Annotated in this window: 49 protein-coding genes, 2 tRNA genes and 1 pseudogene (2 of these 52 running past the window's edge); 27 read left to right on the forward strand and 25 right to left on the reverse strand. The window is 55.7% G+C overall.

The annotated features are described in order from the left end of the window. The 9 genes from BLT38_RS08750 to BLT38_RS08790 form a co-directional block, all read right to left on the reverse strand. On the reverse strand, positions 1 to 142 hold the beginning of the coding sequence (locus tag BLT38_RS08750) for a DUF1254 domain-containing protein (protein WP_083344823.1). It extends 449 nt beyond the left edge of the window; 142 of the gene's 591 nt are visible here — the first part of the coding sequence; its start codon is at positions 140 to 142; the stop codon falls past the left edge of the window. 4 nt (positions 143 to 146) lie between these two features. Next, complete coding sequence (locus tag BLT38_RS20775) at positions 147 to 563, reverse strand: DUF1214 domain-containing protein (protein ID WP_197674952.1); 417 nt, start codon at positions 561 to 563, stop codon at positions 147 to 149. Between the two features lie 989 nt (positions 564 to 1,552). After that, the gene (locus BLT38_RS08760; protein ID WP_083344824.1) at positions 1,553 to 1,939 is read right to left on the reverse strand and encodes a DUF7009 family protein; all 387 of its coding nucleotides are present in this window, start codon (positions 1,937 to 1,939) and stop codon (positions 1,553 to 1,555) included. A 12-nt stretch (positions 1,940 to 1,951) separates the two neighbouring features. Continuing rightward, complete coding sequence (locus tag BLT38_RS08765) at positions 1,952 to 3,403, reverse strand: alginate export family protein (protein ID WP_231966829.1); 1,452 nt, start codon at positions 3,401 to 3,403, stop codon at positions 1,952 to 1,954. 99 nt (positions 3,404 to 3,502) lie between these two features. Continuing rightward, positions 3,503 to 4,762, reverse strand: coding sequence for an MFS transporter (locus tag BLT38_RS08770; RefSeq protein WP_083344826.1), 1,260 nt, complete (start codon positions 4,760 to 4,762; stop codon positions 3,503 to 3,505). 129 nt (positions 4,763 to 4,891) lie between these two features. Continuing rightward, positions 4,892 to 7,060, reverse strand: coding sequence for a molybdopterin oxidoreductase family protein (locus BLT38_RS08775; RefSeq protein ID WP_083344827.1), 2,169 nt, complete (start codon positions 7,058 to 7,060; stop codon positions 4,892 to 4,894). Beyond that, positions 7,057 to 8,547 carry a DmsC/YnfH family molybdoenzyme membrane anchor subunit gene (locus tag BLT38_RS08780; RefSeq protein WP_231966830.1) on the reverse strand — a complete coding sequence of 497 codons (1,491 nt, stop codon included), beginning with the start codon at positions 8,545 to 8,547 and terminating at the stop codon, positions 7,057 to 7,059. Before BLT38_RS08780 ends, BLT38_RS08775 begins: the two co-directional genes overlap by 4 nt. Positions 8,548 to 8,579: 32 nt before the next feature. Continuing rightward, positions 8,580 to 10,322: a diflavin oxidoreductase gene (locus BLT38_RS08785; protein ID WP_083344829.1), complete on the reverse strand. Its 1,743-nt coding sequence runs from the start codon at positions 10,320 to 10,322 to the stop codon at positions 8,580 to 8,582. After that, entirely contained in the window at positions 10,319 to 12,106 is a 1,788-nt protein-coding gene (locus BLT38_RS08790) for a NirA family protein (protein ID WP_083344830.1), read from the reverse strand. Before BLT38_RS08790 ends, BLT38_RS08785 begins: the two co-directional genes overlap by 4 nt. Positions 12,107 to 12,500: 394 nt before the next feature. On the opposite strand from BLT38_RS08790, the gene BLT38_RS08795 reads away from it, so the two are divergent. Beyond that, on the forward strand, positions 12,501 to 14,144 hold the full coding sequence (locus BLT38_RS08795) for a uroporphyrinogen-III synthase (RefSeq protein ID WP_083344831.1): 1,644 nt from the start codon (positions 12,501 to 12,503) through the stop codon (positions 14,142 to 14,144). 513 nt (positions 14,145 to 14,657) lie between these two features. Here the strand turns inward: BLT38_RS08795 and BLT38_RS20490 are convergent. After that, positions 14,658 to 14,759, reverse strand: a tRNA-Ser gene (locus tag BLT38_RS20490). 124 nt (positions 14,760 to 14,883) lie between these two features. Here BLT38_RS20490 and BLT38_RS08800 point away from each other — a divergent pair. Next, positions 14,884 to 16,059 carry a tyrosine-type recombinase/integrase gene (locus BLT38_RS08800; RefSeq protein ID WP_083344832.1) on the forward strand — a complete coding sequence of 392 codons (1,176 nt, stop codon included), beginning with the start codon at positions 14,884 to 14,886 and terminating at the stop codon, positions 16,057 to 16,059. A gap of 192 nt (positions 16,060 to 16,251) precedes the next feature. On the opposite strand, the gene BLT38_RS08810 is transcribed toward BLT38_RS08800, so the two are convergent. The 4 genes from BLT38_RS08810 to BLT38_RS08825 form a co-directional block, all read right to left on the reverse strand. Continuing rightward, complete coding sequence (locus tag BLT38_RS08810) at positions 16,252 to 16,494, reverse strand: helix-turn-helix domain-containing protein (RefSeq protein WP_083344834.1); 243 nt, start codon at positions 16,492 to 16,494, stop codon at positions 16,252 to 16,254. A gap of 27 nt (positions 16,495 to 16,521) precedes the next feature. After that, positions 16,522 to 19,287, reverse strand: a complete 2,766-nt coding sequence (mobF, locus tag BLT38_RS08815) for a MobF family relaxase (RefSeq protein WP_083344835.1) — start codon at positions 19,285 to 19,287, stop codon at positions 16,522 to 16,524. 316 nt (positions 19,288 to 19,603) lie between these two features. Then, positions 19,604 to 20,365 carry a hypothetical protein gene (locus BLT38_RS08820; RefSeq protein ID WP_172838200.1) on the reverse strand — a complete coding sequence of 254 codons (762 nt, stop codon included), beginning with the start codon at positions 20,363 to 20,365 and terminating at the stop codon, positions 19,604 to 19,606. 101 nt (positions 20,366 to 20,466) lie between these two features. Beyond that, a complete protein-coding gene (locus tag BLT38_RS08825) occupies positions 20,467 to 20,871 on the reverse strand; it encodes a plasmid mobilization protein (RefSeq protein ID WP_172838201.1) in 405 nt (134 codons plus the stop codon). A gap of 333 nt (positions 20,872 to 21,204) precedes the next feature. On the opposite strand from BLT38_RS08825, the gene BLT38_RS08830 reads away from it, so the two are divergent. From BLT38_RS08830 to BLT38_RS08845, 4 genes are all read left to right on the forward strand, one after another. Next, positions 21,205 to 21,798 carry a hypothetical protein gene (locus tag BLT38_RS08830; RefSeq protein WP_083344838.1) on the forward strand — a complete coding sequence of 198 codons (594 nt, stop codon included), beginning with the start codon at positions 21,205 to 21,207 and terminating at the stop codon, positions 21,796 to 21,798. A gap of 9 nt (positions 21,799 to 21,807) precedes the next feature. Next, positions 21,808 to 22,155, forward strand: coding sequence for a hypothetical protein (locus tag BLT38_RS08835; RefSeq protein WP_083344839.1), 348 nt, complete (start codon positions 21,808 to 21,810; stop codon positions 22,153 to 22,155). A gap of 557 nt (positions 22,156 to 22,712) precedes the next feature. Next, on the forward strand, positions 22,713 to 23,291 hold the full coding sequence (locus tag BLT38_RS08840) for a hypothetical protein (protein WP_331711415.1): 579 nt from the start codon (positions 22,713 to 22,715) through the stop codon (positions 23,289 to 23,291). Beyond that, positions 23,288 to 24,085, forward strand: a complete 798-nt coding sequence (locus tag BLT38_RS08845; protein WP_156785069.1) for a hypothetical protein — start codon at positions 23,288 to 23,290, stop codon at positions 24,083 to 24,085. Before BLT38_RS08840 ends, BLT38_RS08845 begins: the two co-directional genes overlap by 4 nt. Before the next feature lie 101 nt (positions 24,086 to 24,186). Here the strand turns inward: BLT38_RS08845 and BLT38_RS08850 are convergent, their stop codons facing one another. Continuing rightward, positions 24,187 to 24,405 carry a hypothetical protein gene (locus BLT38_RS08850; RefSeq protein WP_083344842.1) on the reverse strand — a complete coding sequence of 73 codons (219 nt, stop codon included), beginning with the start codon at positions 24,403 to 24,405 and terminating at the stop codon, positions 24,187 to 24,189. Positions 24,406 to 24,566: 161 nt separating this feature from the next. On the opposite strand from BLT38_RS08850, the gene BLT38_RS21165 reads away from it, so the two are divergent. From BLT38_RS21165 to BLT38_RS21175, 3 genes and pseudogenes are all read left to right on the forward strand, one after another. After that, entirely contained in the window at positions 24,567 to 24,905 is a 339-nt protein-coding gene (locus tag BLT38_RS21165) for a helix-turn-helix domain-containing protein (protein WP_083344843.1), read from the forward strand. A 165-nt stretch (positions 24,906 to 25,070) separates the two neighbouring features. Then, positions 25,071 to 25,388 (forward strand): annotated as a pseudogene (locus BLT38_RS21170) (ImmA/IrrE family metallo-endopeptidase); the annotation flags it as partial. 136 nt (positions 25,389 to 25,524) lie between these two features. After that, positions 25,525 to 25,572, forward strand: coding sequence for a hypothetical protein (locus BLT38_RS21175; protein ID WP_419865773.1), 48 nt, complete (start codon positions 25,525 to 25,527; stop codon positions 25,570 to 25,572). 279 nt (positions 25,573 to 25,851) lie between these two features. Here the strand turns inward: BLT38_RS21175 and BLT38_RS08865 are convergent, their stop codons facing one another. Genes BLT38_RS08865 through BLT38_RS08875 form a run of 3 tightly spaced genes read right to left on the reverse strand, consistent with a single transcriptional unit; the run spans position 25,852 to position 30,696 of the window. Continuing rightward, positions 25,852 to 28,389, reverse strand: a complete 2,538-nt coding sequence (locus BLT38_RS08865; protein ID WP_083344845.1) for a GIY-YIG nuclease family protein — start codon at positions 28,387 to 28,389, stop codon at positions 25,852 to 25,854. After that, entirely contained in the window at positions 28,382 to 30,043 is a 1,662-nt protein-coding gene (locus BLT38_RS08870) for an Eco57I restriction-modification methylase domain-containing protein (protein ID WP_083344846.1), read from the reverse strand. Before BLT38_RS08870 ends, BLT38_RS08865 begins: the two co-directional genes overlap by 8 nt. Further along, on the reverse strand, positions 30,040 to 30,696 hold the full coding sequence (locus BLT38_RS08875) for an N-6 DNA methylase (RefSeq protein ID WP_083344847.1): 657 nt from the start codon (positions 30,694 to 30,696) through the stop codon (positions 30,040 to 30,042). Before BLT38_RS08875 ends, BLT38_RS08870 begins: the two co-directional genes overlap by 4 nt. Before the next feature lie 86 nt (positions 30,697 to 30,782). Between BLT38_RS08875 and BLT38_RS08880 the strand changes: the two genes are divergently transcribed. Both BLT38_RS08880 and BLT38_RS08885 read left to right on the forward strand, forming a co-directional pair. Then, positions 30,783 to 31,520: a type IV toxin-antitoxin system AbiEi family antitoxin domain-containing protein gene (locus BLT38_RS08880; RefSeq protein WP_083344848.1), complete on the forward strand. Its 738-nt coding sequence runs from the start codon at positions 30,783 to 30,785 to the stop codon at positions 31,518 to 31,520. After that, positions 31,517 to 32,431, forward strand: coding sequence for a nucleotidyl transferase AbiEii/AbiGii toxin family protein (locus BLT38_RS08885; RefSeq protein ID WP_083344849.1), 915 nt, complete (start codon positions 31,517 to 31,519; stop codon positions 32,429 to 32,431). The genes BLT38_RS08880 and BLT38_RS08885 overlap by 4 nt, the downstream gene beginning before the upstream one ends. Before the next feature lie 164 nt (positions 32,432 to 32,595). Here the strand turns inward: BLT38_RS08885 and BLT38_RS08890 are convergent. From BLT38_RS08890 to BLT38_RS08905, 4 genes are all read right to left on the reverse strand, one after another. Continuing rightward, positions 32,596 to 32,672 (reverse strand) — tRNA-Glu (locus tag BLT38_RS08890). A 191-nt stretch (positions 32,673 to 32,863) separates the two neighbouring features. Further along, positions 32,864 to 33,139, reverse strand: a complete 276-nt coding sequence (locus tag BLT38_RS21025) for a DUF507 family protein (protein ID WP_083344850.1) — start codon at positions 33,137 to 33,139, stop codon at positions 32,864 to 32,866. Beyond that, on the reverse strand, positions 33,139 to 33,417 hold the full coding sequence (locus BLT38_RS21030; RefSeq protein ID WP_083344851.1) for a DUF507 family protein: 279 nt from the start codon (positions 33,415 to 33,417) through the stop codon (positions 33,139 to 33,141). The genes BLT38_RS21025 and BLT38_RS21030 overlap by 1 nt, the downstream gene beginning before the upstream one ends. A gap of 25 nt (positions 33,418 to 33,442) precedes the next feature. Continuing rightward, positions 33,443 to 33,802, reverse strand: a complete 360-nt coding sequence (locus BLT38_RS08905; RefSeq protein WP_083344852.1) for a (2Fe-2S) ferredoxin domain-containing protein — start codon at positions 33,800 to 33,802, stop codon at positions 33,443 to 33,445. Between the two features lie 44 nt (positions 33,803 to 33,846). On the opposite strand from BLT38_RS08905, the gene BLT38_RS08910 reads away from it, so the two are divergent. The 10 genes from BLT38_RS08910 to BLT38_RS08955 all read left to right on the forward strand — a co-directional run bounded on the left by BLT38_RS08910 (position 33,847) and on the right by BLT38_RS08955 (position 43,325). Next, positions 33,847 to 34,308, forward strand: coding sequence for a hypothetical protein (locus tag BLT38_RS08910; RefSeq protein WP_047487024.1), 462 nt, complete (start codon positions 33,847 to 33,849; stop codon positions 34,306 to 34,308). Positions 34,309 to 34,316: 8 nt separating this feature from the next. After that, entirely contained in the window at positions 34,317 to 36,191 is a 1,875-nt protein-coding gene (gene recJ / locus BLT38_RS08915; RefSeq protein ID WP_083344853.1) for a single-stranded-DNA-specific exonuclease RecJ, read from the forward strand. 45 nt (positions 36,192 to 36,236) lie between these two features. Continuing rightward, positions 36,237 to 37,487 carry an efflux RND transporter periplasmic adaptor subunit gene (locus tag BLT38_RS08920; RefSeq protein ID WP_083344854.1) on the forward strand — a complete coding sequence of 417 codons (1,251 nt, stop codon included), beginning with the start codon at positions 36,237 to 36,239 and terminating at the stop codon, positions 37,485 to 37,487. Next, positions 37,487 to 38,422, forward strand: a complete 936-nt coding sequence (locus BLT38_RS08925; protein WP_083344855.1) for a tetratricopeptide repeat protein — start codon at positions 37,487 to 37,489, stop codon at positions 38,420 to 38,422. Before BLT38_RS08920 ends, BLT38_RS08925 begins: the two co-directional genes overlap by 1 nt. Beyond that, a complete protein-coding gene (locus BLT38_RS08930) occupies positions 38,419 to 39,867 on the forward strand; it encodes a TolC family protein (RefSeq protein ID WP_083344856.1) in 1,449 nt (482 codons plus the stop codon). Before BLT38_RS08925 ends, BLT38_RS08930 begins: the two co-directional genes overlap by 4 nt. A 95-nt stretch (positions 39,868 to 39,962) precedes the next feature. After that, positions 39,963 to 41,441, forward strand: coding sequence for a hopanoid biosynthesis associated radical SAM protein HpnJ (gene hpnJ, locus BLT38_RS08935; RefSeq protein ID WP_083344857.1), 1,479 nt, complete (start codon positions 39,963 to 39,965; stop codon positions 41,439 to 41,441). Positions 41,442 to 41,539: 98 nt separating this feature from the next. Then, the gene (locus BLT38_RS08940) at positions 41,540 to 41,968 is read left to right on the forward strand and encodes a hypothetical protein (protein WP_083344858.1); all 429 of its coding nucleotides are present in this window, start codon (positions 41,540 to 41,542) and stop codon (positions 41,966 to 41,968) included. Between the two features lie 71 nt (positions 41,969 to 42,039). Further along, on the forward strand, positions 42,040 to 42,480 hold the full coding sequence (locus BLT38_RS08945) for a hypothetical protein (RefSeq protein ID WP_083344859.1): 441 nt from the start codon (positions 42,040 to 42,042) through the stop codon (positions 42,478 to 42,480). Between the two features lie 33 nt (positions 42,481 to 42,513). Next, positions 42,514 to 42,942, forward strand: coding sequence for an EamA family transporter (locus BLT38_RS08950; RefSeq protein ID WP_172838203.1), 429 nt, complete (start codon positions 42,514 to 42,516; stop codon positions 42,940 to 42,942). Beyond that, complete coding sequence (locus tag BLT38_RS08955) at positions 42,939 to 43,325, forward strand: EamA family transporter (RefSeq protein WP_083344861.1); 387 nt, start codon at positions 42,939 to 42,941, stop codon at positions 43,323 to 43,325. The genes BLT38_RS08950 and BLT38_RS08955 overlap by 4 nt, the downstream gene beginning before the upstream one ends. A gap of 20 nt (positions 43,326 to 43,345) precedes the next feature. On the opposite strand, the gene BLT38_RS08960 is transcribed toward BLT38_RS08955, so the two are convergent. Next, positions 43,346 to 47,665 (reverse strand): Ig-like domain repeat protein, encoded by a 4,320-nt coding sequence (locus BLT38_RS08960; protein WP_172838204.1) that lies wholly within the window; start codon positions 47,663 to 47,665, stop codon positions 43,346 to 43,348. A 117-nt stretch (positions 47,666 to 47,782) separates the two neighbouring features. Here BLT38_RS08960 and glmU point away from each other — a divergent pair, with 117 nt between their 5' ends. Continuing rightward, positions 47,783 to 49,219, forward strand: coding sequence for a bifunctional UDP-N-acetylglucosamine diphosphorylase/glucosamine-1-phosphate N-acetyltransferase GlmU (gene glmU, locus BLT38_RS08965; RefSeq protein WP_083344863.1), 1,437 nt, complete (start codon positions 47,783 to 47,785; stop codon positions 49,217 to 49,219). A gap of 39 nt (positions 49,220 to 49,258) precedes the next feature. Here the strand turns inward: glmU and BLT38_RS08970 are convergent, their stop codons facing one another. Continuing rightward, positions 49,259 to 50,257 (reverse strand): hypothetical protein, encoded by a 999-nt coding sequence (locus BLT38_RS08970; protein ID WP_156785071.1) that lies wholly within the window; start codon positions 50,255 to 50,257, stop codon positions 49,259 to 49,261. A gap of 123 nt (positions 50,258 to 50,380) precedes the next feature. Here BLT38_RS08970 and BLT38_RS08975 point away from each other — a divergent pair, with 123 nt between their 5' ends. Further along, positions 50,381 to 51,181 carry a hypothetical protein gene (locus BLT38_RS08975; protein ID WP_083344865.1) on the forward strand — a complete coding sequence of 267 codons (801 nt, stop codon included), beginning with the start codon at positions 50,381 to 50,383 and terminating at the stop codon, positions 51,179 to 51,181. A 59-nt stretch (positions 51,182 to 51,240) separates the two neighbouring features. Here the strand turns inward: BLT38_RS08975 and BLT38_RS20495 are convergent, their stop codons facing one another. Continuing rightward, the gene (locus tag BLT38_RS20495) at positions 51,241 to 51,420 is read right to left on the reverse strand and encodes a hypothetical protein (protein WP_156785072.1); all 180 of its coding nucleotides are present in this window, start codon (positions 51,418 to 51,420) and stop codon (positions 51,241 to 51,243) included. 239 nt (positions 51,421 to 51,659) lie between these two features. Here BLT38_RS20495 and uvrA point away from each other — a divergent pair, with 239 nt between their 5' ends. The 4 genes from uvrA to BLT38_RS08995 all read left to right on the forward strand — a co-directional run. After that, on the forward strand, positions 51,660 to 54,680 hold the full coding sequence (gene uvrA, locus BLT38_RS08980; protein WP_083344866.1) for an excinuclease ABC subunit UvrA: 3,021 nt from the start codon (positions 51,660 to 51,662) through the stop codon (positions 54,678 to 54,680). Continuing rightward, positions 54,677 to 55,666, forward strand: a complete 990-nt coding sequence (locus BLT38_RS08985) for a CPBP family intramembrane glutamic endopeptidase (RefSeq protein ID WP_083344867.1) — start codon at positions 54,677 to 54,679, stop codon at positions 55,664 to 55,666. Before uvrA ends, BLT38_RS08985 begins: the two co-directional genes overlap by 4 nt. Before the next feature lie 405 nt (positions 55,667 to 56,071). Beyond that, positions 56,072 to 56,491: a BlaI/MecI/CopY family transcriptional regulator gene (locus tag BLT38_RS08990; protein WP_083344868.1), complete on the forward strand. Its 420-nt coding sequence runs from the start codon at positions 56,072 to 56,074 to the stop codon at positions 56,489 to 56,491. After that, on the forward strand, positions 56,488 to 57,671 hold the 5' portion of the coding sequence (locus BLT38_RS08995; protein ID WP_083344869.1) for a M56 family metallopeptidase. The gene runs 136 nt beyond the window's last position; the window shows 1,184 of its 1,320 coding nt (coding positions 1-1,184); the start codon lies at positions 56,488 to 56,490; the stop codon falls past the right edge of the window. The genes BLT38_RS08990 and BLT38_RS08995 overlap by 4 nt, the downstream gene beginning before the upstream one ends.

The following is a 57,671-nucleotide window of genomic DNA, read 5'->3' on the forward strand; positions in this document are numbered from 1 at the left end:
CCGGAACAGGGCCCTCCCCAAAACCCCGCACAAGAATTGCGCTCTTGAACACAAAGAGCAACATGCGCGGCCAGAAGAGGATGAACAGAAACCATCCAGTCACCACTAAGGAACCGAAGATCAGCAAATGGCCATATTGCATGTGGTCACCCCCTCACGCGGACAACCGGTGGTACCTTGTACTGGCGTTCAAGAATCGGCTCTCTTGGCATGTAGGCTCTCAGCCAGAGTCGGAAGCGGCCTTCAGGAGCGGGCAGCCAGTTGGATTCACGTCCGACAGGAGCAACATGCTGCAAATAGATGTCGACTGACCCGTCAGCGTTGGGTTGAAGTCCGGATCGATTGCTGACGCAATACCGATGGATCGGGTTCGCCACAAAACGCTCTTTTGCATCGGCCATCGTCAGCGACCAGAATGCCTCCACCGGAGGTAGACCGCCAGGCGAGAAATGGAGGACGTATTGGTGCTCTCCCGAGAGAGCATTGCCAGTTTCATCCACCTGCGTTCGCCAGTAGACAGCTTCGCGCACAGAGTTGACTGGGCCAGAAATATCCGGGCACATGCGGCTCGGAACAACATGCCATGACCAGGCTCACCGCATCCGTAGATGGTTAACCAACCGTTGCTCCTTGTCGCCTTACGTCTCGCCACGATCTCGACCGTGACTACGGCCAGTCCGCAACCAACGAAAACACCTTGAACCAGAGCGTTCCTAAGGGTCAGGGACTCTGGACGCAAGAACCGGTGTACGATGACCCCTCCGCACACAAGGCCGATGAATGCGGTGAACAACGCGTAGGTTCTCTCGCTCATAGTGTTTGCTCTATTGCCGAACCCGCAGGCTCACTCGGCCCGAGGAACGGCGTTCTGAGAACTAGCGGATGATCCTAACGACAAACCGGCTTATGAGGACTCACTGTGTCGAGCCTGTCGCTCTACATACAGACTTACTAGCGTTGTTCCGTCATTGTCGGACACATCTGCAGCACTCGACCATGCCATCAATGTTTGTCGATGACACACCCAACCTATCACGGGAATGGCAGACGTTTGGCCATCCGAATGTATAGGGAGAAGCGCCATTCCCGGCAGAAGAGCCTAGGGCGCAAAGGGAAAGGTGCGGCAATGGGGAACGAGACAATTACGAAACTCTCTTCGCGTTAGCGCGTATGAGCCGATGGTGTGCGGCAACAACCTCCAGTTGCCAAAGGGATCGATGTTTGAGCAGTTGTTCAACATGTCCGCGCAGTGCAGTACGCTCAAACCTGTCACAAGATGCGCTGTCCGCGGAACTGCGTGGAGTGTAGCGAAAGGATGCTCTAGAGATGGCAGAGATGAGCCTCAAACAGATGCAGGATGCGGTTGCGGAGTCGCTCGAGCAGCGGAAGATGGCGATACATCTGGTGGCGGGCTTCGGCATGGGGGCGCTGGTGTTGTCCGTAGTGGGAATCTACGGTGTTCTGTCCTATTCAGTGTCACGACTAACGCGAAAAATCGGCACCCGAATGGTTCTGGGATTAAAGGGAAAACCACCCAGGGGCCCTCTGCTCATTAACACAACGTTGCATTGGGGTTATCGAATGTGTCTGCATTGTTTTCATCGTCTCTGTCGATACAGGCAAAATCCTTCTCTATAGAGATATGCAACCTCTCTCCACCGAACAGAACCTGTTCCGCGTACAGTCCAACTGCTGCATCGTTCGCTGCCCACGAGCGTATCGTCTCGCTCGGCACGGAGACGCGGATGGACGCCCCCCTCAAGTTTGCCGAGATTGCCTCATAAGAGGGACGGTGCTTGATCGAGTAGCAGAAACGGTCGGAGGAACTGCCGAGAGCGAAGGAAGTGAACGCGGAGATTTCTCCCTCGTCCGCCAGTTTGGCTACCTCCGTCCGCAGGAGTCGGAACCGGATCGAATTGTCCTTGATGCGCAACTTCAACTGACACACCCCTTAAAGATGTTTTTGGAACTTATAGTTCAATTCCATATAGCCATAGTTCGAATCATGCATACGCGGATACGTCCCCGCGATGACCGCCTTTCCATAAGCATGTGCATAGTAGGCGGTGAGGGAAACGCGAGGCGTCACTGCATAATCTGTGCTGATGTCGAAGAGAGACGAGAAGCTGTTGTGTCCATTCGATGGGCGGCCTGTGTATCCAAATACCTTGGAATCAAAGGCACCTCCGCCCTGATACCAGAGATCCTGGTTCGACGTGAGCTGTAGGAAATGGAGATCGCTGCGGATTTCTACTTTCTTTCCCGGAGTGTCGACCATCTGCACAAAGCTGTCGGTAGAGTTCATCAGGTTGTAGAACGGATCGCGCGCATACACTCGCGGCGTCGGAAGGACCTGAAAAAATGTGTTGTGTTTTCCATCGGCGGGATTGTTGTCGCCAGTCGAGCGGAAATAACCGCCACGCACCCACGGCATTGATGGCACAGTATTCAGTCTCAGGCCACCTTCGATCGCAATCGCTCCGGCAGAGTGATCCAACAATCCCCAGTGGCCACTTTGCCCTGCGCCCCATACCATGAAGTCCACAACCGTTTTCCCCGCAGGGATCGCAGCAACAAAATCCCCACCATAGGTCCCAATGCGAATGTTCGCATGATCCGAAGCTTTCGCTGTCGCAGAGCGATTGTCTGTCTTGGTAATCCCGGTGCGTCCGTCGTGATAGCCAAGGCCAAAGCCACGGAGTACGGCATGCTGTCCGACGGAATGAGAGTACGACGCATACTGGATATCAACGTTAAGTTCGGGGTTGGCATTCATATTGAAGACGCCTTGCGTAGCGCGACCAGCCATAGCCGTCACATCCCATGCATGGTTTCCAAGCTTAACGTCAATACCATCAAACGATCTCTGGCCATTCGAGAATCCAAAATTACCAACGAGACGTTGTGCGACGCGGTTGGTTTGTAGCCATCGAACGGATGTATCCTTCGACGTTCCCTCCTGTCCGTCGAAGAACTCAAAACGACCAACACGGACGGTGTCAAAGTCGTTGTGAAAGTGATAGCGAAGGTAGCCCTGCCGAAACGATGCCGCAGCGGGGTACGCATTGTTACTGTTCGCGGCGTAATACGTGCCTCCAAGTCCAAGTTGTCCTTGTGCCGCCACGGGAGAGACAGCATCGGTCGGAAGAGCCAACTCGGCGCTTTGTCCAAGGTCCAACATGTAATCCACGTTGTGTATTCGTTGCGCCAAGGAAAGACGCAGCAACGAGTCTTGGTGCCCATACACTTCGCTCGTTGGCGTCGCAGCAAACCACTGGGTCGCGTTCGTCCTTTGGCGAATCGAAACGGAGACGGTTGGCCCGCCTGTTGCCGGGGAGGACGTTTGAGCAGACAACAAGGGAGCAGAACTCGCAAGCGCGAGCACGAAGAGCGAATTCTTCAAGTTGGTCTCCTGGCGATCTATGCGCTACCCAACCTTGGGTTAGGCCGCGGCTTAAGGCTGAAATGCAGACCTCTGAGGATTGGGTGACTCGTCACAACCTCAAACGGCGATCGCAGGGCTTGCCGGAACAATGACCTCGGAACTGTCCGGTGTTGGAGACATCGCTCTTCCACCCTTTCCAACCCACGTTCGTGTCCAACGTCGAGCAACAAGCCGCATCACGATCAACACCGCGATGGCGAACACCGCATATACAGCAAAGCCTGCGGAGAAGGAACCCGTCTTCTGCTTCGAGATACCGAGGACATTGGGAAGTATGCTTCCCCCAAGTGCGCCGATCTCGCCAATCATGCCGCCCGCAATCGCCGTGGTGAGTGGCCACCGCAACGGGACGAGCTGAAAGGTTGCGCCATTCCCAGCACCCAACGCGGCAAAGCACAACATGAAGAGAAGTGTTGTCGCCGCTAACGACGGGGATGTCGTAAGACCAAAGATGCCCGCGATGGCCACCAGAAACACGACAGAGAGCGTCGTGATTCCGCCGATCTTATCGGACAACCAACCGCCCAACACACGTGTCGCGCTTCCCAGTAACGTCGCCATCATGGTCAAGGTTCCAGCCTCCGTCTTTGCCATGTGGAACTGCGACACAAACAATGAGGGTAGGAATGTTGCGAGCCCCAAGAAGCCGCCAAACGTGATGATGTAGATCAAATTGAAGTACCAGCCATCGGCCTCCACAAGACACTTGAGGTGCTGCCCTAGAGTTTGGTGCTCTTTGTCAGGTGGCTCCTTCGCAAAGATGATCATGGTTAGCAGAGGCAAGAGCATGAAAAGCGCAGCGACGCCGTACACATTCGACCATCCGTAGACCTTCGCGAGACGCGGCGCGAAGAAGGCAGCAAGCGCTGTTCCGCTATTCCCTGCTCCCGCAATCCCCATCGCAAGGCCCTTGTATTCTTGCGGAAACCATCCTGCTCCAAGTGATAGTGCAACACCGAAGCTAGCGCCTGCGGTTCCCAATAAGACGCCCATGGCAAGCACATTGGAGAAGGTGTGAACAAAGAAGAACCCATACATCAACGCCGCAATGATGGTCAGCATCTCGATGATGGCCGCACTCTTACGTCCGATGTACTGACCAAGCACACCTAACGGGAAGCGCATTAACGCCCCTGCCATGGTGGGGATGGAGACCATCAACCCTGTCTGTGCAGGGGAAAGATGAAACTGCTCGGTAATGAATGGCCCCATGGCACCATTGAGGACCCAGACAGCAAAGCTGAAGTCAAAGTACAGGAACGCTGCGAAGAGAGTCGGTGGATGTCCGGAACGTAAGAACGCCTTTGCGCTGGCCATGATGTGGCTCCTAAAGTCGAAGTGAGTTTGGTTTGGAAACTACGCTTACGGCTTGTGGTGCGGAGCGAACGTCATGGTTCGACTCGTTACTGCGGGTGAAGCTCTCGCGGCGGCCATGGCCGAGAGGAATTAGCGGCTGCGCTCGACGCGCACAGCACACTGTTTGAAGTTTGGTTCGCGGCTGATGGGATCGAACGCACCCAACGTAACGAGGTTGGAGTTCTGCTCCGCGAAGTGGAACGGCATGAAGACCTGTCCGGGCGCGACAATCCCGGTGATTCGCAGCTCGATGCCCTCCACTCGCGCTCGACGAGACACCAAAGCGATCCGGTCGTGCTGACGCAACGAAAGACGATCCGCATCGATCGGATTCATCTCTAACCACGCGTTGGGAACCATCCGGTCAAGCTGAGGAACAGCGCCCGTCTTGGTACGCGTATGCCAGTGCTCCACCGTACGTCCTGTATTCAGGATGAAATCGAATTCCTTATCCGGTTGCTCAGAGAATGGCAAGCACGGAACACAATGCAATTTTGCGCGTCCACCGTCATACGGAAATACGCCGTCGCGATAGAGACTCGTACCACCCCACTGTGCGCCGCCTTGTTCTTCCAACTGGGCCCAGGTGAATGCACTGTAATCGCATAAACGTCCTGCTGATACACGCTGCCATTCCAGCCACGCATCGTGCGAAGAGATCCATCCGGAAAACAACCTCTCGCGAACACCAAGCCGCTCCGCGATGGAAAGAAAAATATCGAAGTCCGAACGTGCCTCTCCCGGAGGGGCAACGAACGCGTTCACCTTGCTGACACGACGCTCCGAGTTGGTGTAGGTTCCTTCCTTCTCGCCCCAGATCGCAGCAGGCAGTACCAGGTCGGCATAATCCATGGTGGGAGTTGGATAGAAGCCATCCTGCACCACAACAAACTCTGCCGTAGACAATGCCTGGGTCAGCAGCTTTACATTCGGGAAACTCACAACCGGGTTTGTCGCGATGAACCATAGGGCACGGACACGCTTATCGAGCGCGGCCTCAATAATGTCTGGATAGGCAAGTCCGCGCGACTTGGGCAGTTCCTCTTCGTCGATATTCCACAGTACCGCGAGTTCCGCGCGATCCTTTGCGCTATCGAATTTGCGATATCCCGGCATACCAGAAGTAAAGCCACTCTCTCGCGTTCCCATCGCGTTGCACTGTCCTGTAATGGAAAAAGGAGCAGATCCCAATTGCCCAATTTTTCCCGTGAGGAGTGCGAGATTGTTGATCGCTGCAACCGTGACCGATCCTTGCGTGGAATGATTCACTCCCATCGTCCATCCGATGAAAGCGGAAGACGCAGTTCCATACAAGAAAGCGATATTCTCAATCGTCTCCACGGTAAGCCCGGTCGTTCTTGCGACCGTCTCCGGAGTGAACTCGGCAACAAAGCGCCGCAACTCGTCCAGGCCTTCAGTGTGACTCTCAAGAAAGGCCTCATCAATCATGCCGTCGCGCAGAAGAATGTGCGCAATGCCATTCAACAACGCGATGTCCGAACGAGGTTTGACCGGTAGATGAATGTCGGCCATCATCGCCGTTTTGGTCACGCGAGGGTCGGCAACAATCAGAACCTGGCCCGGCCTCTTGCGGAGACGGTTGCACAGAATCGGATGATTGTCCGCGATGTTAGAACCAACAAGGAGAACGACGTCTGCATGTTCCATGTCGGCATAGGAACCGGGCGGTCCATCAGAACCAAAACTGAGTTTGTAGCCCGATACTGCGGATGACATACACAGTGTGGTGTTGCCGTCGTAGTTCCGGCTGCGAAAACCGAGTTGAACTAGCTTGCCGAGCGTGAAGAACTCTTCCGTGAGCAATTGCCCCGTTCCGATCACGCCAAGTGTGTCGGAACCATACGTCCGCTGCAGCCCCGTAATACGTGCCACCATGACGTCCAGCGCTTCGTCCCACGAGATGGGTTCAAGCGGCGATCCTTTTCCACCTCGTCGCAGCAATGGCACACGAGCTCGACCCGGTGTATCAATCATCTGGTGTTCACTCAGCCCTTTAGGGCAAAGCTTGCCAAGATTGACAGGATGATCAGGATTGCCGCGCACCGCCACTGCCTTGCCATCCCGAGTTCCCACCAGCATCCCGCAACCGACAGAACAGTAGCCACAAGTTGTCTTCGTCCACTGGTCAGCAACGCGGGATTCTGAGATATGTCCGAAAACTGGATCGTTTCCATAGGCATATTTCTTCTTCGCGGTGTCTAGTCCCAGCGCTCTCATCACTCGCTGCGAAATCTTCATGCGACCTCCGCGCGGCTGCCGATGAAGGTGAGGCCCATGCTAAGCGGCACAACAGACACAAAGAAGAGGTATCTGCCGATCACGACGGTTACTGTGCCTGCAAACAGCGCAAGCCAAGGCAACGGAGCATATGCGAATAGGACCGACGCTCCTGCACTTAGGAATGCCAGAGCTACCCAATAGACGAGCTGCTCACCACGTAGCAGGTTGTAGCTGGCGCGCCTCTCAAACAGGTTTGCGGAACGAAGCCGAGCAATACGGATCGATTGATTTAATCCCCACAACACAGCAAAGACCAAAACCAGGTTGCGGTGAAGCACGAATCCCCTTGTCATTACATCTGCGACAAGACTGCCGAGATAGGCAGCGGAAACGAGAAAATCAACGGGCGTATGGATCGTGTTCCACGAGGGTCTTGCTTTCACAAGATAGAGCGCGGCGCTAGCAAGCGTGCCGCACATTCCAAGCAATATGCCGCAATAAGCAAGCGGAGTTATGGCCCACTGGAATTCTCGAAGCCACGCTGCGGCTGCACATGCAGTCACACTGCCGTAGAAGAGACCGAAACACAAGACTTCGCGGCTAAGCCAGGAACGCCGCCACATGCGGATTGCGCGCCATGCATATGCAGGCCTCCCCAGATGAAACACGGAAACATTCAACGCGAATGTTGTCAGCAGCCAAAGAGATGTCAGAACCGCTGCGCTTAGTTCATGAGCCAGCGTCATGACGGCAAGTGCTCCAAAGGACGCCTGCATCACCGTCGTCATCGCTATCAAGGATGGATGCGCATGCTCGAGGTGAATCGAGCCTGTATCTACGCGCTCCAACCAAGAAGACGACTGTTCAGGCAACGTAATGCGAGTTGTCGAGATGGTCTGTCCAGCCGCAGGCATCCCAGGCGACTCTGCAGTATGAAAATCCTTACCCCATGCTTCCTTGTTTACGATTTCAATCTGAATCGCATTTTCCGGACACGCATTCACACATGCAGGCTCTCGTCCATCCAGCAGACGACCACGACACATGTCACATTTCCCCACCACTCCACGCTCCGCATTGAACTGCGGAACGCTATAGGGGCAATTCCACACACAGTATTGACAACCGATGCATGCATCCGTTGAATGCAACACAATCCCCGTGAGCGGATCTTTGGTATACGCATTGACTGGACAACCGCGCAGACAGTCCGCACTGAGACAGTGATTGCAGCCCATCGAAAGATAAGTGCGCTGCGTGTTCGGATAGACGCCGCCCTCCAGTTCGCCAACACGTCGCCACTGGATATGCGCCGGGTTGCCATTCTGCTCGTTACACGCCACCTCACACGAACGGCAGCCGATGCACTTCGTCATATCGAAGTGGAAGCGATATTGCTCTCCTGCCTCAAGCTGCCGCGATGGAATCAGAGCCTGAGCAAGCTCTGGTGACGCGCCATTTGCGACGAGCGTCATTCGCACCAAATCGGCGCTCTCTGCTTCCATCGCAATTTCTTGAAGAGGAAGAGGCATAGGTGTTAGTACACGTCCCGGTGATAGCGGTTTTCGTCATGCAGCGCGGAAACATATTCCTGTGCTGCCTCATTTGTTAGGTTGCCGTGCATCGACACAATCCGATGCAGTGCGACATCCACATCCTTCGCCATACGACTCGCATCGCCACAGACGTACAAGGACGCACCATCATTCAGCCATCGAAATAGCTCGGCGCCGGATTCAAGCATTCGATCCTGCACATACACTTTGTGCGCCTGGTCACGAGAGAACGCAGTATCGAAACGAGTCAGATGGCCGTCGTCAACGAAGGACTTCATCTCGCAGCAATACAGAAAGTCCGTCTCTGCGCTGCGCTCTCCGAAAAACAACCAATTCTTCCCGGTATGCCCAAGTGCGCGACGCTCATGAAGAAATGCACGGAAGGGTGCAACACCCGTTCCGGGACCAATCATGATGATTGGGGCCTCGGAATTCTTCGGTAGACGAAAGCGCTTGTTGGGATGCAGATAAATCGGCACTCGGGCGCCGATCTCCATTCTCTGTCCCAGCATCGTGGACGCCACACCACCCCGGTCACGGCCGTGCGCGGTGTAGTTCACGACCCCAATTGTGCAGTGCAGCTCCCGCCCATGCGCAGTGGGACTAGACGAGATGGAATACAGTCGAGGCGTAAGCCGTGGCAAAAGTTCGACCAGTTCGGCCGCGTTCGAAAGCACTCCTGGATAAGCATGCAGAAGATCAATCAACCCACGCCCATAAAGGTATGTCTCCAGTTCCCCCGTCTCTGCAATGAGAAGCGTGGAAAGCGTCTGACATTCGGCCTTCTCTGCAAACCGTTGGACTACTTTGCGCGTCAACTTCGTGATTTGAAGATGATGCCGAAGGAGCTGTTCTACTGTGAGTGGTCCCGACTTAGGAAGAATGGCCGTATCACTCGGTGAAAAACTGAGTAGCTCGAGAATCTCATCCACAAGCGCGGGATCGTTCTCAGCCAACACACCACATGCATCCCCGGCTTCGTACTGCAGCTCCGCGTCCGTCAAATCAAATCCCACATGCACGGTTTGTTTGCTCGATGAGGGATGGGTCAACAGACGCTTATCAACCAGCGGTGCATGATATGGATTTTCACGTGTATGCGTGAGATTCGCGGCAGCAGGAGAGGTGGTGACCTGTGCCGCCTCGCTCGACTTCGGCCCGAAGTCACAGAATGCCTTGAGAAACTGCGAACTCCATGCACTGAATGCCGTATCGACATCCAAGTCACTCTCGACGCGTGCCGTGATGCGAGAGGCTCCGAGAGAGTTCAATCGATCGTCTAGTTCGATTCCAAACTGGCAGAAGTGCTCATACGCACGATCGCCAAGACAGAAGACTGCGTAACGAAGTGCTTGCAAACGGGGAGCATTGTCTGAGAAGAGAGCATCTCGAAAAACGCATGCATTCTCAGGAGGCTCTCCGTCGCCGTAGGTGCTGGCAAAGAACAATGCGTACGTCTCTTGTGCCAGCGCCGACAACGATAAGCTTTCCACTGATTGCACCTTCGGTGCATGTCCGGCTTCCTTAAGAAGCTTGGACATTTTCTTGGCAAGCCGCTCCGCCGTACCGCTCTGCGACGCGAAATAGACACTCACACGAAAGCTCACCGGCGGCTCCGTGGAGAGGGGCTTAGGGAACAAGTCAGCCAGTAACTTGTTGAGCCACGCTCGCTGTTCCGCGCTGAAGGGTGCATCTTCAGGAATGAATGGTGTCACGACTTTCATGCGCCCACCTCACTGAAGCGTTCGACCTTGCAAAAGCCACGCAACTCCCTGATAGTGTGCCGACCGCAGAACTCCAAGAACGACTCTCCCTGGACGGCTTGTTCCATGTACTGCTTCATGATGTTGTGCAGCGCGGATTGGACTTCTTTATAAGGCAACCCGGGAAATAGCTCTCGAGCCAGCGCTTGATCGTTGTCAGCACCACCGCCCACGCTCACCTGATAGCCGGGCTCGCCACCGATCTTCACTCCCATCAAACCGATATCGCCAATGTAGTGTTGTGCACAGGAGTGAGAGCAACCGGTGACGTGGAGGTTGATCGGCTGAAGAACCGGAAACGTTGCATCAAGTGAAGTTGCAAGTTCAAGAGCATGTCCTTTGGTGTCAGTCGCTGCGAAACGACATCCACGACTTCCTGTGCATGCCACCGTACCGCTCAACACACGACCTCCTTCAACTTCGAGTCCGGCATTTCGAAGAGCTTCACGAGCCGCATCTAAGTTCTGCGTTGTGATGTTCGGCAGCAGCAGGTTTTGCCAGACGGTCAGGCGAATTTCTCCCGATCCATACCGATCGGCGACATCGGCAAGTGCGCGCGCTTGACCAACGGGAAGCCAACCCACAGGAACAACCACTCCGATGTAGTGCAATCCCACTTGCGGTTGTGCATGGATGCCAAGATGGGCTGTACGGTCAATCGCATTCCGCGCCTCAGACTCTTGTGCCGAGATCCGTACGATTGGAAATGTCAGTTTCCTCTCTGTCTCTTCAAGAAAACGACCTGTCCCCCACTTGTCGATCAGGTACTTTAAACGAGCCTTTTTACGGTCGGTTCGATCACCATGTTCTGCAAAGACACGCACCATGGCGGCTGCAACAGCAACCAATTGGTCCGGCCGCAACAGCAAACCACAGTCGGATGCGAACTGCCGGTGCCCCGTGATCCCGCATAGCAACACGCGAAAGTAAACACCAGAGGGGACAGACTTTCCTTCCGCGATACGAACAGCAAGAAAGCCGATGTCGTTTGTATCTGCGAGTGTGCTAATCGTGCCGCCACCATCAAATGCGATATTGAATTTGCGCGGCAGCCCGAACATATCGCGAGAGTTGAGGATGTAGGACTGGAGCGCGTTCGCATACGGCCTCACGTCGATTAGTTCTGCAGCATCAATCCCCGCAAGTGGAGATGCCGTGATGTTCCGGATGTTGTCCGCACCTGCTCCCTGTGATGTCATACCAAGGGCTCGCACTGCATTCAAAACATCAACGATAGATCGCGGGGCAAATTCTCGAATCTGGATTCCGGCACGTGTCGTGATGTCGAGACGGCCGCAACCAAATTGCTCTGCGATATCCGCCAGCCCTCTTAACTGATCGGTGCTTACAATTCCGCCCGGTGCGCGGAGACGCATCATGAAACTATCCTGCGCTGGAGCTACATGAAACAATCCATGGAACTTGAAGCGATAGCGCAACTCAGCATTGGGAACTTTGTCTTCCGCCGCATGCTCGAGCAATTCATCCCACAGATCCAAAGGATTGGATTCATACTTCCAGCGTTCTTCCGCGCATAAGTCTTCTACGGGTGTGTTGAAGAACGTTGGAGCATCCGCCAGATTCGGTCCACCAAGATTCGGATCGGCACTGAATTGTCCCGAACCGACCTGTCCCACATAGGGATAGTTTTGAGCGACCGCAGCGAAAAAGCCCTGCAGATAGGCCTTTTGCTCCGACAAGAACTCTCCGGAGGCAATGATTTCAGGTGCTTGAACCTCTGCCATGGCAACTCTTCCTCGCACTGCATCAAGTAGGCGAGCCCAGAGTCAAAGATTCGGAGTGGGTCAGCGGCACAAGCTTCGAGAACACGCGGACGCACACTCAATCGCGAATCGAGTGACATCTGGGCTCATCGTGGAGCTTGTTTCGTAACGCTGGAACCGGCGCACCTTGGGGCCAGTCAAAAGAAGGAAGGAAGCTGTCCGGCAGTCATGGCAGGACGTACTTCAATACGCGAAGTATGACATGACACGTTCCGAACCGCAATGGGAAAGATTCCTAACCATCGCCAAGGATCATGTTCTGGGCCGGCACAGAATGCAGTTCGAACACGTTACACTCAAGAAACTTCGGCAGTTTTCTGTTTTAACCGCTGCCCATTCTCTTTGGGAGTAATGCATGCGTCATGCCAGCTTCGATGGTCTGCGAGTGCTATCGCTTGAGACCCGTCGCGCCCGCGAAGTCGAAAAGCTGATCCGCACGTATAACGGCGACCCCATCGTAGTGTCCGCGATGCGAGAGATTCCCCTCGAATCGAATACCGATTGCTTCGCATTCGGGGAACGTCTACTCAACGGCGACTTCGATCTCCTAATCTTTCTGACAGGGATCGGGGTCACCAAACTCCTCCAGACTTTAGAGACCAGGTATTCACAGGGCGCAATCCTGGAGCAATTCCGAAAACGTGAAGTGGTCACGCGTGGAGTGAAGCCTGTTGCCGTTTTACGGGAGCTTCAGGTGCCCGTGTCCGCGTCGACTGAGGAACCCAGCACATGGCATGAAGTGCTTGCACTGCTCGATTCGCAGTATGGGCAGCAGCTCGGCGGGTTTCGCGTTGCGGTACAGGAATACGGCGCAACCAATCCGGAATTCATCGCGGAGCTGGTTGGTCGTTGCGCAGAGGTTACAAAGGTTCCCGTATATCAATGGGGCCTGCCACTTGATCTCGAACCATTGCGCGATGCAGTACGCCGCCTTTGCGACGGTGAAATTGACGTTGTCTTGTTCATGACCGCAGTACAGGTGATTCATCTGTTCCAAATCGCTGATGAATTGGGTTTACGCGAGATGCTGAGTATCGCCTTGCAGCAAGCCATGGTCGTTTCGATTGGACCCACTACCACTGAGGAGTTGAAGCATTACGGCGTTCAGCCAGACTTCGAGCCTTCGCGTCCTCGCATGGGCTTCATGGTGAATGAAGCTGCACAATACGCCAAGAAGCTTCTGGCCGAGAAGAGATCAGTGCAAACGTCGTCTATCGCCGCACCCAACGTGAGACCGCGTCCACCCTACCGAGGGAGCGTGCAACAGGTCGCACCTTCTACTTCTGCGATGTCTGGATTCCGAGACGGCTTGGCTCCGTTTGACGTGCTGCAGGAAATTAGCAGTCATATCGCATCTACGGACCCACTTCACGTCACACTGTCGCGTATCGTGACGCTCGTGTCCATCGTCATTCCATGTGATTCATGCTTTCTGTACACACTGGAAGATGACAAACTTGTCTTACGCGCCTCACGGAATCCCCATACGGAAGAACTCGACCATCTCAATCTCTCCATCGGCGAAGGCGTTACCGGTTGGGTTGCAGAGCATCGTGAAACCGTTGCTATTCCGGAACGAGCAAGTGAAGACCCTCGCTTCAGTGCGTTCGTCAGTCTGCCGGAGGACCGCTTCGAAGCGATGCTGTGCGCACCGGTAAGCTGCGCAAATCGCGTCGTCGGAGTTCTGAATGTGCAGCACAGGCAGCCCTATCAACATAGCGAGTTGGAGCAGAGAATGCTCTCCACAGTTGGCATTCTCGTAGGAGCAGAAATTGAACGCGCTCGTCTCGAAACGGAGAACTCTGTCCTCACAAACAGGCTCGAAACTCGGAAGCTAGTCGATCGCGCCAAAGGCATCTTGCAGCGTGATCTGAATCTCTTCGAGGACGACGCATACCGAAACATGCAGCGAGAAAGCCGGCAGCGAAGAAAGTCCATGCGCGAAATCGCTGAAGCAATTCTCTTGGCTGACAGCTTGAGACGCGACAAGAACGTTTAATCCACCCATTGCCGATTTGGTAAAAGTTGCGAGACACTATGTCGAGCTGCAGGGGTATCTGCAGGCAATGTCATGGAGAGGATCAAAGAGATCTTGCCGCGTTCCCTCCTGACGACTCCAGTCATCAGGAGACGCAGAACAAAACCATACTGCACCCTTTCTCAGAAGATTACCCTACCGAACTAGCTCTGATGTATGGACTTCGAAGGCTAGCTCCGTACGGGTACGGACAGCGCGGCTCCCCTCACCATTGCGGCTGCTCACAGTCATTACCTCGTCCGCTGCCAAGCCATCACTCGCATGGAGAGATCGGACGACGGCTCGTCCGCCTTGCTGGAGCTAAAGAGACCAACCCAATCTCGTCGGGCCAGCCATTTCGCCGAGCATAGCGCGATTCCAGATGGGAAAATTGCCTGTTCCAGAAAAATGTTTTTAGGGGTGTCACATCCCCCAAATGGGGTGTTGAAAGCATCTTGCCGGAGGCCGACAAACCGTTCATCTTAAGAGGGTTTTTGGTAGCGATACCGGGGCTCGAACCCGGACTCTTCGCCTTGAGAGGGCAATTTTCAGGGTTTGCAGCGAGTTGCACCGCGCTGCACCGAGCTACATAACCCTTTCTTTTATATATACTTGCAGCGATTTATCTTTTGCAATGCCTTGCAGGGAAACGCAGAATTACCGGTACAAAAGTGCCACCAAAGTGCCACCAAGAATTTTATGATGTTTTTGGGGGCTTCAGATGGCGAGACGACCGAAGGAAATTCGAGGCATCAAGTTCCGACCAGATAGAGGCACCTGGGAGGCCCAATACAAGGCTGACGGGAGCCGTGTCCGGAAGAACTTCACGGATCGGCAAGCAGCCCTCGATTGGTTAGAGACAGCCAAAGGGCTACGCCATAAAGAGGGTGTCGCTTCCCTGCCTTCCAGTGCGCTGGAGCCGATCCTCACGGTAGCTGAGAAGAAAGAGTTGCAGAAGTATCGAGCTGACACCTTGCTGCTCGGTGAACTCTGCGATCAGTACCTTGCCCATATCCAGAACCCGAACAACCCGGAACGTCCGAAAGACCAGGTGAATCCGCCGCAGCGTGTTGGGGCTATCAAGGATGCTTTCGGTCATCGTCCTGCCGTGTCTCTGGAGCCATATGAAATCAAGGATTGGCTCATCTCGCTCGGTCGTGCTGCTGCGACGTTGAATCGCTACAAGTCCACGCTATCGGCGATCTATACCTACGCGAAGGAACGGAAGTTCGTCGAGTCGAACCCCTGTCGTGATGTTGCACACTTTGCCGTCACACTCGGGATTCCCCGATGGATGAGCGATGCCGAAGAGGATCGACTCCGGGCCGTTCTGGAACGCTGGATTGCAGAGACGCCCGAAGACTACGAGATGACCCGCCTGGAGCTGCGCGAGCATCCGAACGAAATCACTGTTGGCTCACAAACCGGCATGCGCAAAGGCAATCAGTACGCGCTCACATGGCCGGATGTGAACTTCAAGCTGCGCCTCATTACTCTGCCTGACACGAAGACCGGCGTACCTCATACGGTTCCGATGACAGATGACGTATTCGAAGCGCTGAAGGATCAGCAAGACATTCAAGCCCGGATGCAGGAACTACGCGGTCACAAAGAGACCAAGACGATGAAGCTCGATGGTAGGGTGTTCACCATTCGAGAGAACCGTGAATGGTTTGAGAAGGCAAAGAGAGAAGCTGGCATCACTGATTTGGGATGGCATCAACTGAGCCGCCACACGGCTGGCTCCCGCCTCGCAGCGAATAATGCGAATCAAAGAGTGATTCAGGAAGTGCTAGGGCACAAGACGATTGCCATGAGCGCCCGGTATACACATCTCAGCAAGGCACACGTTTCGAGCGAGATGAATGCGGCGTTGTCCCGTAGCCGTAAAGCCTAGCGCGTTTTCGCTCTGATGGCATCTGGTGCTTTGAGCACAGAGGAGCAGACATGCTCCTCATACCGGGCAATCTTCGCGGCAAGGGTGGCAGTCAAGGCCGTGCGAAGCGCGCCGCGCAGCGGGCGAAGCGCCTTTACGGACGCCTTTGCCGCGAGTATGTCGGGGCATGCAACGCCTTGCTGGCGATAACGATTAGGCAACTATGCGCTCCGGATGATCGCCGCGCGCGTAGCGCCGGAGGTCTGCTACTGGAACCAGTACCCTTCCTCCGATTCGTCTTGTGGGCAGTTTGTGGTTGGCAATCAGGTAGTCAAGCCCACGCTGGCTGATCGAAAGTAGCTGAGCGGCCTCGCCACGACTGACGAGCAGCTTCTCTTCGGCGGGAATCATGGCTCGCGCTGGTGGCTTCCTCTGTGTCACGTTTACTGGCTGCATCGTGCGATCCTCCCAAGATTTCGTTACCTATAAACCCAATCCGTATCCCATACTCCGCTCGACCACATGCTCTGAAGCTGGCCCGATCTTCTGTGGTGCTCCAGGCATAGCCAACTCTGGCTGGAGTGCGCTCTTATGCGAAACATCGTGGCTCAACGCCTGCACCAGCTTCTCGCGGTCGTTGGTGAATATCTGCGCGTCCCATTGTCCGCGTGATACAGAGACGTAGGCCATGCGGTGATTCAGCAGGTCGTTGGCTCCAAGCTCTGTGTCTGCATGAATCAACACACGCTCAGCCGTCAGCCCCTGGCTTGAATGGCTCGTGACCGCATAGCCGTGATCGATATGCGGAAAGCGGTTCGTCACCACCTCAACACTGCGGCCACTCTCCAGCTTCAGACGCATTGCGCCATCCGTGCCAATCTGTTCAATGTTTGCGAGCTCTCGATTCGCAACCTTCAAGTCTTGATTGGGTGCCGTGAACTGAACACGATCTCCGATAGAGAATGTTTTCTCTTCGGCTCTGTAGACAGAAACGCCCATCTGACGACGCGGATCGTATGTAGCCTGCTCACCGTTGCCACGCATCACCGTGAGCAGATTGTTCTGTCCATCCACGGCTACCACTCGCGCGTACTCACCTTTGGCGATGCCGGTTTCCTTCGATGTCCGTGAATAGTGCAGCACATCATTGGGCTGATACCTCTGCGCCCAGCTACGATCTGCTCCAGTCAACTCCTGTCTAGGCACAAGCGTCTGGATCGTATGCTCTCGCTTGCTGACCTTGCCCTTCTCCTGTAGCTCACGATGAATCGCAGTGTTGATCTCGGCACGGGAGCGGTTGTCGGGTGACACAACGAGTGTGTTTTCCGGCGAAGCGGCATACTCTCTCGCGATTGCAGAGATGCGAGCTTCGCGCCCAATCACTTCATGCACGCGGCCTTGGATGTCGAGGTTTTCGATAGCCGCTGCAACCTGGCCGCGCGCCAGCAGTTCGACGACCTCTTTCAATTCCGGATCGCGTTGGCGAAGAATCTCATCCAGCTTGACCGTGTGCATCCCGGCTTCCTGAAGCTGGTCGAACGGACGCCCCGCCTCTACGCCCTCATGCTGGCGCACGTCGCCCACTAACAACACTCGGTCATTGCGATGAAGACTAGAAAGAAACTCGTGCATTTGCCGAGTGGATGCGAGCGAGGATTCGTCCAGCACGAATAGACGCTTCTCGCCCGCATCAGGCCTTTCACCTCTGGCAAGATGATGCTGAAGCGTCGATGTTGTCATTCCAGCTTCAGCCAACTTCTGCGCTGCACGACTGGTCGGGGCAAAGCCGGTCACTCGATAGCCTTCGGACTCGGCCCCTTCACGAACGACAGCAAGCGTCGTGGTCTTGCCCGCTCCCGCCACCCCATCAAGGCCGATGATCTTCTCGCGCGTAACGAAGATGTCATCCACTGCGGCAAGCTGAGACTTGCTCAACTCTGGATGACGATCTTCAGTCTGGATTCGCAGAATCGGAGAGACGAGCATCGTGCTTTCGGAGCGACCTTCATTGTTCTTCTGCACAAAGCCAAGCATTTCCCTTTCCAGTCGAACCATCTCAGAGGTGGTGTACTGTGGTGCAGCTCTTCCATCAGAACGCTCGACCTTACGAAACTCTCCATGCCGTACTCTCTGGTCGAACTCTTGGCGTACCTGGCTGTAAGTAGCACGGCCCATGCTGCGATCCATTGCCGCTTGCAGGATGCTCCGCTCATCCTGCACGGCTGAACGCTCGAAGACATGATTGCGCGAATAGGTGATCGACTGCTGGGCCGTCTTCTCTGGTCGCTCCTCGATTCCCTGTTCCCGTCCTTGCGCCTTTGCCACTACCTGCCCCGGTTGGTTGCCAAATTTAGCCGCGAGATCACGATGTCGTTCTAAGACCTCGTCACGCGAAAGCAGGTCTTTTCCATCTCGCGTTCGATGAGCCGCAACCTGCGCTGCTCCTGCACCGTCGCGGCCAATCTCGTGGAGATGTTCTTTGATCTGAGCACGCCGTGGGCTTGATGCTTCCAGATACTCTTGCGAATACCCCTTGATCTCCGGCTGTCCGTGTACGCCACGCTCAATCTCATAACCAAGCACCTGCAACCTAATGGCAAGCTCGGAACGATACACGCTCGTCGCATAGTGCTGCGACTGGAAGAGGCTTCGTTCTTGTAAGGCTCGCGTCTGTCCGTTGTCGCGCTCTGTGATGTTGAAGATCACTGCGTGCGTGTGAAGCTGAGGAGCAGCGTATCCATCAACCGGTCTCGCGGTGTCATGTTCAAAAGTGGCTGCAACAAATTTGCCCGTCGTTTCCGGTGCGTGAATATTGCCGATACGAGCTTGGGTATACCGCTCCAGTTCATGCAGTGCAACGCGAACGCTTTCACGATGGGCATCACGCACACGCTCATCCCCACCAACTAGCGCGGTGATCGATACAGACTTGGGAGCGGAAAACGTAGCGTCCCACCCTGCACGATGTTCTGCGCTTGTGATCTGCTTGCCATACTCGTTCTCATACGTTCTTGCAGGCTGGTGCTTCACAAGCTGCGCTGCACTCACTGGATGTTGGCCTTCACTCAGCAGAGCGAACTGTCCATCTGCGACGGAGCTTTGCAAACCCCATTCACGAGCAAGCTGTCCTTGCCACTCGCTGTGCCCCTGCCGATCACGGCTCCAGTAGTTCTGCTTCTCAGACGTAAACTCTCGCGCATGGTATGTGCGGGCTTGATTGGCCGATAGCGCTTTGGAGAGAGTCAACATGCGTAGAAGCCTCAACACATGAACTGCAAAGTCTCGCAACTGCTTGCTGCATAGCGTAACCCCTAACGTGGAAATAAGGGGCGCAATTCTAAGATTTATTTTTATGCACGATCATGCGTTTACCCCTATGGATATTGGTCGAATGCGCTATTCGCATTGAATTAGATAGCCAATTAGAGAATGAACGGAGGGGCGATAAGTGATCGAATTTGACCTTGAATCATCATCTCTACGCAAGCAATTCTTCGTGCTTATTCCATCTGTTTAGTGGAGAGCATTGCGGCCTGTGAGCAGTCGCTCGGAAGTGCGTTTATAGCTACTCAATCCACTGCGATTCATCCCATACACGATGGGTTTTCCCGCTCCGCTCGAAAGCTCGCGCTCCAGGGAAGATTGAGCGAGGCATTGGTTTCCGTGAAGAGGCTTCCTCAATCGCTTGATTCGCAGCCTTAAAAGGATGTCTTTCAATGGGCTTCGAACGAGTCTCATCCGCTCTCTTTGTCGGTGTCTGTTTGGCAATACTCTCAGGGTTGAACGGTGCTACATCTAACTGCGCACTCCTTCCTTCTTTCCACCAGATGAAGAAGGCCGCTAAACGCTGTTTGAGTGCAGGAAGATTGACGATCAAATCGTCTCCGAACGGCCCCGCATAGAACCGCTTCCATTCATCCTTGATGTCGCGCCTCAAATAGATCACGCCAACGAGAAAGAGGAATGGAACAATGCTGGCCAAAAGCATCGGCTGAGCGATCACTTGCGAGAAGGTTCGTCCATCGTAGAAGTCTCGCTGAAAGAATGTTTCCAGTTCAGGTGAAGCCCATCTTTGAGCAGGCAACTTTACGAGTTGCGTCCAGCCATCCTGACGGGCGGAAAAGGACAACTGAACGGGCGACAAACCAAACCCATTGAACGCCACATCCTCCGAGATTGCAGGAACGCTTTTCCGCCCGGAAGCGGCTTTGTAAAGCCACTGTATTTCGATCACGTTCCCGGCGCTAGAAGCCCCCTTAGAGGATTCCCAATACTCCATCAAGTAGTAGCCCTGAAGTGGTGGCAACTCCCACCGAAACCACGCCACAAAGATCGCCAGAAGGAAGAACGGAACCGCACACACAAGAAGCGTTGTATTCCATGGAAAACCCCGTCGGAATCCAGCCCTTCGCATGGCGCACATGCCCCCTATTTGCTGGTGCTCTTCAGCCGTCTTTGTGCAAGGTTTTCGATGGCCTTTTGATCCTTAATCGAGTCCGCATACAGCCGCATCTTCTCGATGTCTTCTTTGGTCAAAGGCCCATTGGATGCTTGGGCGAACAGGTTGACCATGAGGTTACGTATCCCGATGATCTCGGCGAGAAGAACCACGTCAGTCGGCATTTCTTCCGGAGTACGGACGGCGGAAAGAGCGGTATCCCGGAGCCATTCGGCCACCTTCTTTCCCGCTTGAAAAGCTGCCGCTTCAATCTCCGCAAGCTCTGCTTCCGTGAGCCTGGTCGCCACTGATTTGGTACGGGAAAGTTCACCTGCACTTGAGGACGGGGTTTCTGAGGCAGGAATTTGTTGCGGATTGCTGGCGTTAGGGGCCACGGGCAGGATCACCTATCGAACATCGCTGGTGTCTGCTTCGATGCGAATTCGCACTATTCGGTTCTCAGTTGACACGAACAATCCCCTCATATTTCGCGGAAGGGCGTTTGTTTACATCCGTGAACGCAGATTCACTAAGTGTTGAACATAAACGAGTTAACGAATTTCCATCCGGCATTACTTCACAGTTCCCCTCTGGGGATGACGTGTCATCCTTATTCCGCTGCAAAGCAGCGTATTGCTCCCGGCTGACAAGGGCATCCTGATTCTGTAGGGCACATTCAAGACGTTCACGGGTTGACATGGCCAGCAGAACGTCGTAACGTAATTCACGTGAGCCACGTGAATTACATGAATAAGCATCTCCGCATTTCAGATCTGTCGCCGGGAACCGTTCTTTCTGGAGCACTAAGGGGCCAAGAGTTGTTGGCAAAGCTTCTCCCTGAAGCCGCAGCCGAACCATCATCGCCGCAGCCGCTCTATCTCGACTTTTTCGGAATCGAAGCTGCAACAGCCAGCTTCTTGCGTGAGAGTGTCCTCGCGTTTCGTGACATCGTGCGGAGCAGACGCTCAACGGTTTACCCAGTCGTCGCAAATGCAAACGAACTCGTTCAGGAAGACTTGCGTGAGGTCATCCGTTCTCGGGGTGGTGTCCTTCTAACCTGCTCGCTCTCCATGGATGGCACGGTGTCAGCCGCAGGGATGATCGGCGAGTTGGACCCTAAGCAACAGTTGACGTTCAATCTCGTGTGCAAACGCGGACAAGCGGATGCGCAAGAACTCATGCGCGAGTATGGAGCTAATGAACCAATCGGCGTGACTGCTTGGAATAACCGGCTTTCTTCGCTAGTCGCATTAGGAGTTTTGATCGAAGACATCAGTACTGGACGAACTAAACGCTACCGGCCATTACTGGCAGGAATATAGGAGACAGTTATGGGAGCTGATTTCATAAAGCGCGCAGCAAAGACTTTTGTAAAGCGTTGGGATGAAGGACGAAGGATGCTCTCTACGGCTGACCTCTTTACACGGGAACCAGTATGCGGCGCTCACTCAACCGCATTCGATTTGGAACGGAATGCGGACGTTTTTATAGGCGAAAGGCTGACTGTTGAAAAGGACGGTGAGACCTTAGTTGCGCGTCACGGCCTTTCCGAAATAGCCCGCGCCCTCCATCCACCAGCGGATTTGCTAGAGGCGGTTGAGCGTTCCTGCGGCATCGCAATGGGAACCATTGAAACCATCCACGTTGCGGCCAATATCGCGGAGATTTCTCTATGCTAACGAGGATCGGCGAACACCAGCCCCAGAACAGTCATCGCAATCTACGCCGAGAAAAGCGGCTATGGCATGACGAGTCTACAGGTATCAGATCGCTGGGTTGCGGTCAGTGCCCAGATCGTACCTTGTGTGGCGGCTTGGAAGTGAAAGCGCCCCTTTTTGATTGCTTAGATTTCTGCTGCCACAATCCGAACAAATGCGATACCGTATGTCGCAGGCAACCTGAATACGCGGGTCACGTACGTGAAATTGCTGGATTCGATCTGGCAAATGTGTCCCGCACAGAAGTCCTCTCGGCCCCGGCCCTGCCCCGTGTTATTCCGATGCTTTTCCATGGGAGCAGTCGCCAGAATCTTCTAAGTACCGACTTCGTAGCACTGCCTCTTTCTCGCATGTTTAATCGCCGTGATGGCTCCGCTAGGCATGATTCACGTGAAGCTCTGTGCGCTGCTTATGGGGTGTCTCCAGAGGCTTCCATTATCCTCACGGGAACAGACACAGATGCTCCCCTGGAGAGGTGGTGGGGCTTCGGTGAGGCTAAACGGCGTGAGCTCATTCGTATGTTGATTCGGCTTGGAGTACAGCTAACGACGAGTCCAAATTACAGCCTGTTTATAGATGTGCCTCGCTGGGACGACATGCATGCGATGAAACGTATTGCAATCGTTCATTCTGAATTTCAGTCAGAGGGCTTGCTCGCCGCACTGCATGTGAATGGTCGGACTGACTCCGACTTTAGACGCTGGGCTGAGTTTGTTGGAGCGCGTCCCGAGGTCACGCATCTGGCCTATGAGTTCACAACGGGCACTGGCTGGGCAGAACGTCAAGAGCAACACGCAGATTGGTTATGCGGACTTGCGAGCACAGTAAAGCGACCGCTCAAGCTGGTTCTCAGGGGTGGTATGGATGTTGCGAACAAACTGGCAAGCGCATTCGATCAAGTGACAATTCTCGACACCACGAGTTTCTTCAAAACGATGATGCGGAAGCGTGCCTCGCTGAATGGCCGATTGGCATGGGTCGAGGCTCGCACTGCGGCGGGCAGTCCAGTGGATGCACTATTTGCTGAAAACATCAGGTCGGTTGGAAGCTGGATCGAAAAGTCGCTCAGTACACCGGGGGTGACAGAAACCCATTGAGCGACACCCTTACGCCATTTACTTTTTCAGAACTCGACGGCGTGGCTTTCGCTGCCGAGCGGGGATTGCGCGGAACGGAGCCACCTATGGCCGCGTCCGAAATTGGCCCGATCTTCGAGTTAGGCCTTCTTTCAAAGGCGGGGCTCGTACCTTGGCCAGGTGATTCCGGCTGGTTGCATTTGAACGGCGTTGCCTCTTTGATGGCAGGACTCGCCAAGCGTAAGCACTTTTGGACTTGCCCAAGTACACGAGCAATGGGCCTCTATCGCACGTACGTGACACCACCTTCTGACGAATCTCTGTGGATAGAGTTTGGCGTAGCCGCACAATACTGCGCGACTCAGGCAGGATTTTCGAGGGATGAGAGTGCGCAACTCGTTGGTGCAATCGGCGAGATGCAAAGCAACATCTATGAGCATTCCAAGGCATCTTCAACTGGCATCGTCGCCTTCAAAGGTTCCCCAGGGACTTTCGAGTTTGTACTAGCTGATCGAGGTATCGGAGTGCTCGAAAGCCTTAGAGCCTGTTCTGAATACTCTCATCTGACAAGTCACGGACAAGCACTCCAGATGACATTGACCGAAGGTGTATCACGACACGGATCGTCCAGCGGACGTGGACTTGGCTTCCGCCCTCTCTTTCGTGGCCTGTCAAATTTAAGCGGCTCGTTGCGATTTCGTTCAGGAGACTATGCTCTGACGATCGACGGAAAGAGTCCCGGCATCATTCCTGCGAAATTGTGGCAGAAGCCTTCACTGAAGGGATTCTTCGCTTCGATTGTTTGTAGGTGTTGATACAGTTTTCCATGCGCTTGCCTGTACGCAAACACCAAGTTGCATCATGCAAAAGGGCTGCTGCCAGAATAGGCAGCAGCCCCAGAATGTGCTCGCATCGCTTAGACCGCGCGCCAATGATCTGGGCGCTTCTTATCGTTCAAATGACGCACGCGCGCGACGTGAGGTGTATGGCCCTTGGCTTTCGCCCAATCAATCGCCGCCTTCTGAGTGGAAAACGTACCGAGTACAGTGTCACCGGCAGTTTCGACTACGTAGTCATCAATACGGGTACCTTCTGGGCGTCCCTTGGGACGCGCTTCAACAAACACACTGGCCATAATCTATTTCCTCTCTATTTGACGACCTTGCCCAAACCCATTCCGTCATCTAAAGTATGACGAGAACGTATAGGGCTTGGCCCAAAATTTGACGGTCATGCCATGTGGCACATCCGTCACTATTTACTATACGAATTCGTCTATAGGTCGTCAAGTCTCAAATGCCTGAAATTTTTGCCTCACGTCTTCAATCCGCTCGTCAACTGCGCGGCTTGAGCCAGTCGGAGTTGGCCTCCAAGTCCGGCTTGCAGCCATCGGCTGTCTCTCACTTCGAGAATGGTCGGCGATCACCGTCGTTCGACAACCTAAAGTCTCTATCGAATGCCCTAGATGTTACAACCGACTATTTGTTAGGGCGCGTGGATTCTCCGACACTCACAGGCAATGTTCGCGACGAACTGTTTAGGCACGCTGAAAACATGTCTAAACATGATCTGGATACATTAACCTCATTCGCAGAAATGTTGGCTAAGAAAGCTGAACAGAACAAAAAGGACTGAACTGTGGAAGTTGATCCGTGGTGGAAAGCTGAGGCTTGCGCTACAGAGGTTCTTGGGCAATTGAAGATCGCTTCCTTGCCGGTGGATCCTTTCAGGATCGCTGCCACAAAAGACATCCTTTGTGAGGAGAAAACCTCGCTAGAAGAAGGCATTTCCGGATGCCTGATGCGCGTGGGCGATGTCTTTGGAATCATCTACAGCGGCAGATTTCAGAGTCATGGTTATCGCAAATTCACCGTTGGACATGAGCTGGGGCACTACTTCTTAGAAGGGCACGTCGACCATCTTTTTAGAGACGGAAAGTCAGCTCATGTATCTGCAAGCGGCTTCGTTTCAGATGATCGCTACGAACGCGAGGCTGATGCATTCGCAGCAGCGTTACTAATGCCGAAGGAATTATTTAGCAAAGCATCCTCGCAATTTCGGATTGGTATGAACTCCGTTGTGGCCTTGGCCTCACTCTGCGAAATGTCCCTAACCTCGACGGCTATCCGCTATGCGCGTCTTTCGAGAGATCCAGTTGCAGTCGTATTGTCTGCGGAGCAAAGAGTCCTCTTCTCAGTGATGTCTCCAGTCTTCCGGGCTTATCGGGGCCTGACATGGTTGAAGAAAGGGATGGGTGTGCCACAGGGTACCCCCACGTTCAGTTTCGGTCTGGACGCAATGAACATTGCACAAGCCAGGTCTATAGATGGAGTGAGCAGTCTTGCGGATTGGTTCGACGGTCCCGATTGCGAACTCACAGAGGAAGTGATCGGCTTGGGCTCCTACGGTCGGGTGTTAACTGTACTTTCTACAGAGTCGCTGCCTGAGCCAGAAGAGAACGTCAGTCGCTCCGATGGCCGTACCGACGACGAAGCAGAATACCTATTGCCATCAGAGCGATTCTTCCGCAAGACTCGTCCTTGAATCTGTGCGGGTGTATCCAATGGCGTGAGACGCTGCTCTACTCTCTCCCCACCACAGTGTCATACAACCCGTAGTGCGTGAGGCCCTCATGACTCTCGATACCCGTGTAGCGCAGTGATGCATCTTCATAGCGGCGGAAAGCGAAGACAGCTTGATTCATTTGCTCAGTGTTGAAAACCTTGAGACGAACGAGCAGATGAAAATCTTTTACCGTGAGTCCCGTCACGGCCACGAACAAATCCGGTTCTAGTTTAGTAATAACGTCTTGCAGGGTGTTCTCGCGAAAATCAGTAAGGTACATGAACGCAGGAATGCGTGTGGCGAACTTGATTAGTTTTTCCTGCACTAGCTTTCGCTTGGACTTGTACTCTTTCTCTTCCTCGGTGAGCTGCCTCTTCTGCTTTTCAGTGAGGTCTTTGGTCTTCGCCTTATTCTTAAGTTCCTTGACCTTTTCGCTCTTGTTGATGATGGTCTCGATAATGTTGTCGCCAAGCGCGCGCCATCCCTCAATGCGTTCCACAGCAGCCATGGCTTCGGGACTGTCCAGAACGCGACGGAGAGTATCGTTATCTACGTTCACAAGCAACGCACTTTCCCACTTCCGTGCCAGGAGCGTTGCTGAAGTTCCCGCCATCGCGATATCTAAGATTCCGCCAGCGTCAATCTGAGTCATGTTCGCGCCGTCGTATGCAAGAACAGGCAGAAATGACACCAACTCTTTCACCGCTGTTTCCGGGTTCGCTTCGTTCGGGGAAAGACCAATGCCATATTCAGAGAGTTGCCGAAGTGCCCGAGTGGGCGCGAAATCGAACACGAAGCATATTGGCTTAAGAATCTCTTCCTCATTCGGGTCATCACCGTTTGGGTTCTTGATTGACCACGGAGATTGAACGCGGAAGGCAGCCTGAAAGTACGTCTCAGGGCTTTTCAAATTGCGCAACATAAGGATCGAAGACCATTGCGGCACCGTCACACCGGTCGTCAATTTGCCGCAGGACAGCGTGATAGTTTTCGTTTCAAAGCCGCTACCAATCGAATCTCGTACTGGTGGGAGAGCTTCGAGCCCGATACCTGCTGAGGCACCCGCAGCAACCACTACCGCATATTCATGCCAGAAGACATTCTGCTTCTCTGCTAGCAGGTTAGCCATTGCATGACATGAGGCTACGTTTGGCAGAAACCAAAATGAGTGGTTTAGGTAAGGCAGCAGACGCACATCTGAATAAGGGAAAGGGGGACGCGTTCCAGTCTTCAGGCCCTCGACGAACTTCGCCGCATACTGTCCACGAATGATCTCCAGCCACTTCTGCACGTCATCTTTATGTTTGAACCGGGCGCTCTTTGCCGTTCCCGTCGCGGCGAAGAACTCATTCAAGTCGAACTCGTCAAACTCGCCGGCACTGGCGACTGTCAGCAGCTCGTCTGGCATTTGGTAGGTGAGAAGACGCATCTGGGGCAGAGCCCCGTATGGATTCCACTTGCCGGGATTTTTTGCAGCGAACTCCGCCTTAGCTCGCTGCTCATCGGTATACGTCCAATTGAAAATCTGTTCTTCGATGAACTCGCCTGTGGCAAGCGCTTTAAACGGCGTCCCGGACAGATAGAGATATGCTCTGGTTGTAATTGGAAGGAATTCGGTCTCTTTTTCGGAGAGGATGCCCAAATCTTCGTTGACGTTTTCTAGGCCAGGGGCGTATTCGAGTTTGGCTTCTTTACGAGCAACAGCTTCTTCCTCACCCTCGAAGAGTTCTTTCGCGGTTTCGCGCCATGCGCCGAAGTGGTACTCATCGAAGATCACCAAATCCCAGTTCACTTCATGCAGCCATTCATTCTTCGGCTTGATGTTTCCTGCTGCGTCGCGCCCAAGTAAATCTTGAAATGAGCCGAAGTAGACAACAGGTTTCTTGGGATCGATCTGAGTGGGGTCTGCACCAGCGGACTTTGAAAGATACTGCCAACCGTCAAAGTCCACGTGACTCTCAAGATCGGTTTGCCACGCATCTTCTACCGCTGGCTTGAAGGTCAACACCAGCACACGTTTCGCGCCAAGGCGTTTCGCAAGCTGATAGCTCGTGAACGTCTTGCCGAAACGCATCTTTGCGTTCCAAAGGAAGCGCGGTACTGCGTGGATGTCTTCCGCCCAACGGGACAGAAAATATGCATGCGTCAGCTTCACCGCTTCGCTCTGTTCACGACGCATTGGGAAGGTCTGATGATGGGTGCCAGTAAAGCACTCTCCGGCACGCAGTTCCGCGAGTACTGTCTTGACGTCCTCGACAGTGCAGCGAATCCACTCCAGTTCTGTATTCGTAAATTTCTTTTTGACAAGCGCCGCGCGTACTTCGTGATCGCTGAACACAGTCCCGTCTTTTCGTTCGGCGAGTTCGTCTACTTCAATCCTGTAATTCTTGATCGCCGCAGTCTTCAACTGCTCTGCGATTCGCTGCCTAACGTCCCGAGTAGTCTGACCAATCTTGAGCAATCCCGTGTGAGCCTGATCGTGAATGGAGTAGGCATAAATACGAGGGCGAACTTCTGGCCTGGGAGTGAGCAGTTCTTCGATTGACTTACTCATCTTCCCCCTCGGATGTTGGCTGAACACTGAACAGATCACCCGAAACATCCATCGGGCGAATAGTTGAATCTACGAGAGCAATCTCATCCGCATTGAGTCCATACTTGGTGTACAAGCGTTCATCATTCCACGGGCCGGAAAAGTCTTGAACAGGAACGAACGAATAAGCGATCCTTGGTAGATCCTGTGCGGAAGTTCTTGTAGCAACCAGGAAGCGAAAGAATTTCGTTGTGACATATGAGAGACAATGCTGCGCCTCCAGCTCTGAATCATATGCTCCAAGAATCACGTAAGTTTCCGTTACAACCGAACCTGGAGGCAAGATTCCAGTCAGTGACAAGACCCTCCTCATGCCGTTTCTATCCGCTTGTCCGGCGTGCTCAGAAGATGATTTGGAAGTGAACACCTTCCACTTATCGATGAGCTCGACACCTTCATTGATAGTCTTCCTCGCAACCCAAGCAGTACCGCCGTTTTGCTGCACTAAAAGGTCGTCGGGACGCTTCTTTTTATCGCCTCGAAAAAATGTTCGAAGACCAAACGGCTTTTGCCCACTAACCTGGGAGTCAAAGCGACGCTCCGGAGGAAGCGCGATTCCATTCGCATCATTGCCTGATTCCTTTGCAGCAATCTTCCTTAGAATTGCGATGCTCTCGCTATTGCGAATGAACACACTCGCCCCGGGCTCCATTAGCGGACGGATGCTACTAGTCTGGTTTCCGTGCAAGTCGTTTGTGACTACTTCGCAATCCCCCTCATCATCGCGGTTCCACAAAAAATAGCAGACGCCTCCTGCTACATCTACAGATTCGAAGGCTTGTCGACTATCGGGGAAATCAACAAGCTTTCTGACTCGCCGATCCTCAAGCATTGAATTGCGAAATGCATCAAGCCCTCTCCCTCCGAAGAGCCATCGGGCAGGTATGACCATGACCAGGAATTTGGGGTCAAGCGCTTTCGCTTGATCTACAAATTTGTTGTAGATCGGCATAGCACTTGCTCCCTGCCCGCCGTCGGAAAGTTGATATGGGGGATTGCCTATCACTACATCGAACTGCATATCTCCTCCGAACATTTCTGCGACTCGAGTACCAATATCTTTGGCGTGAATGAATGCATATGCATAGTTCTCTACACCCTTCCCACGGTCTAACGTTTCTTTGTTAGCGCCGCAGAAGAGGCATCTACCTTCCGACCACTTATGCTCTGTTCTTTCAAACCAGATGTTGCCTTCTTCCGTACTGAATGTCGTAGCGATCGAGTGCGGTCCATTAGCGTGTTTAGAGCAATAAAGGCTTCGTCTGGCAAGAAAGCTGGTCAAGCGAGTGATTGCGATACCGAAGACTTGTTTTGTGAGGATGTGATTGACGCGCTCCTGAAGATCAGGAATTTCCGTCGCCAATCCTTTGGTCAAACGATTGGTTATCTCCCGCAGAAAGACACCCGACTTTGTAAAGGGATCGAGAAAGCGAACAGAACTATCTGCCCAGAGGTTTGCGCCGTCGTTGCTTGCGGCCCAAGCCTCGGCTAAGGTGTCCAGCATCCGGTTCGCAAATTCTGGAGGGGTGAATACCTCATCGTTGGAGAGGTTCGCAATACAAGTGAGCACATCGGGATTTCGTCCTCGAAGTGTAAAGCTCGCCTGATCGATCACAGCGCAACTCCACCGTTGCGTACGGAAGATAGCGCAGCCAGCTCACGCACAGTCATCGAAGGGTACGACATCATTGGAGTGAATACCTCGTGTTTTCCTAAATGAGCAAAGAGTGTGCCCTCCTGGCTGAAGGAAGACATCTGTGCCAATACTTCAAAGCGAAAATCACGGCGCTGAAACTTTCCTTTGCCGATATAGCCCCACTCGGCGAAGGTTATGGGCTGTCCGTCGTGCATCAGCATTGTTAGAGCATCGCCATGGACAAGGTTCTGAGACAAAACATAGGAGGCAGCATGGAAAGATTCATCTGTGTCCGCAAGGTCTAAATAATCGGCAAAGACCTCAAGCATGTTTGCGCGGCATTCGGCGATGTTGTCTGTCAGAAGCTCGATTCCGTATGTACACATGAGCGCCAACACAGCATAGTGCTGCCGCTCAAATTCTGCGCCGCCAAACTTCTGTTGGACGGCAGCCAGTTTCCGCTTCAATACGGGGACGAGGAAGTTTCCGCTCCCACAGGCTGGCTCCAAGAAACGTGAGTCGATCCGCTCTGTCTCACCCTTCACGAGATCGAGCATATTTTCGACCAACCAGTCAGGGGTGAATACCTCTCCGTGGTCTGCAACGCGCTTTTTGGATTTGATTAGACTCATGGATAGTCGTGCGATCTCGTTCGGCGTTCACCCATTGGGTTTCAGCCACAAGCTCACATATTTGAATATATCGCTATAATCGTAGCGTGGCTACGACAAGTAAGAGCAAACTAAACTCGCTCTATGCCCAAACGCCTTCAGGAGTACCTCTAGCCTCGCATGAGCTGGCGAACCTGGGCATATCGGCTGATCTTGCCGTCCACTACGCTCGCTCTGGTTGGCTGGTTCGTCTTGCTCGGGGGGTATATAGCCGTCCCGGCGAAGCACTTCAGCTCCATCCTTCGCTGCAGCTATTAGAGCGCACCATAGAAGGCTTTCACGTCGGCGGCAAGACCGCACTCAGCTGGTATGGCGTCCGCCACTTCGTTGCGCAGCAGGAAGAGCTTCATCTATACGGCACCAAAGCCGCCAAACTTCCAGATTGGTTTTTAGAGCGGTTCCCTGCCGAGTATCATCGCAAGCGGCTCTTCGATGAAGAGGTTAGTTCCATGCTTGCAGTCTCTTCCTTTGAGGCGCGCAAAGACGGCCCTCTCACATCATCACCGGAGCGCGCTCTCCTGGAACTTCTCAGCGAAGTTGGAATACGACAACCGCTCCAAGAGGCGCGTGAACTCATGGAAAGCACCTACAGCTTTCGCGCGGACGTTCTCGGCAAGCTGCTCAAGAAGTGCTCCAGCGTAAAAACCGTTCGGCTCTGTCTTCAGCTTGGAAATGAACTATCCCTGCCGTGGGTAAAGAAATTGAAACCCGCTGAACTTCCCACGGGCAGCGACCGCCCCTGGGTGTCGCGCTCTAAAGAAGGCTTGCTGGTGCTCAAACCATGAATCAGATTTACCTCGATACAGCCCGGCTGCTGACGCAGGTCGCACCATTCGTCTTCGTGGACGACACGTTCGCGCTCAAAGGTGGCACAGCCATCAATCTATTTGTGCGCGATTTGCCTCGCTTGTCTGTCGATCTCGATTTAATGTTCCGAGATCACACGCTCCCACGGACTGAAGCATTGTCGATCATCAACGCAGCCGTTCGCCAAACAGCAGAGCGTCTGACTGCCCGTGGATTCCAAGTACATACATCCACATCGGCAGAGGCCGGGGAGACGAAGCTGCTTGTGCGTCGTGGGCTGATCGAAGTGAAGGTTGAGGTGAACTTCGTTACACGAGGAACGATTCATCCGGTCAAGGCAGCGCAACTCACACCCAAAGCCAGCGAAGTTCTGCTGGCTGATCTGGAAGTGCCAGTCGTTTCGCTCGAAGACTTGTACGGTGGCAAGCTCGCCGCCGCTATGGATCGCCAGCACCCTCGTGACCTCTTCGACGTGATGCAGCTCTTTGAACACGAAGGAATCACACCTGGCATCCGGCAGGCGTTCGTCGTATACCTTGCAAGTCATAATCGGCCGATTCACGAAGTGCTCTTCCCGGCGAAGCGGGACATTGCGCAGGAGTACGACGGGAACTTCCGTGGCATGACGGTTGAGACGGTTGCACTCGAAGACTTGCTGGCCGCTCGTGATCGAATGCGCTCAGAGCTTCAAGGTGGATTGACTCCGGCAGAGCGGCGGTTCCTCATCTCCATCGCCCGGAACGAACCGGATTGGGGTCAACTCGATGCTCCCCACCTGGCCGAGCTGCCTGCAATTCGTTGGAAGCTCCAGAACCTCGCGCAGCTTGCGAAGAGCAATCCCGGCAAGTTCGAGGCTCAGGCTTCCACGCTGGAAAAGGCCCTCAGCTAAGAGTCAGTACCACGCTGCCCCGCACACCTCTCCACAGAGCAAAGTGCTACCAGAAGTGCCACCAAATTTTGTACAAAAGTGCCACCAGAGTGCCACCAGAGCAGAAAACGACTTTAGCGCCGTTGCGGCGTTTCGATCTAAGTATTTGATTTTATTGAGGTTTTTGGTAGCGATATCGGGGCTCGAACCCGAACTCTTCGCCTTGAGAGGGCGACGTGTTAACCAGTTACACCATATCGCCACTTTATGGGGGAGTGGCCGTCACTTGCGCGACTTTCCTACTATACCGCAGCATCGGCCGGATTCCAAATGCTTTGCTGTTGGGCTCTACATTCTAGCGATGCTTCATCTCAGCATCGCTAGAGTAACACCGGAACGAGAACTGCGCTCGTCAGAAGCGCCGGTCCACTGACGGTACAAAGCGGATACGACTTAGATCCCCAGACGCTTCACTTCGTCGTTGTAATACTTGCGGTACAGGATGTCCCACTCCTGCGTGCCTTCAAGAATGATGCGCTGCTGGGAGGTGATCTTCTGTCGTGCCGCGGCATCGATCTTCACTTCTTCCGCGAAAAGCTGTTCCAGAATTTTGCGCGCTTCCTGGCGGATCGTGTTGCGATCTTCGAGGAACTCCGCTTCGTCCGTTTCGGCGAGCGTATCGGCAATCACATGAGCAAGTTTGTTCACTTTATCGCGTGAAATGCGCATTACAGCACCGCCTTGTACTGCTGCACCAGGCGCAGCTTAATCTTCTTGAACATCTCGGGGTAGCTGGCGCCGACTTTGCTCATCTCGCCCTGCAGCTGCTCCAGGATGAGGCGAGCTTCTTCGTTGATGCGATCTTCCAGCGAAAGCTCGTCAATCAGGCCATTGTTGACGCGTTCTGCCAAAACGGCTGGCTTGTCAGTGCGTACGACCTTCGCTTCCTGAAGCCGGCGTATTACCTGCCGCGAGAGATATCCGACGTAATCCTTTGAGAAGAGCATGGGCAAGAGGAGGATAGCACGCTAGTTAGTTGCGCTTCTCTGCCCTTCTTTCCGCGTGGGCCAGATTGGCAGGATTGTCGTGTAGCAGATGCTCTACCGGTCGGTTGTTCAGCAGGTGTTCCTGCACGATCTCTTCCGCGTCTTTCGCCTTCACGAAGCTGTACCAGACGTTATCCGGATACACCACGCAAACAGCGGCGTGTTCGCACTGGTCCATACAACTGGTTTCCAGAACACGGACACGGCCTTTCAGCCCTGCATCCTTCACCAAGTCTTTCAGTTCATCCTTCAGTTTTTTGGAGCCTTCATTACGGCACGAAGGGCGCGAGGCGCTGGGGTCGCGCTCGTTGATGCATACAAGTATCTGCCGTTCCGGAACCGCCATCTTCCCATGCTAATGCCGCGCCGAAGTGAGACAATAGTACGGAAATGCACCCTGACGATCTGCTCGGCCTCAAAGACGACATGATTGCGTTCATCGCAGGTAACGGCCTGCGGACGGTGAATGCGTATGTTCCGGAAGATGTTCCCTCAGTCATGTTTGAGGAACACGGCCCCGACGCATGGAAAGACTTCGTAGAGCACGCAAAGGCCACAAACGTCGCCTTCGTCACGATGAGCGAAGTCGTGCTGGAGAAGCAGGACATCGAGATGCTCATTGAACGCACTCGCGTTCACCGCTTCCCGGACGAAGCCGGTCAGGACCTCGATGATGCGCAATACCTGCTCCAGCACATCGGCAAGACCGGATATCTGCAGATTGGCTTCGCCTACAACGGAATCATGTTCCTCTACGAGACGGCAACGGATTGGTATGACCGTTACCAGCAATGGATGGAAGCTGTAGCCGACCTGGGCAGCATTGTTCTGGATGACAGCGACGAAGACTAAATCCAGCAATGCCTGAATCAGAAGAAGAAATCGCAACGGCGCGAAACGCACGCTGGGTCCTTCCAGACGAACCCGGTGTGGAAGCGCACGGCCTTGCGGTGGCACTGGAACAACCTCTTTGGTTCGCGCAAACGCTCGTTTCCCGCGGTATTGAAACGCCAGCAGACGCCCGGCGTTTCCTTGTTCCGGACATAGCCGCATTGCACGACCCCATGCTGCTCTGTGGCATGAAGGAAGCCGTAGTGCGCGTGCTGCAGGCAGTCGCCAAGCGCGAACCCATCCTCATCTACGGCGACTACGACGTGGACGGCACCACCGCCACCGTACTGCTGAAAACGGCAATCGACCGCATCACGCCCGCCGGCGGTCCCTCGCTTGTGCGATATCACATCCCCCACCGCATTCGCGAAGGCTACGGCATACAGTCCAGCGTATTGGCTGAAGCCGCCACGCAGGGCATTCGCCTCGTGATCAGTGTGGACACAGGGATCCGCGCCTTTGCTGCGGCGGAAGAATCGAAGCGCCTTGGCCTGGACCTGATCGTCACGGACCACCATCTCCCTGACGGCATGCAGGGCATCCCGGAGGCCGTTGCGGTCATTAATCCCAACCAGCCCGGCTGCGACTATCCCTACAAAGAACTCTGCGGCGCGGCAGTCGCATTCAAACTTGCCCATGCCTTACTTCACGCCGCTACCAAACCAGCCACGGATCCCAACGCCTATCGCGCGGTCGACTTCCTGGCTCTCTGGGATAAGCTGCTTCCCTCGCTGCTGAAGCTGGTGGCCATTGCCACCATTGCGGATTCTGTTCCACTCACCGGCGAAAACCGTGTCATCGTTGCGCTTGGTTTAAGAGCACTCCGCGATCAGCGCCAGTCCGGCCTCCGTGCCTTGTTCGACCTCGCAGGCGTGGTCGCGGACGAGGAACGCGGACCGTCCGCCACCGACATCGCCTTCCGCGTTGCGCCGCGCATAAACGCAGCAGGACGCATGGATGTGGCTGCAGATGTCGTCCGCATGTTCCTGGCACGCACACCGGAAGAAGGAGCAGCGCTCGCCGCAAAGCTTCATCAACTCAACGAAGATCGTCGCAATGTGGAAGCCTCTGTACTGGCAACGTTAGAGACGCAGATGGAAGCTCTGCGTGCGGACGAACCCGCTCTCAGCAACATGGGCTGCCTTGTGCTTGATGGAGAAGGCTGGCATCGCGGCGTCATCGGCATCCTTGCCTCGCGCGTAGTCGAGCGGATGCGGCGTCCGGCATTAGTAATTGCGCATGAAGACGGGCAGGCCCACGGCTCAGGCCGCTCCGTCTCCGGGTTCCACCTGCTTGATGCCATCACGGCTGCTCATTCTGAAGAAGAGCCACTTCTCTTCGACCGTTTCGGTGGTCACGCACACGCTGTTGGCTTCTCTCTGCCCTCGGATCGAGTTCCTTTATTGCGTGAGCGCCTATCCGCGTACAGCACAGGCAAGCTCTCCTCAGCCATGCTGCAGGAACGCATTGCAATTGACGCAGAACTGCCTTCAGCGGAACTTAATCCCGACCTGATAAAGAAATTGCATCTGCTCGAACCATTTGGCCAGGGCAACCGGGAGCCTCTATTCCTGTCACGCGATTGCCAGGTGGAAGAAGCGCCAAAGACGCTCAAGGAACGCCACATTAAACTTCGTATCCGCATCTCACCGGAATCAACAGTGGACTGCCTGGGATGGAGCCGGGAGATCGTATGGCCAGAGAAGATTGCAGAAATGGGGATCATGTCGGGTTCACGAATAGATGTTGTGTATCGAGTGCGTGAAAATAGGCATCCACAGTTCGGTGGCGTGGAAATGGAACTCTGCGATCTACGGCTAACATCACCCACGACAACAAATTGAAGCGCCAACTGGGCAAGAGGCGTCCTATACAATGACGATTCGGGCATGAGCGAACAAGCAAGCGTTAATGGCGGCAAAATCGCAGTACGGATTCTGATTGTGGCAGTGGTCGTTGCGGCCCTTGTCTTTGGCATTCGCTACTTCACACGTAGCGAAGTGGAGATTCGTGCGGCGAAAGCCAGCTACGTTGATCTCATCAGCAATACCTCCACCACCGGCAAGGTTGAGCCCACCCAAAATTTTCAGGCGCACGCGCAGGAGCCCGGCAGTGTTCAAGCTGTCTACGTTCACAACGGACAGCAGGTTGCCTCAGGCACACTCCTTCTCAAGATGAGCTCCGCCACCGCGGAATCTCGTGTCGAAACGGCTCGCTCTGCCATCGCACAGGCACAGGCCGCGCAGGCAGACCTGCATAATGGCGGATCGAAGGACGAACGTATCGCCATCCTGGGCGATCTCGATCGTGCCAAGCTGCAGGTGCAGCAATCGCAGAAGGATCTCGCAGCACTACAAGCGCTTCAGGCACGCGGTGCAGCATCCACATCTGAGGTTGCGGCAGCGCAATCTCGCCTGTCCACTGCACAAAGCTCACTCAATTCGCTCCAGCAGCGTTCCACTTCGCGGTATTCCTCAACGGACCAGCAGCGTGTGCAGGCGCAATTAAACGACAGCCGCGCCTCCCTGGGTGCCGCCGAACAGCAACTGTCACAGGCGATTGTCCGCGCTCCGTTTGCCGGCACCGTCTACTCCCTTCCCGTGAAGGCGTATGACTTTGTAGGCGCGGGTGAAGAACTTATCCAGCTTGCCGACCTGAATCACATGCAGGTGCGCGCGTACTTTGATGAGCCCGAGATCGGCAAACTGAAAGTGGACCAGCAGGTCACCATCAAGTGGGATGCGCGCCCCAGCCAGTTATGGCACGGTCACATTGTTCGCACGCCAACCACGGTCATCACCTATGGAACGCGTAACGTTGGCGAATGCCTCATTTCTGTCGATGATGCCACCGGTGATCTCTTGCCCAACACAAATGTGAACGTAAGTGTCACCACGCAGGAAGTGAATCACGTTCTCAGCGTTCCCCGTGAAGCTCTTCGCACACAAGGCAGCTCGACGAACTTTGTGTACCTGATCCAGAAGGGTCAACTGGTGAAGCGGACTGTTGAAATCGGAAACTTCAACCTGTTGAATGTCCAGATCCTCTCCGGCTTGAAGGACGGCGATACGGTAGCACTGAATCCGACCAGCAGTTCCGTCGACCTGAAAGAGGGACTTCCGATCAAGGTTGTTCAGTAATGAAGCGTTCGCTCCAATTCGTAGCGCCGATCCTCCTGGCATCGTTGCATGCCACGGCTCAGGTTCCAGCGTCAGCAAAGACGGACGCGCACAATGGCCGTGTGGACAGCGCCCTTGCTGCAATCGCAAATGCAAAAAGTGCGGACGCGCAGTACCTTCGCTGCGAACTGTATAGCTCTATCGAAAATCGCGACCAGGCGATACAGGCATGTGAAGCCGCAACCGCAGCCGCGCCGAACAACAGCCTGTATCAACTGGAGCTCGCCCGCGTGTATGGCGACAAAGCAGATCATAGCGGTGCCTTCACCGGTATGCGTATGGTCGGCAAAATTCGCGGTTCCTTCGAGCGTGCAGTACAACTTGATGGCTCGAACATCGAAGCGCTGAGTGATCTAGGCCAGTTTTACGTGGAAGCTCCGGGCATTGCAGGCGGCGGCACAGACAAGGCAAAAGATCTCGTTACAAAATTGCAGCCGCTTTCCCCGGCACGCGCCCATCGCCTAAGCGCCATGATCGCCACAAAGAGCCACGACGACGCCATGGCTGAGACAGAATACAAGGCAGCACTGGCGGCTGGTCATACACCAGAGGCATGGGTCGATCTGGCGCGTTTCTACCGCAACCGCAAACAGTACGACGCCGCAGAAAATGCAGCACGATCCGCAATCCAGATAGATAAAGCGCACGGCCCCGACACATTCGACGGGGCGAAACTGCTTCTGCAGATGCATCGCAGCGTTCCCGTCGCACAGGCGGCTCTGCGCAGCTATCTGGCCACACCGCAGGAACACGTTGCAGCGTATGCACAGGCGCACGTACAGCTTGGCGATAGTCTGAAAGAATCCGGCGATACCGACAGCGCACAGAAGGAATATGCCGCTGCTCTGGCGCTGGCCCACGACTACGAACCGGCACGGAAGGCCGCCGGAAAATGAAGATTTCTTGTCTCCTCATCTCGTCTGTATTGCTCTGCTCTGCCACCACAGCGCAAGGCCAGGTATCACTGTCATCTGCGGTGAACCTCGCTCTTAAGAACAGCCCCAAAGTTCGTATAGCCAAGGCTGATCTCGACAAAGCCCGGGCTGGCCACAGCGAGTCACGCGACGCGTATATTCCCGTTGTCTCCACCACCACGGGCTATGGCCAATCCACCGGCGCTCCGCTCGGGGTTCCCATCATCTTCTCCATCAGTGCGCAGAGTCTTCTCTTCTCGTTCTCTCAGAAGGATTACATCCGCTCCACCAACGAAGCCGTCAAAGCCGCCGAACTGTCATTGCACAATGCGGAAGTCGAGGTCGTGGAAGATACGACCAACACCTACCTCGCGCTGGACTATGCGACAGAACGCAGTCATGTCCTCCAACAATCGCTCGGCTATGCAGATAAGCTCGTGAACGTCACAACGGATCGTATCTCCCTCGGCGTAGACCCCAAGGTAGAACTTCCAAAGTCACGTCGTACCGCTACGCAAATTCGTCTGCAGCAGCTTCAGGTACTGGATGATATTGCTGCCAACCGCCAGCATTTGGCAGAACTCACTGGCCTTCCCGCGGTCTCGTTTACTACTGATCGCACCAGTATTCCCGTCTATCAGGCCAAGCCGTCCATCACCACCGAGGACCCAGATTCGGTTTCAGACAGTGACGGGATCAAAGCTGCCTTCGCAAACGCCAAGTCAAAACAATATATTGCCTTCGGCGACAAGCGTTATCTACTGCGGCCGCAAGTGGTCTTGGCGGCGAACTACAGCCGTGTTGCCATAGGCCTGTCTTCGTATGCCTCCTATTACCCCCGTTTTGGCGGCACCCCGGATAATCCCAACAGCGAGAACTCCTTCAGCTTTGGCCTGCAGTTCAACATTCCGTTGCTGGACATGGCGCATCGCGCCAAGGAACGCGGCTCAGCCGCTGATGCCGTCCGAGCCTATGCCGACGCCGACCTGCAACGCGCCGTGTACCGCGAAGGCCGAGCCAAACTACAGAACGCCGCTCGCGAGCTCGATCTACGCGCCCAACTGGCACGAGATGACCGAGAAATCGCCGAAGATCAGCTTGAAACGCTGCAACTCCAGTTGAATCAGCAAGGTGGCAATAATCAGGGCCCTCAGATCACACCGAAGGATCAGCTGAACGCGCAGCTCCAGGAACGCCAGAAATACCTCGATGTACTTGCTGCGGATCTCCAATTGCGTCAAACCCAGGTGAACGTAATGCGCCAGACCAACACACTCGGAGACTGGATTCTGAGCGCAGTGAGCGGAAACAGCAGCACCGTCACACCGTCAATTCCGCCGGTAGCGGGCACAAATACGCCGGGTGTGCCCGGAACGGCGCCTTCGGGCGCTTCCACATCACCGCTTCCCCAGGCCCCTGGACGCTAAAAACCCCTAACTTCCCCGCCTGGGAACACCTGCGGGTTCCCTTGTCTGAAAAGCATCGCTCGGGGTGAAGAAATGGTAAAATCGGAGCTATTGCCATGGTATTGAAGACACTGCTTCTGAACCCGCCCTCCTTCGAAAACTTCGACGGCGGCGCCAGCTCACGTTGGCCCGCGACCCGCGAGATTGAGTCCTACTGGTATCCCGTATGGCTCGCCTATCCCGCAGGCATGCTCGAAGGCTCGCGCCTGCTCGATGCTCCGCCGCACCACGTCTCGGCGGAAGAGACCATCGAGATCGCCAAGGGCTACGAGTTCCTGGTTCTCTTCACCTCCACCGTGGGCTGGGCGGGTGATCACGCTCTGGCGCAGGCCATCAAAAAGGCCAACCCCACCATCAAGATTGCCTTCGTTGGACCGCCGGTCACCACTGACCCCGAGCGCGCTCTGAACGAGTGCAGCGCCATCGACTTCATCTGCCGCCGCGAGTTCGACTACACCATCGTCGAATACGCACAGGGCAAGCCGATCAACGAGATTCTCGGTCTCTCCTATAAGGATGAGAACGGCGTTATCCAGCACAACCCGGACCGTCCGCAGGTCGAAGACCTGGACGCAATGCCCTGGGCCACCAAGATCTACAAGCGCGACATGGACGTCACGCGTTACAACGTGCCGTTCCTGCTGCACCCCTACATCTCGCTGTACAGCACACGTGGCTGCCCGGCGCAATGCACATTCTGCCTCTGGCCGCAGACGCTATCCGGCCACGCATGGCGCAAGCGTTCCACTGACGACGTCGCTGCTGAGTTGAAGTGGGCTAAGGAGAACTTCCCCCATGTGAAGGAGTTCTTTTTCGATGACGACACCTTCAACATCCAGAAGGAACGCACCATCGAGCTCTGCGCAAAGCTGAAGCCGCTCGGCATCACGTGGTCCTGCACCAGCCGTACCACCACGCACCGCGACACGCTGAAGGCCATGAAGGAAGCGGGCTGCCGCCTGCTCATCGTGGGCTTTGAGTCTGGCGATCCGCAGATTCTCAAGAACATCAAGAAGGGTTCCACCGTCGAGCGCGCACGCGAGTTCGTGAAGGACTGCCATGATCTCGGTCTGATCATCCACGCAGACTTCATCCTCGGCCTGCCGGGCGAGACGAAGGAATCCATTCGCAACACCATCAACTTCGCCAAGTCGCTCGACTGCGAAACCATTCAGGTCTCCGTGGCCCACGCATACCCCGGAACTGAGTTCTATGAGTTCGCCGAGAAGCACGGCTACATCACCAACGAAACCATGAACGACGGTGGTGGCCACCAGATGGCTCACATCGAGTACCCTGGCCTGCCCACGGAGTACGTCATGGAGATGGTGCACAAGTTCTATGACGAATACTACTTCCGCCCGAAGGCCGCGTTCCGCGTGGTTTGGAAGGCAATCGTAAACCGCGACGTTCCCCGCCTGTACGTTGAAGCAAAGAGCTTCATGAAGCTCCGCAGCCAGCGCAACAAGGCAGCGCGCGCCAAGAAGGAAGAGAACGCACTGAAGCAGCAGGAATCAGTCAGCATGAACGCGTAAGCGTCATCTGTAAACACACGGAAAAGCCTCCTTCGGGAGGCTTTTCTCTTGCCCGTCCAACCACCCAACGCTACAGTCTGCTTATGCGGTTCCGGACCATGTTCTCCGAACAGGCGATGTGGCAATGTATGATGGCCCTCCTGTGGCTCTACATCACCTCTTCCCGCGTCAGGCACGAACATCCAGGGCATCCCTTTCAAAGTGCCTTCGACATCACATGCCTTGTGATTTTCTACCTGGCGGTAGCATTCAACCTCTGGATCATTTTCTTTGCATACGTGGAGATTGATGGCGGGTTCCTCAAAATAACTACGGTGCCATTTCGCTCGCGCATGATTCCGCTTCTCAGTGTTGTGAGCGCCGATCATGCGCATACGAAGTACCTCAGGCTCAGGAAATACTCCGTAGAACTGGGGATCGCGCCTTTGGGAGCTGAAGTCTATCCACACAGGTACATGACGCTGAGAATGCCGGAAGCCGACCAATTCCTACAGGCCATCCAACCTCACCTTCCCATGCACTACTGATCTGTTCGTGGCTTTCTTTGAGGCGTTTCTTTTCGCTTGCGTATAAGCCAAACCCACATGACGATGCCATCATGACCTTCCGAGTGATCAACAATGGCGGCCTCACTCAGATTGTCATCTCTTTTGCATGGGTTCTCTTTGGCGCAGACCAGCTCGCTGGTCATTCGCGCTACAACCATTCGTACGGCCGTTGGCTGACCGTACTCACACTCACGCTGTGGCTGATCTGCCTCTTTGTGAATGTGTTGTTTTACTTTCGGGGTGAAGCTCAGTTCACTCAGCATTCTCTGCGTATCCGCCGAAGCTTACGTTCCGTCTTTATCCCCTACAGTTCCATCGTCTCCTTTAAGCAGGCGCGCGATGCCAAAGGAAGGCTAAAACAGAATGTAGTGGAGCTCGAAGTATCTGAGCTCTCCCGCGAAATCTATCCACACCAGTACAAGGAACTCCACCTGAAAGACATGCCAGGCTTTCTCGCCGCATTGCAACAGTACGTCCCACAGCAATCCTGAGTCGATTCCCTCCCGATACAATCAAATGTGTCGATGTCTCACCGCCTCAAATTCTCGCAATACCTCATGCTCGTGTTCATCATGCTGGGCGCATCCGTGGGCGACGCCCTCCTCAGCCGCGGCATGCGTGAAGTCGGCCCTGTCTCCTTCGCTCATCTTGGCCTCTTGCTACACGCCCTGCTCAACCCATGGGTGATCGCAGGCATTGCAGTGCTCATCAGCTTCATGGGTAGCTACATGACCGCGCTGTCGTGGGCTGATCTCACCTTCATTCAGCCAGCAACGGCCTTTGGCAATGTGGTCACCGCTCTGATCGGACGTCTCTGGCTGCATGAAGCCATCACCCCCACACGCTGGGCTGGCATTGCCTGCATCGTTATCGGCGTGGGCTTCGTAGCGAACGGCCCTTCGAAGACAGAACACAAACATACGGTCGCGTTAACAGGAGGCGAAGGCGCATGACGCATCTTTCAGCCGACACCGTGATCACGATTGTTCTGATGGTTGCTGGCGCCACCGTAGGCGAAACGCTCATCTCCGCCGCCATGACTCGCGTTGGTGATCTGGATGAAATCCGCGCGAAATCCGGACTCATCGGCGCGATCAAGGCGGTTGTTTCCTCGCCTTATCTCATCGGCGGCATCACCTGCATGGCCATCAGCTTCTTCTCACTGCTGTTCGCTTTGTCAGGAGCCGACCTCAGCCTGGTAGCCCCTGCGACCAATTCGCTTACCTTCATTGCAACGGCAATTGCCGCAAAGTTCTACCTGAAGGAAAACGTGGATCGTCGCCGCTGGCTTGCGGCCGTCTTTGTAGCCGCAGGCGTTGCTCTGCTGACCCGCTAAACCTGGAATCAAAACCCGTTTTACTGCACCGTGACGGACACGGCCGCAGTACGGCGTGCCGACACCGGAGCATTCACAGCCGTTCCCGTCACCTGGAACGTCAATGTCCCCAGCGGCGTGCCTGAATCGGTTGTTCCACCACCGTTATTCGATGTGGAGTCTTCGCCGCAGCCGCCGCTCATCAATCCAACTGCCAGCAGAAGCATTAGCAACGCAGCCACGCGCCGTCTGCGTCCTCCCATCATCAACAGTGCAAACACGCCCGCAGCCGATGCACCCATCGCAATGCGACTGGCACTCTTCGAAGATACTGCTGCCTTGGTCGTGGTGATCGTAATCACCGCAGTCGAGCCCGTAGTAACGCTCGCCGGATTAATGGAACAGGTCGTCTCCGTATCAGCCGGAGCCGTGCATCCCAGCGCAATCGTTCCGCTGAAACTGCTGACACCTGCAACAACCAGGTTGATCTGCGCCGAACCGCCCTGCGAAACCGTTACCGAAGAAGGCGTGAAAGACATCGAGAAGTCGCCCATGTTCACAGCAATGGCCGCAGCCGTCTCTTTGTTAAATGCTGTATCGCCCGAATAAATCGCGAAGATGCTATGAGAACCCGCCCGCAATCCTGTCGTGGAAAGCGAAGCATACGAAGTGTTCAAGCCGTTCGACAGCAAAGAGGCACTTCCAAGATTCACAACAGAGCTGCCGTATGTGTCGTAGAAGGTCACCGTGCCGGAAGGCACCAGCGTTGCAGTGGATATGCTGGCCGTAGCAGTAGCAGTCAGCGTGATGTTCTGCCCCACAATGCCATTCGTCGTACTCGACGTCACGGTCACCACAGCATCCAGCGGCAGCGGCAACACCGTGACCGCGTCAGACGTACTGCCATTCCAATTCGTATCGCCGCTGTAGATCGCCGTCACAGTCATCGACGTAGCAGAAGTAAACGTCACCGAAGCGGTAGCAACTCCATTCGCAACCGCTCCCTTTCCCAGAAGCTTATTGTTTGCGTAAAAGCTCACGGTACCGCTGTAGGTATATGTGCCCGTGCCAGTACCGGAGTTCGCAACGGTAGCGGAGATACTCACCGGCACACCAGCCTGAGGCGAAGAAGGCGCACCTGTAATCGTCGTCTTCGTATTACCCTGCGTTGTCGTCAAACTCACCGACGCTGTATTGCAGGTGATGTTCGTATTGCAGGTGACCGTGATGGTGTACTTACCCGGCGGCGGCACAGGAAACGCAATGCTCGCCGTCGACGTCGTTGCACCCACACCAGTCGCTGTCAGCGTGCCGGTATAGGTGCCGTTGTTGCCGCTAACCGTCGCAGTCACCGTGCCAGCCGGCGCAACACTGCCGCTCGACGCCGACGCATTCACGGTGATGTTCGCGTTATACCCATACGGCACTGACCCAGTTGGCGAAATCGTGGCCGTAATCGTCGCCGTCACCGGCGTAATCGTAATCGTCAAAGCAGGCGAACTGGTCGACGCCGCGTAATTCGTATCGCCGCCATACGTTGCAGTCAGCGCATGGCTACCCACCGTCAACGTGCTGATCGCAATGCTCGCAGAGCCTGCGCTTAGCGTACCTGTCCCCACCACACCGCTCGCATCGCTGATCGTGACAGTACCACTGGGAGCAGTTCCCGCTGTCACATAACTCGACGGTGTCACCACCACATTCAACGTGAAGCTGGTGCCATACGCGCCCGTGTATCCGGACGAAGAAGTCAACGCAGTCGAAGTCGTGATCAGCGTCGTCGTCGCATCCGCCGTCACCGCATTCGAAGTTGCCGAATTGAAATTCGTATCACCGCCATACACCGCGGTCAAAGTATGCGTCACGGTCGAAGTAACAAACGGACGCACGTTTGTAGAAGACGATGTCGATGTCCCCGTCGTAGCCAGCGAACCCGCGAACGTAGCAGCACCACTGGCATTCAGCGTGCCGGTTCCAATCTTCGTGGTCCCATCCATGAACGAAACCGTTCCGGTTGCAGCCGTCGATGACGTACTCGTCACCGCCACACTCAGTCCCACAGTCCCATCCGTCGGCGACGACGCAGTCTTCGTCAGCGTCACCGTCGGCGAAATCTTGCTCGTATCGATCGCATTCGAAGTCGCTGTATTGAAGTTCGTATCGCCCACATAAACAGCAGTCAGAATGTACCCGGTACCGGACGTGTAGCTACCCGAATAGGTTCCAACACCGGAAGCATTCAGAGTTGCCGTACCCAGCGTCGTGCTGCCATCCAGAAACTGCACAGTTCCCGTTGGAATAGTGGACGTCCCGGAAGGAGGCGTCACCGTCGCAGACAAACTCGTCCCCGCCGTGACCACGGCCAACACCACACTCGGTGTCACCTTCGTCGTGGCATTCGCAGTAGCAGTGGCAGTGTTGTAATTCCCATCACCACCAAACGTCGCCGTCACAACGTGTGTCGTTCCGCTACCCAACGCACCGGTGTAAGTCGCCACACCAGAGCTATTCAGAGTGCCGTTTCCAATCGCCGTTCCGTTATCCAGGAACTGCACAGACCCCGTAGGAGCAACCGTCCCAGTCCCCGCCGTCGTCGGCGCAGCCACCGTAGCGGTCAACACCGCAGCAGACGAAGTCCCGGTCTGCGTCAGCTTCATCGAGGGCGCGCCCTTGCCCACGGTCACAGAAAAAGTGATCGGTGTATAGCAGGAGAAGCTCGCATCCGTAGTGCAATTCGCCTGGAAGTTAAACGTCCCCGCATTCGTAGCCGGAACACTCACACTCGCCGTCGCCTGTCCGCTCGTCGACGCTCCCAGCGTCCCCGTAAATGAGCTCGACGCTATCGCCGTCCCATAGGGCCAAACCGTCACCGTGCCCGACGGCGTACCAACACCACTGGTAGAGGAAACGCCCACCGACACCGCCATGGTCGTTCCCACTAACGGCGTGCCATTCACACCCGCAACCACCTTCGCGGCCTCGGCCCCGATCGTCGCCGTATCGACATTTGTGGTGCTACTCGCGTACGTGCTATCGCCGTTGTACGTGCCGTAGAACCCGTACTGACCGCCAGCAAGGCTACTGGTCGAATACGTCGCAACGCCATTCGTCATCGCGGCTGAACCCAGCGTCCCGCCCTGAGCACTGGCAAATGTAATCGTGCCCGTCGGTGTTCCAGAACCACCAGTAATGGTCGCTGTCAGCGTAATCGTCTGCCCGTGCGTTAGGTCTCGTGACGACAGCACAATCACAGAGCTCAGCGGATTCGTCGAACCGACAGCAAGCGCTTTGACCAGTTTGTCTACATTGACCGTGCCTAAACCATCCAATGCAGCCCAAGTGCCATCAGCCACAGAAGCATCGGCATGCGTAAACACACCCGGCTCTGGCGCCACCTGGTAGAACCGCGACGCAATCTCGCCCTGCCGACCGGAAGTCGTCGTTACAGACGTCAGCCCAGTCGCCAACGCGGCAACGTCCGTCACAGCCGCATCAGGCGTGGCTCGCAATCCATCCGCAGGCAATCCCTGAGCAGCCTGCCAATCCGGCCTTGGCGTCTCATCGTCAGAGTCGTCCGCAGCCGTAGCTCCCTTCACAATCAGCAGCGCGCGTTCCGGCACCAGCGAATCCGAAGCACCAGTCAGAACCACCGTCTGCCCCTGCGCCGCAGCCTGCTCCAGAACGGTAGACAACTCTTCCGTAGAAACAGAGCTCTTCGATAGGTCAGCCGTCAGAATCGCAGACGCATTCGCATCCACAGAGCCAGCAAGAGTCGCCACAGCTTCAACTGAAGCCACCGTCGCATCCAGACCAGAAACCGACTCCACAGCACTCGCCAACGCATCCGGAACGCTCGGCGTGCCCGTTACAGTAACCGCATCGCCCGCCGCCAGCGCCATCCGATGCAACGACACCGCGAAGGCCGTCTCCGTCTGCCGTGCCGTGCCGCTCACGTTCAGTCGCATGCCACCCGCCGCAACCGACGTCACCTGCAATCCCTGAGATTGCAGCCATGTCGTCACCTGCGCCACGGCATCTGCAGAAGGCGCAAATCGTTTTGCGAACGCATCCGGAGTCAGCCACTGGTGATACTGGCTATTTCCCTTGGTCCGAACGTCTGACAGGAACGCGTCCAGATCCGCCTGCTGCGCCGCCGTCCGCTTCAGCGTGATGGAAATCGAGGGGATCTTCTGCGAATCCGCAACCTCACCCGAATCCGTGCCCTGCAATGCGGCACTTCGCACCTGTGGCAGCGCCGTTCGTCCATCCTGAGCAAAGGCGACGCCCGGAAGCATCCCCAGCAACGCCACTTGAAGCAGCACACGAAAACCGGCAGGTGTCACACAACGGAAAGATGGCATCAGTGGCATAAAGGGGATGACAACATAGTTTCCCCCGCCAGTCCTCCTCAAGGCAAGCCTCTCTCTTTTCAAGGGATCGCAATCCCACGAAGGCGTTTCACGTCGTAGCATCAGGACATGAACCACTTCGGCATTGTCATCATGGCTGCGGGTAAAGGTACCCGCCTGAAGAGTGCGCTCCCCAAGGTCCTCCACACCGTCGGCGGCAAGGCTCTGCTGCTGCACGTCATCGACGCAGCAAAGACCGCCGTTACCGCTGAAAACATCCTTGTCGTTGTGGGCCATCAGGCAGACCGCGTCGAAGCAGCCGCCACCCCCACGGGTGTGCGCTTCGTCCTCCAGCCCGAACAGCTTGGCACCGGCCACGCTCTCCAGTGCGTACAGCAGTGGTTTCATGCCAACAAAATCGCACCGCCAGAAAATCTTCTCGTCCTCTCCGGCGACGTCCCGCTCATCCGCCCGGAGACCATCGAAGAGCTGCGCGACACGCATCTGCGCGAACACGCTGCCATGACCATCCTCACGGCCATCCCGGATGACCCCACAGGCTACGGCCGCGTCCTGCGCAAGCAGGATGGCTCCGATGATGTCGCCGGCATCATCGAACAGAAGTCGCTCTCCGATGACATGCTCGCCACGCCGGAGCGCCTGCGCGAGATCAACAGCGGCATCTACGCCTTCGACACGCAGAAACTCTTCGATCGCCTTGGTCGCCTGCAGAACACCAACTCCTCCGGCGAGTTCTATCTCACGGACGTCGCGGCCATGATGGTCAACGATGAAGAACGCGTCATCGCCATCCCCGCTGATTCCGTCGACGAAGTCCTCGGCGCCAACACCATCGCGGAAATGATGCACCTCGACGCCAGCCTTCGCGAACGCACCACAACGAAGCTGATGGCTCAGGGCGTAACCATCTTCCGCCCCGAAACCGTCACCATCGACGCCAGCGTGGAAGTCGCCGCAGACACCGTTCTGGAGCCATTCACCCAGCTTCTCGGAAAAACCAAGGTCGGCCCCAACTGCCGCATCCGTTCTTACTCGGTTATTGAAAACTGCGTTGTCGGTGAAGGTGTTCTCATCCGCAACGGCAGCATCCTCACCGATTCCATCATTGGTGACGGCGCACAACTCGGCCCCTACTGCCACATCCGCCCGGAGAGCCACATCGGCGCAAATGCCCACGTCGGCAACTTTGTGGAGACAAAGAAAACCACGCTCGGCGAAGGCTCCAAGGCCAACCACCTCGCCTATCTCGGTGATGCGGTCATCGGCACCGGCTCCAACATCGGCGCAGGCGTCATCACCTGCAACTACGACGGCGTAAACAAGCACCGCACCACCATCGGCAACGGCGTCTTTGTAGGGTCTGACTCAACTCTGGTCGCGCCGCTCACGGTAGAAAGCGGAGCGTACATCGCTGCGGGAAGCAGCATCACCGAAGACGTTCCTGCGGACGCACTCGCACTCGCACGCGCACGCCAGGTAACCAAGCCGGACTGGGCAAAGCGCAAACGCGAAGCCTTGCAGGAAGCCCGCAAGGCCCACACCTAAACCAGTTTGTATTGCGAAAAACAAAGAGCCGGTGACCGCTTAAAGCGAAGTCATCGGCTCTTCGCTCACAAAAGTCGTACCGTCCGGCAACTCCGAAACAATCCACACGCCACGGAACGCACCACGTAGTTCGGGATAGGCAGCCACAATCGCCTTTGCGGCAGCGGCATTCCGCGCGTGCGATGCCACAGGATCATTCAGCGCAGTATCGGCTTTCACATGCGCCAGCACGTCCAGTCCGCCATTTGCCGGAGCATTCTCAGCACCGAACGAAGTCACACGGACCTCCGTGCCCTTCCCATCACCAATCACCAACGGCTGTTGCGCGCTCACACCGGAAGACAACGCTGGCGGCGCAGCCTTCGTGCGCTCCTCCTGCAACTTGTCCAGGTGAGTGCTCGAAACAAACGAAACGGGCTTCAGAAGCTGTTCAGCCGCTGAGTAATAGACATACGCATTCCAGGCCTGCTTCTTCGCCGCATAATCTCGCGCCGTTTTCCAGTACCAGAGCCCGTCATGGCCAGCCACAGTCGTGGCACGCGGGAACAACCCACCCAACTGCCACTGTCCCGGGGCACTCTCACGCATCAGCAGTGACACCTGCCATGGTTCCGCAACACCCACCGTGTTCAGCACCACCAAACCGTATTTGCCCGGCGGCAGCGATGGAATCAGAAAACTTGTCTGTGAAGCGCCACGATTCAGGCTGCAAAAGAACTGCGCGTCCTGCGAATCTCCCCGCAACGACGAGGCATCCAGCAACCACACAGACTCCGGCGAAAATTTCGCGCCCTGCAGATGCGAAGCCGACCGCTGCATAACTCCCGCAATGCCCGAGAAGTCGCTGGCAAACTGCGGCATCGTCTGTGCCTTCACACCGTCGGCATTGTTTGCCGAAGCCAATGTCGCAATATTCTCCGCCGCGCGTATCATTCCATCACGAACGGTAGGGTCCATCGCTGCCTGCGTCGTGCAGGTTTCCGCAAACAGTGGGGCTGCCCCAAACAGAAGCACCGGCAGCCATCGAACAAATCGCATCGTAACTTTCATGGACCTCAGCAACGGCAATCCCTCGCCGTGGTTGCTAGTCTAGTACAGACGTTCTTCCAGCCATCGTGTGAGCCACATGGCATTGCGAAACGTCTTACCGGAGGAATGGCAATGCGATCCACGGCTATCACGCTCTTCCTCCTCTGCGCGCCCGTCCTCGGTGCGCAGACGGCCCTTCCTGCAACGTCGCCCACGCAGTCTGTCTCTGATCTGCCCTCTGCGCATCCAAACGCGGTTGCAGCAGTCGCGGGCGCAGAAACCAAAGTCACGTGGAACGGATCGCTGCTCACCGTGGAAGCAAGCGGCGAAGCCATGCCGGAACTGCTGGGCCGAGTGGCACGCGAAACCGGCATGAAAATCACCGGCGGCGTCCCGGACGAACGCATCTACGGCAAATACGGCCCCGCCCCAGTGCAAACCGTTCTTGCCCAACTCTTTGACGGTCTGTCCATCAACATGATGCTGGTGAACGAAACCGCCACCAAGCCCAAAGAGTTGCTACTGACAGCACGGACAGGCGCTGCAACGCCACCTTCCATCCGTCAGGTGGTACCCGATTATCCGCAGTACCGGCCGCGCCAGGCCCAAACACCGCCGCCGCCCATGCCGCCGGCAAACCCCACGCGACCGCCCCAGCAGACCCCACCGACCCAGCATGCCGAGCAATCCCCAACCAACGGATCGCAACAGGCCTTCCCGTCGCTGGCGCCGCCTCCGGCAGAAAATACCGCGTTCACCAATAACGGCAACACCGATACCACCTCTTCGAACACCACAAACAATGGCAGCAGCACGACCAATGGCAGCACTCCGGACAGCAGCCAGTCGCAGTCTTCCAGTGGCATGAAAACCCCGGAACAGATCTTCGAAGAGTTAAGAAAGCGCCAACAGCAGCAGCAGAATCCCCAGTAAACGCAGAAAAGGCGGCTCATAAAAGCCGCCCGTCGAGGGGATGAAAGATTTCTAAAGGTTTAAGCCAGATCGGTGGCTGCTGCCATCCGCGCCGCCTCGCGCTGTGCAATCCGCTGCTGGGCGACCTGGATGGAATGAATCCGGAACACGTGGAACATGCCCACGCACAGTCCGTATGCCAGAAGAACACCAAAGCTAAGGCTTGCCAGAACTGCACACACCAACATCAACGTCGTCACTACCGTTTACTCCTGTCCTGAAAGCGATGCAATCAAAGTACCAACCTGCGACTAGGCCTTCTAATCTCAGGCAAATTCAGTCATAATCCACAGTTCTGATGCGCGGAAGTACCTATGCGGATACCCGCTCTCCGTTCGTCTTCCTCGCGTGAACGCAACTCTTCCAGTATGCCGCATGAGCAAGACTGGCGCGGATAAAGTACCCTAGAATATGCGGCCTAATACCGCCGCCACACGCTATGAGCATCTCCCAAATTACAGTACGCGGCGCGCGGCACCACAACCTCAAAAACATTGACGTCACCATCCCTCGGAACTCCCTGACCGTGGTCACGGGGCTCTCTGGATCGGGAAAAAGTTCCTTGGCGTTCGATACAATTTACGCAGAGGGCCAGCGGAGGTACGTAGAAACTCTCTCCGCCTACGCACGGCAATTCCTCGACCAGATGGAGCGCCCGGACGTCGATTCCATCGACGGCCTCTCCCCCGCCATCTCCATCGAGCAGAAAACCACCTCGCGCTCCCCACGTTCCACCGTCGGCACCATCACGGAAATCTACGACTACCTGCGCCTCCTCTGGGCCAGCGTCGGCAAGCCCCACTGTCCCCAGTGCGGCCACGAAATCAGCCGTCAGTCCGCCGACCAGATCGTGGAACGCATCGTCGCGCTCAAACCCGGCGAACGCATCACCGTGCTTGCGCCCATCGTCCGGGGCCGCAAAGGCGAGTTCCGTGAGGAACTCGAATCCCTCGACCAACAGGGCTTCCGGGTCCGCATCGACGGCGAGATCACGGAAGTCACCGAAGGGATGCGCCTCGAAAAGCGCAAGAACCACACCATCGAAGCCATCGTCGACCGCGTCATCCTCAAGCTCGACGCCGAAGGCAAGCCCGACACCCGCCGCCTCGAATCCTCCGTCCAGAAAGCTCTGCAGATGGCCAACGGCCTCGTCATCATCGCCATTCACGGCATGGACGAGACGCTGTACTCCACCTCCATGGCCTGCCCCGACTGCGGCATCAACGTACCCAAGCTCGAGCCGCGTTCCTTCTCCTTCAACTCCACCTACGGCGCCTGCACCGAATGCAACGGCCTCGGCAGCATTTACGACTTCGATCCCGGCAAGACCATCACGGACTGGTCGAAGCCTCTGCTGGATGGCGCGATGGGTCCAGGCTCAGGCTCCGCATATCTGCTGCGCCTGATCAAGCTCTTCGCCGACAAGAACAAGATCAACCTCAAAGTCCCCTTCGAAGACCTCCCGGAAGCGCACCAGAAACTGCTGCTCTACGGCCCGCCACGCGCCGAAGCCGGACGCACCGGCTTCCATGGGATCTTCGGCTACCTGCGCGACACCCTAGAAGAGTCCAAGTCCGATGCCTTCCGTGAGTACTACATGCAGTACATGTCCGCGACGGAGTGCCCTGCCTGCAACGGCAAACGCCTCCGCCCGGAATCACTCGCCGTCAAGGTCGATAGTCAGTCCATCAGCGACTTCACCTCGCTCTCGCTCGATGACGCCATGTCCAAGGCGAGGACCTTCCACTTCACAGGACGTGAGAAGCTCATCGCCGACCGGCTGCAGAAGGAAGTCATCGAGCGCCTCGAGTTCCTCAACGCCGTAGGCCTCAGCTATCTCTCGCTCAACCGCAGTGCGGCAACGCTCAGCGGTGGTGAAGGCCAGCGTATACGTTTGGCCACGCAGATTGGCTCGCGTCTACGCGGCGTCCTGTACGTGCTCGACGAACCCAGCATCGGCCTCCATCAGCGCGACAACATGAAGCTCATCGCCGCAATGGAGAACCTCCGCGACCTCGGCAACACCGTCCTCGTCGTCGAACACGATGAAGACACCATCCGCAAGGCCGACTATGTACTCGACCTTGGTCCCGGTGCGGGTAAGAATGGTGGCCATCTCATCGGTGCGGGTACGCCCGAGCAGATTGCGGCGAACACGGAGTCGGTTACTGGCAAGTACATCTCCGGCGAGATCGATATCCGCAGTAACGACGCTCCCCGCGCTCTCAGCGGCAAGGAGATCGTTGTTCAGGGTGCGCGCGGACATAACCTGAAGAACGTCACCGTTGGCTTCCCTCTCGGTGCGCTTGTGGTCATCACGGGCGTCAGCGGCAGTGGCAAGAGCACGCTGGTGAACGACACACTCTATCGTGCGCTGGCGAAGCATCTGTATCGCAGCAAGGAAGAGCCACAGCCACACAACCGCATCACCGGCATTGAGCAGATCGACAAGGCAGTCGAGATTGACCAGTCGCCGATTGGGCGTACGCCGCGTTCTAACCCGGCGACTTACACGGGTGTGTTCACGCAGATACGCGACTACTTCGCCATGCTGCCTGAGAGCCGCGAACGCGGCTACAAGTCCGGACGCTTCTCCTTCAACGTGCAGGGTGGCCGATGCGAAGGCTGTCAGGGCGACGGTCAGCGCCGCATCGAGATGAACTTCCTGCCTGACGTTTACGTGTTGTGCGATGTCTGCAACGGCCGTCGTTACAACCAGGAAACGCTCTCGGTAAAGCTCAACGGTTATTCCATCGCTGACATCCTTGACCTCTCCATCTCTGACGCGCTGGATGTTCTCGGTGATATTCCCAACATCAAGCAGAAGCTGCAAACGCTCGTTGACGTAGGCCTTGGCTATGTTCACCTCGGCCAGTCAGCAACGACGCTCAGCGGTGGCGAAGCGCAGCGTATGAAGCTGGCGAAGGAACTCTCCAAACGCCAGACAGGACGCACGCTTTATCTGCTGGATGAACCCACAACAGGTCTGCACTTTGACGATGTTCGCAAGCTGCTGGAAGTGCTGCAAAAGCTTGTAGATCTTGGCAATTCTGTTCTTGTGATTGAGCACAATCTCGACGTCATCCGCAATGCCGATTACCTCATCGACATGGGCCCTGAAGGCGGTTCAGGTGGTGGTACGGTGGTGGCGTCGGGTACGCCGGAGCAGGTTAGCAAGGTGGCTGCGTCGCATACGGGGCAGTTCCTGGCCAAGCTGTACCGCGAGCGTCCTGGCAGTGAGCGTGCGCCTGCACCGGCTTACGTGGAGCCTGTGGTGGTGAAGACCGAAGTGGCAAACCCCACCAAGTTCGCACCTTCGGCGGAAGAACGTGCTGCGCGCCGCAAGGCTGCGGCCAAGAAGTCTGCCGAGAAGAGCAAGGCCAAGAAGGCCGCTGCCAAAGCTGCTGCGAAGACGGCCACAAAAACGGCTATAAAGACTAAAGGGAAGAAAGCCGAGTGACCGAACCACAACCGAATGATCCAGGCGTTACGCACGAGGGCTTCCGTCCGGAAGACCACTTCGTCATTCGCTCACAGAGCGATGAGGCTTCTTCTGCGTCCGCGCTGCATTCCGATACCTTTGCCAACACTACCTTCACGCGTTCCCTGAGCGATGTGCCGCAGGATCTGCTGACGCATCAACCGCGCCAGCCGAATCTGGGCTATTCCGCTGCCCTGCTTGGCATTGGTGTTCTGGCACTGTTTGCGGTCTCGGTCTTCATGGGCATTATCGGGTTCATTACCCACACGAAGCTGCTGGCAAACTCTGCGTCGATTCCTCTTACCAGCATCCTGATTGAGGCGGTCACCTTCCTCATCACCTACGGCATTGCTTACATTGCGTTCCCGCGCTTCTGGCAGCGTCCGTTTGGACAAGTGATCCATTGGAATCGCACTGTGGCGAAGGACCGTCTGTGGCAACTCATCGGCGTTGGTATTGGGTTGAGTGTTGTGGCGCAGGCTCTGGAGAGCCTGTTGACGCTGCCCAAGGAGATGCCGGTTGATGCCTTCTTCAAGCAGCCTTCCACGCTTTGGATCATCGCCATCTTCGGAACGTTTGTGGCTCCTGTCTGCGAAGAGGTCTTCTTCCGTGGATTCCTGCTACGCGGCTTCGCCATCTTCTTCGATTGGATTGCGCTGCCGAAGACCTATGAGGCTCGCGAGTGGTGGCAATCGACCAGTGGCCTGTCGCAACGGAGCATGATTCTGAGCGGCGTTCTAAGCAGTGGTCTGTTCGCTGCTATGCACGCGGCGCAGTTGGGATGGGCCTGGAACGCGGTTGGTGTGCTTTGGGTTGTTGGCGGTGGGCTGACTTACATCCGCATCCGTTACAACTCCGTTGCTGCCAGTTCCGTGGTTCATGCGGCTTATAACGGGCTGCTTTTTGCGATTATGTTCGTCATTACGGGCGGATTTCGCCATTTGGACAAGCTGGCAAACCACTAGGTGCGGGGCACCCCCTCCCCTCCCCTGTTTTTCTAAAATCGTCTTTCTATTGGGTTTACGTCGACGGTGGCTGTAAAATCGTCTGCCCATTGGGGTTAGAGGCAAAATCTTCTTTCTAAAGGGGTTAGACCGTCCTAAAACAAAGACGTTGTCTGGTCTTTTTGGGACTCTTTTCTATTTTAGAAATCTGCATTACTAAGCATGCCAACAAATTTCTGCCGACATGTTGTTATGAATCAGTTACTTGAAGCTATCGTTCCAGCTTGTTGATCTTGACAGCATTCGTTTGCACAGAAGCTTTGGCCAGGAAAGAACGCAGGTTCTTCAGATTCGAGGCTTTCGAACTTTGGGCTCCCTTGTTGCTAACTAATTCATTAGTACCTCGTCCATCACAACAGGACAGGAATGCCGAGGAATCGCTCCAACACGCTGACCGAAGCTGAACTGAGGCTGATGCGCCTGCTTTGGCAGATCGGCGAATGCTCGGTGCAGGATCTGGTTTCCGCTATGCCTGAGGCACAGCGGCTGGCGTATACGTCTGTTCTGACCACGATCCGCATTCTTGAGACAAAGGGTTATGTGGAGCATCGGCAAGAGGGTCGCGCGTTTGTGTATACCGCGACCGTTGCGGAGCAGGATGCGCAGCAGAGCGAAGTACGGCATGTGATGCATCGGTTCTTTGGGAACAGCCGTGAGCGCCTGATGCTGGCGCTGCTGGGCGATGGCGATGTAAGCCCCGATGAGTTGGACAAGTTGAAACAGGCGATTGCCGAAGCGGAAGCCGCTGCTGCAAGGCGCGATGCTGAGCAGGAGGAGGCGGAATGACTCCTGTGCTGGCACATGTCTCTTCTGTGATGGCTACGTCGTGGGCTGCGAGCCTGTGGCAGGGCCTTGCGTTGTCGTTGCTGGCGGTTGCGCTGCTGCGGTTGATGCCGAAGGCTTCTGCCGCGCTGCGTCACAGCATTCTGCTGGCCGTGTTTGCGGCTGCTACCGTGCTTCCCTTGCTGCATATGCCGTTGCATGTGGCCGCGATGGCACCGCAGGCATCGTCTGCTGCGATTCGTATGGCTCCGTGGCTTGCGGCTGCGATTGCAGCGGTTTGGCTGCTGGCTTCGCTTTATCGTGCGATCAGCCTTGGCATGGCGTGGATGCATCTGCGGCAGGTTCGTCGTGAGGCTACGCCGATTGCAGTGGGCGCGATGGATACGTTCAGCGCGGGCAATCGTCGCGCGGTGCTTTGCTCTTCTTCGCAGGTGAGTTCGCCGGCTGTGTTGGGATTCTTTCGTCCGGTGTTGCTGCTGCCGGAGTGGCTTGTGCCGACGCTGTCCGCTGATGAGCTTCGCCAGATTGCGGCGCATGAGTGCGAACATCTGCGTCGCCACGATGACTGGATCAATCTTGCGTTGCAGATTGGCCTGGTGGTGATGCCGTTGAATCCGGCTTTGCTGTGGCTGAATCGCCGCATTGGTGAGCAGCGTGAATTGGCTTGTGATGCTGCGGTGGTTGCATCGACCGCGCAGCCGTTGGCTTATGCAGCTTCGTTGACGCGCATGGCTGAGCAGCGAATGCAGCAGAACGGATTGCGACTGGCGCTGGCTGCGCTGGGTCGCAAGTCAGAGCTGGCGCAGCGGGTGCATGCGTTGCTGCGTGAGCCGGTGGCGGGATGGTCTCGCAGACAGTCGGCTGCGGCTTGCAGTGTGGCTGCGTTTGCCTTGCTGGCAGCGTCTGCTGGATTGAGCCGTGTGCCGCGATTGATTCGTGTGGCCCCCGCTGAGATGGTTCAGCCCGACGTGGCGGTAACGACGCCAGCCAAGGCGATTGAGCTGTATCACCAGAAGAGTGTGACTGCTGCGCCCGAAGGCCGCATGGTTCCTGCTGCGTTTGAAGTACCGCCTGTGCGTAAGCCGGCGCATCCTGTAGCGAAGACGAAGTTGAAGCATGCAGAGGAAGCCACTGAGACGGTTGCTCCTAAGGCGAATACGCCGCGTTTTGTTCGCACCGCAGC

Origin of the sequence: Terriglobus roseus, assembly GCF_900102185.1 — a bacterium.
Lineage (GTDB): Bacteria > Acidobacteriota > Terriglobia > Terriglobales > Acidobacteriaceae > Terriglobus > Terriglobus roseus_A.

Bases quoted from the DNA above. Each gene is read 5' to 3' on its own strand.
- glmU (WP_083344863.1), top strand. From the start codon at position 47,783: ATGAACCACTTCGGCATTGTCATCATGGCTGCGGGTAAAGGTACCCGC.
- BLT38_RS08810 (WP_083344834.1), bottom strand. From the start codon at position 16,494: ATGCAGCCAGTAAACGTGACACAGAGGAAGCCACCAGCGCGAGCCATG.
- BLT38_RS08955 (WP_083344861.1), top strand. From the start codon at position 42,939: ATGACGCATCTTTCAGCCGACACCGTGATCACGATTGTTCTGATGGTT.
- BLT38_RS08790 (WP_083344830.1), bottom strand. From the start codon at position 12,106: ATGGCAGAGGTTCAAGCACCTGAAATCATTGCCTCCGGAGAGTTCTTG.
- BLT38_RS08835 (WP_083344839.1), top strand. From the start codon at position 21,808: ATGGGAGCTGATTTCATAAAGCGCGCAGCAAAGACTTTTGTAAAGCGT.
- BLT38_RS21030 (WP_083344851.1), bottom strand. From the start codon at position 33,417: ATGCTCTTCTCAAAGGATTACGTCGGATATCTCTCGCGGCAGGTAATA.
- BLT38_RS08970 (WP_156785071.1), bottom strand. From the start codon at position 50,257: ATGCGATTTGTTCGATGGCTGCCGGTGCTTCTGTTTGGGGCAGCCCCA.
- BLT38_RS08945 (WP_083344859.1), top strand. From the start codon at position 42,040: ATGACCTTCCGAGTGATCAACAATGGCGGCCTCACTCAGATTGTCATC.
- BLT38_RS08785 (WP_083344829.1), bottom strand. From the start codon at position 10,322: ATGAAAGTCGTGACACCATTCATTCCTGAAGATGCACCCTTCAGCGCG.
- BLT38_RS08930 (WP_083344856.1), top strand. From the start codon at position 38,419: ATGAAGATTTCTTGTCTCCTCATCTCGTCTGTATTGCTCTGCTCTGCC.
- BLT38_RS08960 (WP_172838204.1), bottom strand. From the start codon at position 47,665: ATGCCATCTTTCCGTTGTGTGACACCTGCCGGTTTTCGTGTGCTGCTT.
- BLT38_RS08800 (WP_083344832.1), top strand. From the start codon at position 14,884: ATGGCGAGACGACCGAAGGAAATTCGAGGCATCAAGTTCCGACCAGAT.
- BLT38_RS08950 (WP_172838203.1), top strand. From the start codon at position 42,514: ATGTCTCACCGCCTCAAATTCTCGCAATACCTCATGCTCGTGTTCATC.
- BLT38_RS08925 (WP_083344855.1), top strand. From the start codon at position 37,487: ATGAAGCGTTCGCTCCAATTCGTAGCGCCGATCCTCCTGGCATCGTTG.
- BLT38_RS08975 (WP_083344865.1), top strand. From the start codon at position 50,381: ATGCGATCCACGGCTATCACGCTCTTCCTCCTCTGCGCGCCCGTCCTC.
- BLT38_RS08910 (WP_047487024.1), top strand. From the start codon at position 33,847: ATGCACCCTGACGATCTGCTCGGCCTCAAAGACGACATGATTGCGTTC.
- BLT38_RS08905 (WP_083344852.1), bottom strand. From the start codon at position 33,802: ATGGCGGTTCCGGAACGGCAGATACTTGTATGCATCAACGAGCGCGAC.
- BLT38_RS08885 (WP_083344849.1), top strand. From the start codon at position 31,517: ATGAATCAGATTTACCTCGATACAGCCCGGCTGCTGACGCAGGTCGCA.
- BLT38_RS21025 (WP_083344850.1), bottom strand. From the start codon at position 33,139: ATGCGCATTTCACGCGATAAAGTGAACAAACTTGCTCATGTGATTGCC.
- BLT38_RS08775 (WP_083344827.1), bottom strand. From the start codon at position 7,060: ATGAAGATTTCGCAGCGAGTGATGAGAGCGCTGGGACTAGACACCGCG.
- mobF (WP_083344835.1), bottom strand. From the start codon at position 19,287: ATGTTGACTCTCTCCAAAGCGCTATCGGCCAATCAAGCCCGCACATAC.
- BLT38_RS08840 (WP_331711415.1), top strand. From the start codon at position 22,713: ATGTTGATTCGGCTTGGAGTACAGCTAACGACGAGTCCAAATTACAGC.
- BLT38_RS08920 (WP_083344854.1), top strand. From the start codon at position 36,237: ATGAGCGAACAAGCAAGCGTTAATGGCGGCAAAATCGCAGTACGGATT.
- recJ (WP_083344853.1), top strand. From the start codon at position 34,317: ATGCCTGAATCAGAAGAAGAAATCGCAACGGCGCGAAACGCACGCTGG.
- BLT38_RS08990 (WP_083344868.1), top strand. From the start codon at position 56,072: ATGCCGAGGAATCGCTCCAACACGCTGACCGAAGCTGAACTGAGGCTG.
- BLT38_RS08865 (WP_083344845.1), bottom strand. From the start codon at position 28,389: ATGAGTAAGTCAATCGAAGAACTGCTCACTCCCAGGCCAGAAGTTCGC.
- uvrA (WP_083344866.1), top strand. From the start codon at position 51,660: ATGAGCATCTCCCAAATTACAGTACGCGGCGCGCGGCACCACAACCTC.
- BLT38_RS08850 (WP_083344842.1), bottom strand. From the start codon at position 24,405: ATGGCCAGTGTGTTTGTTGAAGCGCGTCCCAAGGGACGCCCAGAAGGT.
- BLT38_RS08795 (WP_083344831.1), top strand. From the start codon at position 12,501: ATGCGTCATGCCAGCTTCGATGGTCTGCGAGTGCTATCGCTTGAGACC.
- BLT38_RS08770 (WP_083344826.1), bottom strand. From the start codon at position 4,762: ATGGCCAGCGCAAAGGCGTTCTTACGTTCCGGACATCCACCGACTCTC.
- BLT38_RS20775 (WP_197674952.1), bottom strand. From the start codon at position 563: ATGTGCCCGGATATTTCTGGCCCAGTCAACTCTGTGCGCGAAGCTGTC.
- BLT38_RS08940 (WP_083344858.1), top strand. From the start codon at position 41,540: ATGTTCTCCGAACAGGCGATGTGGCAATGTATGATGGCCCTCCTGTGG.
- BLT38_RS08875 (WP_083344847.1), bottom strand. From the start codon at position 30,696: ATGAGTCTAATCAAATCCAAAAAGCGCGTTGCAGACCACGGAGAGGTA.
- hpnJ (WP_083344857.1), top strand. From the start codon at position 39,963: ATGGTATTGAAGACACTGCTTCTGAACCCGCCCTCCTTCGAAAACTTC.
- BLT38_RS08780 (WP_231966830.1), bottom strand. From the start codon at position 8,547: ATGGAAGCAGAGAGCGCCGATTTGGTGCGAATGACGCTCGTCGCAAAT.
- BLT38_RS21165 (WP_083344843.1), top strand. From the start codon at position 24,567: ATGCCTGAAATTTTTGCCTCACGTCTTCAATCCGCTCGTCAACTGCGC.